At 73.4% G+C, this 57671-nt stretch carries 24 protein-coding genes and 1 pseudogene (2 of these 25 cut by a window edge); all 25 read right to left on the bottom strand.

Translation table 11 applies throughout. The annotated features are described in order from the left end of the window. Positions 1–196: the beginning of a DegT/DnrJ/EryC1/StrS family aminotransferase gene (locus tag PV796_RS39955; RefSeq protein WP_274918783.1), read on the bottom strand. 962 nt of this gene lie to the left of the window's left edge; only the first 196 of its 1158 coding nucleotides appear in the window; it begins with the start codon at positions 194–196; its stop codon lies off the left edge, out of view. Then, positions 193–1176: an aspartyl/asparaginyl beta-hydroxylase domain-containing protein gene (locus tag PV796_RS39950; RefSeq protein WP_274918782.1), complete on the bottom strand. Its 984-nt coding sequence runs from the start codon at positions 1174–1176 to the stop codon at positions 193–195. Before PV796_RS39950 ends, PV796_RS39955 begins: the two co-directional genes overlap by 4 nt. Before the next feature lie 23 nt (positions 1177–1199). Then, a complete protein-coding gene (locus PV796_RS39945) occupies positions 1200–1595 on the bottom strand; it encodes a DUF5990 family protein (protein WP_274918781.1) in 396 nt (131 codons plus the stop codon). Then, entirely contained in the window at positions 1588–2193 is a 606-nt protein-coding gene (locus PV796_RS39940) for an ankyrin repeat domain-containing protein (protein ID WP_274918779.1), read from the bottom strand. The genes PV796_RS39945 and PV796_RS39940 overlap by 8 nt, the downstream gene beginning before the upstream one ends. Continuing rightward, complete coding sequence (locus tag PV796_RS39935; protein WP_274918778.1) at positions 2190–3944, bottom strand: condensation domain-containing protein; 1755 nt, start codon at positions 3942–3944, stop codon at positions 2190–2192. The genes PV796_RS39940 and PV796_RS39935 overlap by 4 nt, the downstream gene beginning before the upstream one ends. Further along, the gene (locus PV796_RS39930) at positions 3941–5701 is read right to left on the bottom strand and encodes an ABC transporter ATP-binding protein (RefSeq protein ID WP_274918777.1); all 1761 of its coding nucleotides are present in this window, start codon (positions 5699–5701) and stop codon (positions 3941–3943) included. Before PV796_RS39930 ends, PV796_RS39935 begins: the two co-directional genes overlap by 4 nt. Next, entirely contained in the window at positions 5698–6627 is a 930-nt protein-coding gene (locus PV796_RS39925) for an aspartyl/asparaginyl beta-hydroxylase domain-containing protein (RefSeq protein ID WP_274918775.1), read from the bottom strand. Before PV796_RS39925 ends, PV796_RS39930 begins: the two co-directional genes overlap by 4 nt. A gap of 83 nt (positions 6628–6710) precedes the next feature. Next, a complete protein-coding gene (gene rfaE2 / locus PV796_RS39920) occupies positions 6711–8204 on the bottom strand; it encodes a D-glycero-beta-D-manno-heptose 1-phosphate adenylyltransferase (RefSeq protein WP_274918774.1) in 1494 nt (497 codons plus the stop codon). Continuing rightward, a complete protein-coding gene (locus PV796_RS39915) occupies positions 8194–8478 on the bottom strand; it encodes an acyl carrier protein (protein ID WP_274918773.1) in 285 nt (94 codons plus the stop codon). Before PV796_RS39915 ends, rfaE2 begins: the two co-directional genes overlap by 11 nt. Next, positions 8475–10103, bottom strand: a complete 1629-nt coding sequence (locus PV796_RS39910; RefSeq protein ID WP_274918772.1) for a carbamoyltransferase C-terminal domain-containing protein — start codon at positions 10101–10103, stop codon at positions 8475–8477. The genes PV796_RS39915 and PV796_RS39910 overlap by 4 nt, the downstream gene beginning before the upstream one ends. Beyond that, positions 10093–11244 carry a glycosyltransferase family 9 protein gene (locus tag PV796_RS39905; RefSeq protein ID WP_274918771.1) on the bottom strand — a complete coding sequence of 384 codons (1152 nt, stop codon included), beginning with the start codon at positions 11242–11244 and terminating at the stop codon, positions 10093–10095. Before PV796_RS39905 ends, PV796_RS39910 begins: the two co-directional genes overlap by 11 nt. Continuing rightward, positions 11244–11819, bottom strand: coding sequence for an MbtH family protein (locus tag PV796_RS42510; RefSeq protein WP_446750662.1), 576 nt, complete (start codon positions 11817–11819; stop codon positions 11244–11246). Before PV796_RS42510 ends, PV796_RS39905 begins: the two co-directional genes overlap by 1 nt. Before the next feature lie 13 nt (positions 11820–11832). Continuing rightward, a complete protein-coding gene (locus PV796_RS39895) occupies positions 11833–13116 on the bottom strand; it encodes a hypothetical protein (protein WP_274918770.1) in 1284 nt (427 codons plus the stop codon). After that, positions 13113–14159 carry a TauD/TfdA family dioxygenase gene (locus PV796_RS39890; protein WP_274918769.1) on the bottom strand — a complete coding sequence of 349 codons (1047 nt, stop codon included), beginning with the start codon at positions 14157–14159 and terminating at the stop codon, positions 13113–13115. The genes PV796_RS39895 and PV796_RS39890 overlap by 4 nt, the downstream gene beginning before the upstream one ends. Further along, complete coding sequence (locus PV796_RS39885; protein WP_274918767.1) at positions 14156–16792, bottom strand: AMP-binding protein; 2637 nt, start codon at positions 16790–16792, stop codon at positions 14156–14158. Before PV796_RS39885 ends, PV796_RS39890 begins: the two co-directional genes overlap by 4 nt. Continuing rightward, the gene (locus PV796_RS39880) at positions 16789–24648 is read right to left on the bottom strand and encodes a non-ribosomal peptide synthetase (protein WP_274918766.1); all 7860 of its coding nucleotides are present in this window, start codon (positions 24646–24648) and stop codon (positions 16789–16791) included. The genes PV796_RS39885 and PV796_RS39880 overlap by 4 nt, the downstream gene beginning before the upstream one ends. 16 nt (positions 24649–24664) lie before the next feature. Then, positions 24665–26566 (bottom strand): asparagine synthase (glutamine-hydrolyzing), encoded by a 1902-nt coding sequence (gene asnB, locus PV796_RS39875; RefSeq protein ID WP_274918765.1) that lies wholly within the window; start codon positions 26564–26566, stop codon positions 24665–24667. 5 nt (positions 26567–26571) lie between these two features. Next, on the bottom strand, positions 26572–28278 hold the full coding sequence (locus PV796_RS39870; RefSeq protein ID WP_274918764.1) for an aspartyl/asparaginyl beta-hydroxylase domain-containing protein: 1707 nt from the start codon (positions 28276–28278) through the stop codon (positions 26572–26574). After that, a complete protein-coding gene (locus PV796_RS39865) occupies positions 28275–29264 on the bottom strand; it encodes an NAD-dependent epimerase/dehydratase family protein (protein ID WP_274918763.1) in 990 nt (329 codons plus the stop codon). The genes PV796_RS39870 and PV796_RS39865 overlap by 4 nt, the downstream gene beginning before the upstream one ends. Then, positions 29261–31045 carry a condensation domain-containing protein gene (locus PV796_RS39860; RefSeq protein ID WP_274918762.1) on the bottom strand — a complete coding sequence of 595 codons (1785 nt, stop codon included), beginning with the start codon at positions 31043–31045 and terminating at the stop codon, positions 29261–29263. Before PV796_RS39860 ends, PV796_RS39865 begins: the two co-directional genes overlap by 4 nt. Next, entirely contained in the window at positions 31032–39239 is an 8208-nt protein-coding gene (locus PV796_RS39855) for a non-ribosomal peptide synthetase (protein ID WP_274918761.1), read from the bottom strand. Before PV796_RS39855 ends, PV796_RS39860 begins: the two co-directional genes overlap by 14 nt. Continuing rightward, positions 39236–42622, bottom strand: coding sequence for a non-ribosomal peptide synthetase (locus tag PV796_RS39850; RefSeq protein WP_274918760.1), 3387 nt, complete (start codon positions 42620–42622; stop codon positions 39236–39238). The genes PV796_RS39855 and PV796_RS39850 overlap by 4 nt, the downstream gene beginning before the upstream one ends. Next, positions 42619–50355 (bottom strand): non-ribosomal peptide synthetase/type I polyketide synthase, encoded by a 7737-nt coding sequence (locus tag PV796_RS39845; protein WP_274918758.1) that lies wholly within the window; start codon positions 50353–50355, stop codon positions 42619–42621. The genes PV796_RS39850 and PV796_RS39845 overlap by 4 nt, the downstream gene beginning before the upstream one ends. Then, entirely contained in the window at positions 50352–56771 is a 6420-nt protein-coding gene (locus PV796_RS39840) for a non-ribosomal peptide synthetase (RefSeq protein WP_274918757.1), read from the bottom strand. The genes PV796_RS39845 and PV796_RS39840 overlap by 4 nt, the downstream gene beginning before the upstream one ends. A gap of 39 nt (positions 56772–56810) precedes the next feature. Then, positions 56811–57671 (bottom strand): annotated as a pseudogene (locus PV796_RS39835) (penicillin acylase family protein); its annotated part runs 1266 nt beyond the window's last position; the annotation flags it as partial.

Genomic DNA, 57671 nt, shown 5'->3' with positions numbered 1-57671 from the left:
GCTCCGCGGCCAGGAACAGCCCCTCGGTGCAGGAGTTCAGCGAGACGAGCCGGTCGGCCGGCACGCCGAGGTGGGCGGCGAACGCCGCTTCGAACTCGCCGGTCCTGGTCCCCTTTCCCAGCCATCCGCTGGCGAACACCGCACGGACTTCCGCCAACTCCTCCTCGCCCAGGGCGGGTTCGAACAAGTTGATCACTTCAGTGGCCCCGGTATGTCGTCCGGGCGTTCCCAACGGACCTGGTCGCCGTCGAGGTGCACGCCGGTCAGTCCGGTGCCCGCCATGTAGGTCGCGACCAGTTCACGCACCCCGGCGTCCGGGGTGAGGGTGATCTCCCCGTCGCGGATGGCCACCCGTTCCACACCGCGTTCCCTCATGAACTCGATGATCTGCTCCTCGAAGTTCCGCCGTCGTCCGAGCACGCGCTGCCGGTGGTCGCCGTGCAGGTCCGGGTGGAGCACGTCGAGGATCAGCACCACCCGGTCCTCGGTGCCGCGGTGCCACACCTCGTGCTCGAAGGAGTCGTCGAAGACCAGGCATTTCCCTTCCTGCCACTGCATTTTCCGGTCCGCGACGCGGATGCTCACGCCGTCCGGCACGATGAGCGGGAGGTGGATCCGCAGCAGCCCGTTCGTCGGCCCGCAGTGCGGCATGATGTGGGTGCCGGGGGAAACCCTGGACATCGTGATCACCCCCGGGCTGAGCTCGGTGACGTCGGGGATCTTCTCCACGATGCTCGCCGTGACCGGGAACCGTACCCGGACGTGACTGAGCCATCGGCCGTCCCGGTAGAGGTGCGCCTGCTTCCAGGAGCCCTTGCGGATCAGTCCGGCGTCGTCGGTGGTCGAGACCACCGGATCGAGCGGGGTGTCGAGGACCCGCTCGACCTCCGCCCTGATCCGGGGGTAGTTCTCCTCCAGGTAGCCGATGAACCAGAACTCGCCGGGATCGTGCACCGGTTGCGCTTGCAGCCCGGGGATGTGCTCTCGGGCCCGTTGCAGGGGCTGGTCCCAAACCCCTTGCCGGACCGCCTCGTTGGCGCACTCCATGGCCTTCGCCGTCTCGCCCGCGTAGTGCCAGGCGTCGATCAGGCTCGCGTAGTAGCGCCGGATCATCTGCGTCAGGTAGGCGCGCGTGCCGACGGTGCCGGGGGCGCCCGCACTCTCGTTCTCGGTCATGTTCCCCCTCCTGTCCTTTCCTGTTACACGGCGGACCAGCCGTCCCCGTCGAGAAGCGCCCGGCTCCGGTCGGCGTCGACCACCGTCGCGTGGATCTCCGCCTGTCCCGCCACCGCATCCGCCGCGGGCAGGATGATCTTGGTGCGGCGCTGCCACGGCTCCTCCCCCTGCCCCCTGAAGCTCAGGTAGAGGAAGCGTTCCTTGGGGGTGCCGTGGACGAACGGGCCGCCGAAGTCGTTGCGTTGGGGTCCGGCCGCCCTGCTCTCGCGCACGGTGAGGTCCACCTCGTAGCGGACCGAACCGTCGGGGGCGCTGACGCCCTCGACCAGTTCTCCCGACGTGTCCTGCAGCCCGACGCCCGCCGCGTGCTCGGTCGGGTCGGCCCAGGTCACCACCGCGTGCAGGGTCTGGTCAGCCATGGTTGCTCCCGGTGGTCGTTTCGGTGATGAGGTCGAGGTCGTCGGGCACCGCGAAGCCCAGTTCCTGCCGGCAGAAGCGCTCCCATCGCGGAGTGCGGGCGTCGAACACGATGTCCTCGCCGGGCCAGATCCCCGAGGTGACGGTGAGGTCGTGGTGCAGGTAGACGAGCGTGTCGCCCGGCAGGGGGGCGCCGTCCGGGCGCTGCGCGGCCCCGGCGGGCCAGTCGGGGTAGGCCCGCAGCGCATCGAGCGGATAGGCCCGGCAGTAGGGCATCCAGGAGGAGGCCGGGTCCTCGCCGGTGGACTGCCGCACCCTCTCCCGCAGGATGCGGGCCGCTTCCCGGTGGCCGGCCGCCAACGCGATCTCGTACGGCGGCCGTTCGTCCTCGCCGGTGGCCAGCGGGTCCGCCCCCGCGGCCAGCAGGGCCCTGACCGTCGCCGCGTCACCGTGGCCCGCCGCCCAGTCCAGTGCGGTCCATCCCGCCGCGTCCCTGGCCGCCAACTCCTCTCCCGTCGGCGCCAGATCGCCGATCGCCTTGCTGTCACCGGTCTTGCTCGCTGTCCACAACGCGGTCTCGCGTCGGCTCCCAGCAGTCATCCGTGCTCCTTCGACGGTGGTGTGTCGGCTGTCCACGCGGTCACCAGGGTGGTGAGGGTCGGCGCGCGCAGAAAGTCCGTCAACGCAATCCGGACACCATGCTCTTCCTCGATCCGCTTCAGCAGCACCGCGGCGTCCACGTCGGTCCTGCCGTTCTGGAAGAATTCGCCCGAACGGTGTCCCGGACCGACGGCCTGCGCCCAGATGTCGAGCAGCCGGGCGTCGATCCGTCCGGCGTTCTTCGCCATCCAGTCGGCCGCGCATCGGGTGCGCGGCCGCGGGACGGCAGCCCGGGTGATCGCCTCCCCCGCGGCCTGCGGACGGATTCGGGAGAGCCGGATGTCGGGGCGTTCCAGGATCTGCCGCACCACCGTGCCGTACCAGCGGAGCCACCTCGGCCCGGCGCCGGCAGTGTACAGCTCGGCGGTACACCGGAGTTGGCACACGAGCGGGCCGGCTCCGTAGTCGAAACAGTTGACGCTGAGGTCCGCGTGCTCCGGGACCAGGTGCGGCCCGCGGGGCCCGTCGTCCAGGCTGACCAGCGTCGCCGAGAGTCCCGAGGACAGTCGCGCCTCGGCGCGCGGGGCGGCCAGCAGGTTGAAGTAGACCTGCTTGAGCGGGTGCGGTCTCAACTCCCGTGCCGGGTCGAGACCTTGCACCAGGTCGTCGCGCGGCATGTTCTTGCGGTCGCGGGCCCTGAGCACCGCGTCACTGGTGCGGTGCAGCACCTCGCGGAAGTCCGGGTCGCCGGTGAGGTCGTTGGGTATGACCAGGTAGTCCGAGAGGGGGCCCACCAGTGCCGTCGCGAGGTTGCTACCACGGTTCGCCGACGAGGACGCGGTGACCATCGTGTCGACGCCGCAGACGCGGGCCAGCAGGCAGTGGAAGGCCGCCAGCAGCGTCACGAAGAGCGTGACGTTCTCCCGCCTGCTCCACGCGCGGAGCCGATCGCTCACGGTGGGATCGAGGTTCTCGGCGTGCGTCCAACTGCGGGCCGGTATGCCCGTGCTTCTCGGGTGGTCGGCGGGCAGTGGCAGCGCGGTGATCCCCCGGAGCCTGCGCTGCCAGCCCAACAGTTCCTCGGCCCGGGCCTGCGGTGACCACTGTGCGGCCTCCCAGGCGGCGTAGTCCGCGTAGTCATGGCCGTGCGCGCGAGGCTCCGCCGGGCGGCCGGCCGATGCTGCCTGGTAGAGAGCGCTCAGCTCCTGGCTGAGCAGCGGGATCGACCAGAAGTCCGCCGCGATGTGGGGGATCGACAACACCAGCAGGTGGTCGGCGGGGGCGAACCCGACCAGGGCGAACCGGCAGGGCGGGCGCCGGTCGAGCGCGTACCCGCTCAGCGCGGCACGGTGCAGTTCCCTGAGTTCCCGCTCGCGGTCCGCGTCGGTGGGCAGCGCGCTGAAGTCGACGAACGGCACGGAGATCCGGTCCGTCGGCTCGATGACCTGTCGGGGTGCCCCGTCGAGCACCGGGAACCTGGTGCGCAGCGATTCGTGCCGTGCCAGCAGCGCGCGCAGTGCGGTGCGCAGCGCGGGTACCCGCGGTGGTCCGCGCAGCCGCAGCAACATGGCGTCATAGAGCGGGGTGTCGCCGAACTCCTGGTAGTGCAGCCAGTCGTGGCGCTGGTTCGGGGACAGGTCGAGTGGCCCATGTCTCGGGAGCAGCGGAACACCGCTGGGGGCGGGCGCCTTCCCGGTGCGATCACGACCGCCCCGCGCCGCGAGCAGCCGACGCAGCGGCCCGCGCCTCATCGCGGGACCTCGGTGGTGGCGAGCCGGCGGTACAGCGGGTCCGAGCGCAGGAGTTCGGTGTGCCGCCCGGCGCCCCGGACCCGTCCCTCGTCGAGTACGACCACAAGGTCTGCCTGGCGGGCCACCGAGATGCGGTGGGTGACCGCCAGCACGGTGCGGGCCCTGGACTGGTCGACGATGGTGCGCAGCAGGATCTCCTCGCTGTCGGCGTCCAGTTGTGAGGTCACCTCGTCCAACAGGAGCACGTCGGCGCGGCGCAGCAGGGCGCGGGCCACCGCCAGGCGTTGGCGCTGCCCGCCGGAGACCGAGACGGCGCGCTCGTCGACCGTGGTGTCCAGGCCGCGCGGCAGGCTGGCGAGCCACTCGGCGAGCCCGACGGCGCGCAGGGTGTCGAGCACTTCCCCGTCGTCGGTGCAGTCGGTCCCGTAGCACACCGCCTGTCGGATCGTCGCGCCGAGCAGCGGGGCGTCCTGTTCCACGTAGGCCAGCCGGCGGCGCAGTTCGGAGCGGCGGAGGGCGCGGATGTCGACGCCGTCGAGGAACACGCGTCCCCGATCGGCGTCCAGGAACCGTTCGACGAGGTTGAGCAGTGTGGTCTTGCCGATGCCGGACGGTCCGGTGATGACCGTGAGTCCACGCGGCACGTGCAGCGAGACCCCGTTGAGGACCGCGCTGCCGTCGTAGCCCGCGGACACCTTCTCCAGCACGATGCCGGTGGACGGCCGGTCAGCGGTCGGGTCCGGTGCCGGTGTCGCGTCGGCGTCCGCCGCCTCGGGTTCGGCCGGGACGTCCAGGACCCGCTGGATCCGGCCCAGTGCGGCAAGTCCCTCCGAGACCGCGCTCGCCGCCTGGGTCATCGCCCCGACCGGGGCCCGTAGGTACATGACGTAGAGCAGGAAGGCGACCAGGTCGCTGAAGGACAGTGTGCCGGCGGCGATCTTCGCCGCGCCCATGCCCAGCGCGGTCAGGAACATCACGTCCATGATCACTCCGCTGCAGGCGCCGATCAGCGCGGACCAGCCGGCCGCCCGTACGCCCTGCCGGTAGGCGACTTCGGCCCGGCCGACGACACCGCGGGTCTCGTGTGCCTCGGTGCCGAACGCCTTGACCGTGCGGAACGCCACGAGCACCCGTTGCAGCCCGGCGAGCATCTCGCCGACGCTGGACTGTGTCGCCTTGGTGGCCTGGTAGAGCCGGCGCAGGACCAGCCATTCGATGCCGGCTCCGAGGAGGACGATCGCCAGCAGCACCAGCACCATCGTCAGGTCGGTCAGCGCCATCAGCAGCACGGTGGCCAGCAGTACCAGCGGGGCGCCGGCGCCCCGGACCAACGCCTCGGCCACGGCGCGTTCCAGCAGCGTGGTGTCGCTGCCGACTCTGGAGAGCACCTCGCCGACGGGCTCCCGCTGCACCGTCACGACCCGGGCCCGCAGCAGCGCGCCGATCATGTCGGAGCGCGCGCCGAGCACGATCCGCTGCCCGAACCGGCCCAGGAGGTAGTTGCTGGTGAACAGCAGCACGCCGGACAGCACGGCCACCGCGCTGAGTGCCACCAGGCCGGGCACGAAGCTGGCGCCGGTGGTGACGGAGTCCAACAGCCACTTCACCACGCGCGGTTGAGCCAGCACGATGCCGTAGGAGAGCAGGTCGAGGACGAGCAGCCCGGCCATCGCCGCGCCCATGCCCCGGCCGAGTCTCCACAGCAGCGGCAACTGCGACCAGGTGGACGGCCGGGCGGACGGCGTTGACTCAGTCACCGGTACTCGTACCTGGCCTTTCCGTCCCGGAGTTCGATGGCCGTCGCGTTGCTCTCTCGCAGGTACCGGGTGACCAGGCTGGTGACACCGCGGTCGGCGGTGAGTCGCAGGGCGTCCTCGGTGAGTTCGGCCCGTTGGATGCCGCGCGCGCTCATGTAGGAGCTGATGCGTTGGTCGAATTCGGTGCGGGCGGACAGGATCCAGTCGCGGACGCTGGGGTCGAGGGCGTGGTGGGAGACGTCGAGCAGCAGCACGACCCGGGGCTGGGTGCCGTCGTGCCAGACCTCGTGCTCGAAGGAGTCGTCGAAGACCAGGCATTGGCCTTCCTGCCAGCTCAGCGTCTGGTCACCGACCCTGATCCGGGGGCCTTCGGGGGCCCGTAGGCCGAGGTGGACCCGGTGGCGTGCGTTGGAGCCGCCGCAGTGCGGTCGGATGTGCGTGCCGGGGTACAGCCACGACAGGGTGACCACGCCCGGGCCTCCGCTGCTGGCCTCCGGGATGCCCTCGATGACGCTCGCGGTGACGGGGAACCGTTCGCAGACGTCGGCGAAGCGGTGTCCGGCCTCATAGAACGTCACCTGCTCCCAGCGGCCGCGGTCCAGCAGCGGCTCCTCGACCGGGAGGAAGCCGCCCGGGGAGGCCACGGTGACCGTGTCGAGTTCGGCGCGGATCCTGGGGTAGCTGTCGGCCAGGTAACCGGTGAACCAGAACTGTGCCGGGTCGAAGACCGGGCACGGCTCCAACGAGGGCACGTAGTGTTCCGGGCGCTGTTCGGGATGGCGCCAGATGCCCTGGGCCACGGCGAGTTCCGCGCAGGCCCGCGCGGCGTGCCGGTCGCCCTCGGCGAGCAGGGCGTCGATGAGGGCGCGGTAGTGCCGCCGGGCGTCGGTCGTGCGCCGGATGCCGGTGCTCGGGGCCGTGTTCATCGCATGCCTCCGGGGGAGCCCGGGCCTTCGGGCCGGGGAGGGGTCGGACACCGGCGCTCGCGTGGGGAGGACGTCATGTCGCCTCACGCCCCCTTCTGGTCCTGGCCGGCGCGGTGTTCGTCCGCGCTCGGCAGTGCGTGGATATCGCGGATGATCTTGCTGGTGGACAAGTCGTCAACGGTGCTGAGCAGTTCGACCGAGCCGCCCAGCCGCTCGACCAGCGGGGCCTCCGGCAGGGTCCGGCGGGTGTAGTCGCTGCCCTTGACGTAGTGGTCCGGTCGCAGCCGTGCGATCAGTTCGGTGGGGCTGTCCGCCTCGAACGGCACGACGAGGTCGACGCAGCCCAGAGCGGCCAGCACCCGCATCCGCTCGGAGAGCGGAATCACCGGCCGGGCCGGCCCCTTGAGCCTGCGCACGCTCGCGTCGGAGTTCACCCCGACCACGAGCAGCCCGCCGAGTGCCTTGGCCCGGCTGAGCAGGGACACATGGCCGCCGTGCAGGATGTCGAAGCAGCCGTTGGTGAAGACGACTCGCTGGGCGCGGTGGGGCACGTCGGTGAGCCAGCGGGGCAGTTCGCCGTCCGCGAGGAGCTTTCCGGTCTCCGACAGCCGGCGGCGCAGCTCCTCGGCGGTGCAGTGTGCCGTGCCCGGCTTGCGCACGGCGATGTCGGCGGCCGACGAGGCGAGTTCGGCGGCGGTGCCGGGGTCGGCGCCGGTGGCCAGTGCCATGGCCAGCGCCGCGGTGAAGGTGTCCCCGGCCCCGATCGTCATCCCGAACTCGCCGTCGGCGTAGGTGCGCAGGCTCGGGCGTCCGGCCTGCACGATCACCGCGCCGTCGCGGTCCAGGGTGATCGCCGCCAGGTTGGCGCCGCTGCGTTCCAGCACCTGCTCGGCGTGGTCCATCATCTGCCGCACCCGACCGCGGCCGCGCGCGGGGGCGGGGAGGCCGAGCAGGTCCAGGGTTTCCGCGTGGTTCGGCGTGACCGCGTCGGGCCGGATCGCGCGGAACGCCGACGGCGCCCTGGAGTCGACCACGAGCAGCGGGCGCCGGGGCGAGGCGGCCAGCGCGGCACGCACCTCGGGGGTGAAGGTGCCGTAGTCGTAGTCGCAGGCGATCACCGCGTCGCACCAGTGGAGTTGTTCGGTCAAGCGGGCGGCGAGCGCGGCGGAGGCGCTGGGGCCGAGCGGCCTCCGGCTGCCCTCGTCCATCCGCAGCAGCATCTGCCGCGGGGCCAGCACCCGGGTCTTGACCACCGTCGATCGGGTCCGGTCGGTCAGCAGGTGTTCGGTGCCGACCGCGGCCGACGCCAGGGCCCGTCGCAGCCGCCGCCCGGCGGGATCCGCGCCGACGACGGCCAGCAGCCGGGTCCGTGCGCCCAGCGCGGTGAGGTTGGCGGCCACGTTGGCGGCGCCGCCGCACTGGTCGCGCGCGCCGGTGACCTCGACCACCGGAACGGGGGCTTCCCGCCCCAACCCCACCGGGTCGCCGGTGACATAGCCGTCCACGATGGCGTCTCCGACGACGACGGTGCGGACGCCGGCCATGGCGGTCAGCAGGGCCAGCAGGTCACTCGTCACGGCCCGGCCCCCGTTCGGCACCGGACCGCCGTTGGATGTGGTCGGCCATCCCGGCGATGGACTGGGTCTCCATCAGGACGCGGACGGACAGGCTCACCCCGAGCCGCTCCTCGACCGCGCTGATGAGCCGGACGGCGGCGACCGAATCGCCGCCGAGGTCCAGGAACCGCTGGGTGCGGCCGATCCGTTCCAGCCGTAGTGCCGCACACCACGGTCCGGTCAACTCGCGTTCGAGTCGGCGCCGTTGGTACCACCCCCTGATGCCGGAACTCATGGCCGCCTCCGCCGGCTGACGAGGGTGTGCGGCAGCACCAGGTAGTCCAGGCCGGCCTCCAACAGGGTGCGCACCGCGTCTTTGGGGGTCTCCGCGATCGGCTCCCCCTTGGTGTTGAGGCTCGTGTTGAGCAGCAGGGGCACCCCGGTGCGCGCTTCGAAGGCGCGGATCACGTCGTAGTAGGCCGGGTTGTCCTCGCGGCGGACGGTCTGGAGCCGTGCGGTGCCGTCGACATGGGTGACCGCGGGCACCGTCGGCCTGCGCACCGGTGAGGCGCGCAGCATGAACGGGCTGTCGGCGAATCCGAACCAGTCGGTCGCCCGTTCGTTGAGGACCGCCGGCGCGAACGGCCGGAAGTGCTCCCGGAGTTTGATCTGCGCGTTGAGCCGGTGGCGCATGGTCGGGCTCCTCGGGTCGGCGAGGATGCTGCGGTGCCCCAGTGCCCGGGGGCCGATCTCGCTGGCGCCGTCGAACCAGCCGACGACCGCGCCGTCGGCGAGCAGGTCGGCGGTCCTGCCGAGGTAGTCGTCGACGGTGTCCACGTGCAGTTCGCTCGCGTACTCGTGCAGGGCACGCCGCTCGGCCTCGGCGGAGTAGGTCCGGACCGAGTACATCAGCTCGGTGTTGTGGTGCTGGCGCCTCGGATTTCCCAGGACGTGGTGCCAGTACCACAGGGCGGCGCCGATGGCGGTGCCGTCGTCGCCGCAGGCCGGGTGGAAGTGGATCCGCTCGAACTCCGAGGCGGCGAAGGCCGGTTCGGTGGCGACCACGTTCAGCGAGGTGCCGCCGGACAGGCACAGGTTGCGCCCGATCCGGTTGCGGACGGCGATCGGGCCGAGCTCGGCGAACAGCGTCCGCATCTGTTCGTCCAGTCCGCGCTGCACGTAGTACGCCAACCGCGCGTTGAGCTGCCGGTCCCCCACCGTGATCGGGACCGGGTCCCGGTCGGCGAGGGCGACCAACTCCTCGAAGCTCTTGATCCCGGCCGAGGCCGGCATTTCGGGTGCGTCGGTGGCGCCGTAGGGAGCCAGCCCCATCACCTTGCCCGCGCCGACGATGCTGGTCCCGAACAGCCGCTCGGCGACGTAGCAGTAGCCGACGTTGGCGTTGAACCACGCGTCGAAATCGCGCCGCAGCGGATACAGCTTGGTGCCCCGGCCCAGGTAGGCGCGGCAGCCGATGGGATCGATGGCCACCGAGACCGCGGAGTCGAACGGCGAGGTGTAGAAGCTGGCCGCGGCGTGCAGCAGGTGGTGTTCGGGGTTGACGGTGCACGGCAGGCGCGTGCCGTCGATGGCGACCCGGGCATGGCGCTGGTCCACCCAGAACTCCGGCCAGGTCTCCTTGAGGTCCGAGCCGTGCAGCAGGACGATGTCCGGCGAATCCATGGTGTGCAGATTGCAGAGCAGCACATGGTCCACGTCGGACAGCGCGAGGCCGGCCTGGTCGAGCAGTTCGGCCAGGTCGGCGGCGCGCAGCCCCGGGTGTTTCTTGCGCCGGGAGAAGCGTTCGGTGCTGACGAAGCCCGCCATCCTTCCCTCGGACAGCAGGACCGCGGCGCCGTCGTGGTTGAAGTTGATCGACAGGATGTTCCGGACCGATGCCGCCGGGGGTTCAGTGCGCACCCGAGACCTCCGCTTTCCCCGGCTCGGACGTCGCCGTCCCGAGCAGCCGTGACGCCACGGCCCACACCTGGTCGACCCCGATGTCGGACAGACACCTCGGATAGCGCCCCGCGGCCGAGGAGTAGGGGATCGGGCAGTCGTGCGCACAGCGCCGGCCGGCCAGTTCGTCGGGCCGATGGGTGGCCGACTGGCACGGGTAACGCAGCGACACCCCGTGGTGGTGCGGGTAGATCCTGGCCCAGAGGAACTGGGTGCCGGTGGGGCCGTACAGGACCACGGTCGGCAGGCGCACCGCGGCGGCGATGTGGGCGAGCGCGGAGTCGTTGCCGACCAACAGGTCCATCTCGGCCAGCAGGTTCGCCGTCCGGTCGAGGCTGCGGCCGGTGACCACCTCGACGGCCGCCGTCGGTCGTCCGGCCGTGATGGCGCCGGCCAGGGCGAGCAGGTCCGCGCGCTCCTCGCCGGTGCCCAGCAGGTAGCAGACGGCGCCGTGTTGACCGATCGCGCGGCGGCACAGTTCGGCGTAGCGGTCGGGCGGCCATCGGCGGTTCCAGTGCGGAGCGCCGCCGGGGTGCACGGCGAGCCGCGGTACGCCGACGGGCAGGTCCGGCGGCGGCTGGCCGGTTCTCGGCAGTGGCGGTACCACGGCGCCCGGCCGGAGCCCGCCGGTCAGGCCGAGCGTCGCGGCCAGCGCCGACGCGTGGTCGAACAGGTCGGCCCGGCCCAGCAGGGGCGGGGGCAGCCGGAGCGGGTCGGTGAGGTCGCCGGGAGCGGTACCGGGGCCACTCAGTCCCAGGCGGACCGGGATGCCGGCCCGCCGTGCCTCCGGTGCGCCCAGACCGCGGCTGTCCGGATCGACGAAGCACACCCGTGCGCCGAGCGCGGCCAGTTGAGCGTGGAACCGTGCCCACCGATCCGGGTCCGGGTCGCCCGGGTCCGGGCACTCCAGCACGTCCGTCGCATAGCTGTGCCGCGCGAAGAACTCCGCGAACCGTCCCGCCACCGTGCTGCCGGTGACCATGGTGAGCCGGGCCGTCGGGAAGGCCCGGCGGAGCAGGGCCAACGCGATGTTGCGCTGCACCAGGTCGCCGAGCCCCGGCTCCACGAGGCGGGCGAGGACACACACGCCGTCCACCGCCATCACTCCGGGCGGCGTGCCAGGCTCGCCTGACCGGTGAGGGTGCCGAGGTCAACGGTGGCGGCGCAGGTCAACGGCACGAAGTCCAGCTCCAGTTGTCCGCCGATCCGGACCGTTCCGGTGCCGGCGGCGAAGTCCGCCCCGGCCTGCTCGTAGTCCCCCTCGGCCAGCTCGATCCCGAGTTCGGTGCCGCCGTCGGTGCCCGCGAACCGGAGGAAGACATAGCCGCGGTCGATCGACTCCTTGAACGCGGCGGCGGTGCGGTCGGGGCGGAGCGAGACCTCGATCGGGTGGGTACCGGTGGTCAGCCGCTCCACCAGGGTCGGCGTGCCCTCGAACGGGTCCTCGGGCACGTCTTCGGACAGCCCGTCGGGGTGCTCCGCCATGAAGGTGCGCAGGCTCAACGGGCGCATGTCGGTCCAGACCTCACCGATGTAGGACAGGCACTCCTCGCGTCCCCCGGTCTTGCCGACCGTGGTCCAGCCGTCGGGCACGTCCTGATCGGTGGGCCAGATCGAATACTGTTCCTCGGCGTTGCGCACCACGTGGTAGGTGCGCTCGTCCACGGTCTCGGTCATGGGGCGGTGCTCCTCATCGTTGGCTGGGGACCGGCAGTGGTGCCGCCGGGTCGGTGCTGACCCGGTCGATCAACCATCCGAGCTGGTCGAGCAGTTGGACCGCGGCGGCTGCGGTGAAGTCGGGCTGGACGTAGTCGAGGACGAGCACCATGTCGTCGTCGAGTTCGCCGATGTGGACGTCGAGCAACGCGCCGTCGGTCGGCGCGGCGCCCGATTGGCCCGCGTGGCTGAGCAGTTCGGCCTCCCTGAAGAGCTCGACCGAGGGGCCGCCGGCCGGTGCCCGCTCGTTCTTGGTGCGGGCGCTGCGCGGCGGGTTCCGGCAGAAGTGCACGGTGACGTCCCAGAGCGCGGCGGTGTGCGGCGTGCGCAGCGCACCGGTGCGCACGCCGTGGTCCAGTAGGCGCGGGTAGGGCAGGTAGTGCACCACCGAGTCCAGGAAGCCCGCTTGGGTCCGCCGCATGACCTCGGAGAAGGCCGGGCTGTGCAGGCCGTCGAGGTCGACGCGGAAGGCCAGTCGGTCGGTGAACGGGCCGAGGACCTGGCCGAGTTCGTAGCGGTCCCGCAGGTCGAACTCGCAGCAGAAGCCGGTGCTCGGCCTGCCCTGTGCGCGCAGGCACCAGGCCAGCAGGGCGACGACCGCGAGCGAGCCGCTGGCGCCCAGGGGGCCGCTGCCGCCGGTCAGCGTCGCCCAGCGCTGCGCGTCGATGCGCAGGCGCGCGGTGTGGAGTACCCGGCGGTGGGTCGACCGGGGGTCGTGCACGGGGGTCGCGTAGCGCGGGAACTCCCTGCTCCACCAGCGCCGTCGGGCCTCGTCCGCGGTGGGTCTGCCGACCGGGTCGAAGCCGGCCAGCTCGGTGGGGTCACGGTAGGCCGCGGCCCGGAACCGGCCGAAGTACGCCTGGAGCACCGCCCCGAGCGCCATGTACAGGGAGCGCGCGTCGAGCGCGTCCCGCGGCGCGACCAGGCCGAGTACGTGCCGGCGTTCGGCGAGGGGCACCCAGTGGAACCGGTTCGGCGGTCCGCCGTCGCGGTCCACCGGACGGTCGCGCTCGGCCCTGAGCAGCGCCACGCAGCAGGTCGCGGGATCGCCCGGCCCGAGAGCGTCCGCGGCGTGCCGGCGCAGGTCGGGGGCGAAGCCGGCGAACGGCGGCGCGGCGGCCACCGTGCGCACCGCGGCGGCCAGTCGGTCGGTGTCCAGCTCGCCGTCCGTCTGGAGTGCCCGGACGTGCCGTCCCGTCCCGGTTTCCAGGAGCGCGCCGAGGGACGGGGGGATGCGCTCGGGCCGTCGTGCCCTCATCGGACCACCTCGGCCCGCGCCGCGTCCCAGGACAGTGGACCGGTCATGGCGACCGCTACCAGGCGGTCGCCGGTGTAGGGTTCCCGGCCGTGCGCGGCCAGCAGGTTGTCCACCAGGAGCAGGTCGCCGGCCTGCCACGGCACCGCGGTCCGCTCGGCCGCATAGGCCGCCCGGAGGTGATCGAGCACCCCGTCCGGGATCGGTTCGCCGTCTCCGTAGTAGGAGTTGACCGGCAGGTCCGCCTCGGCGAACTGGGCCCGGACCGCCGCGCGGACCTCCGCCGGCAGGCTGCTGACGTGGAAGAAGACCGCGTGGTTGAACCACACCCGGGCACCGGTGCCGGGGTGCACGGCGAGGGCGGGCCGCACCTGGACGGTCCGCAGGCGGTCGCCGCCGACCCATTCGACCTCGATGTCCCGTTCCCGGCAGTGCCGTTCGACCCGTGCGCGCTGGTCGGTCTGGAACGCCTCGCGCCAGCCCACTCCCAGACCGGTCCCGAAGTTGCGGACGTAGCGCACCCCGCGCTCGGCGAATTCGGCGCGCACGTCGGGCCGGATCCGGCCGAGCACCCTTCTGGCGTCCGCCAGCGGGGTTGCGCCGCCGGTCGCCGCCGGGCGCAGGCAGCAGAACACCAGGCACTGCGGGAACTCCCGTTGGTAGGAGTTCTCGTGGTGCATCGCGATCGGCTGGTCGGCGGGGTGGTCGGTGGCGGTGTAGACCCGGTCGCCGAGTTCGGTCCGCGGCGAGGACCGTTCCAGGTAGGGGCTCGGGTCGCCGGCCAGTGCGCGCAGCGCCGTGCCGAAGCGCTCCAGGTCGACACCGAAGCCCCGGAAGAGCACCGCGCCGTGCTCGTCCAGCCAGGTGCGCACCCGCTGCGTCGAGTGGGCGGCCCAATGTGCCAGGTCGACGCCCGGTTCCCCGGCGAGCACCCGCAGCGGCAGGGTCGCACCGGCCGGTGGTCCGACCGCCCGCACCCAGTCCTTAGGGTGGGAGGACACCCGGCGCCGCTGACCGGGTCGGGGACCGCCGGTGCCCGCCGTCATGTCCGTGGGCCTTCCTGCCGCGCGGTGCGGCCCGGCCGGTCGACGGGGTCGGGGGTCCGACGGCGGCCCGGCCGGTCGGCGCTGACGTCCGGGGTGCCGCCGAGCAGGGCGTGCACGAACCGGTCGTGGGGACGGAGCCGTAGCGGTGCGCGCAGCGCGTCGGGGTCCAGCGTGCCGATCGGGCAGAGGCCGAGGCCGGTGTCCGCCGCGACCATCATCAGGAGCTGGGTCATCGCTCCCGCCTCGAACACCGAGAAGTCCCAGGCCAGTTCGCCGTAGAGCGGGGTGATGGCGTCCATTCTGGCAATCAGGTAGAGGACGAACGCCGACTGGTGCAGCGCCGGCTGATTGATCTCGGCGTGTGCGGTGGCCGGCACGCGGTGGCCGGTGTGGACGGGAACGAGTTCGGCGCGGGCGGGGTGGAGGTAGTAGGTTCCCGCGTCCAGGTCCGTCACCCGGCCCGGTGCGACGTCGACGTAGACGCCCAGTGGGTAGGCGCTGCCGGCCGAGGGGTACCAGTACTTGGCCTCTCCCTCGTACTGGCTCCGGCGCACGGCGCCGAGCAGGGCCGCGAGTGCGGCGAAGGCGACGGGGGCGGGCGCGAACCGCCGGTGGCTGCGGCGCCCGGTGATCCGTGGATCCGCCGCGCCGCCGAGGGCGGTCCCGGCGACCTCGTCGTACTCCTGTCGGATGCCGCGGTGGGTGTCCTTGAACGCCTGGCGCGCCACCAGGTCGACGAGCAATTCCCCTTCGTCGGCTTCGTCGGCGGATGGTTCGGCGTCCGGCTCGCGCGCGGACGGTGCGGCGTCCGTGGTGAGATGCGGGCCGACCAGCACCGCGATCGAGGGGAACCGCAGCAGTTCCTCGACCGCGACGTCGATCCCCAGCTCCTCCTCGATCACGGTGGCCAGCCGCACCAGCTCCACCGACGTGGCGCCCAGGTCGATCAGGTTCGTCTCCGGGTCGATCTCGTCCAACGCGAGGACCCGGCAGGCGATTTCGGTGGCCGAGGCCAGCAGTGCCCGGTCGTCCGCCGCCACCGGTGGCCGGTCGGCGACGGGTGCGGGCGTCGTCTCTCCGATCGTGGCGAGCCGGTCGCGGTCCACCCTGCCGTCGGGGGTGAGGGGGAAGGCGTCCAGGATCTCGATCCTGCTGGGCAGCAGGTACGGAGAGACCTTGCGGCGCAGGTGGTCGAGCAGGTCCTGTCCGGTGCGGCTCGTCCCGGGCGCGAGCCGGACGAAGCCGAGCGCGCTCTCGCCGGCCACCGTGACCACCGCGGCGGCCCGCACCCCGTCCGTCGAGGCCAGCGCCACTTCCGTGTCGTGCAGATGGAGTCGCCTGCCGTGCACGAGGAGCTGTGCCGAGGCGTGTCCGACGGTCTCCACCGTGCCCGTCGGGAGCACCCGGCCGAACGAGGCGGTGGGCAGCAGGCGTTCGCCGGACTCCGGATGGGCGGGCCACCTGTCGGTGGCGGTGGCGGACCGGTGCCGCGCGCAGTCCGCGGCCAGGCCGCCGTAGTGCACCTGCCCGGTGACCCAGAGCGGGCAGATCCCGCCGTTGTCGGCCAGCACGTGGAGGCGTTGGTTGCGCAGCGGACCGCCGATCGGCGCCGCGGCCATCTCCGCTTCCGCGTCGGAGAGTTGGCAGCAGGCGACCCAGGCGCCGTGCTCCTCGGCGGCGGAGAGGTTGGCGACGACGAGCTCCGGGCCGGAGAGTTGGCGCAGGCGCCCGAGCAGGGCACCGGTCAGCAGCTCCCCGCCCAGCAGTACCAGCCGCAGCGGCTCGGGCAGCCGCTCGCCCCGGCGCTCCACCTGGGTGAGCAGCAGTTCCAGCAGGGTCGGCGTGGAGTTCCACACGGTGATCCGCTCCCGGGCCAGCAGATCGAGCCAGGCGGTGGGCTCCCGCAGGTCGATGTCCTCGCCGAAGACCAGCGCGGCGCCGGTGAGCAGACCGAGGCAACTCTCCCTGATTCCCGGCCCGGAGGCGATCGGGGTGAGGGCCAGGATCCGGTCGTCCGGTCCGAGCCCGAACCGGTCGCCAAGATCGGCCGTCATGTTGAGCAGTTCCCGGTGGCTCATCGCCGCCCCGGCGTCGCCGTCGGGGAGTACCACCGCGGGGTCCCGCTGGTCGCGGGGCGGCGGGTCGGCGGGAGCCGCCGCCGGCACCCGGTCGAGCGCCGTCGTGGCGGTCCCCTCCGGCCAGCTCAGCCGGTCCAGCAACCAGGACTGCGAGACGCACGCCGAGATCCCGCCGCGGTCGAGCTGCCGCCAGCGGGAGAGCTGTGGTCGGCCGGGGTCCACGGGCACCGGTACCGCGCCCGCGCGCAGGATGCCGAGCAGGCCGGTCAGTTGGTCGGCGCCCGGCTCGACGCACAGGGCCACCCGGTCCCCCGCCCGCACCGCCTGCCGGCCCAGTGCCGCGGCGACGCCGTCGGCGGCGGCGAGCAGCGCGGCCCTGGTCCGCCGGTGGCCGGGGCCGAGCGCGGCGAGCGCGTCGCCCCGTTCGGCCGCCAGTGCCGCGACCGCCTGGTCCACGGTGCCCGGCGGGATCGGCCCGGTCACCTCGTTCATGCGCAGCAGCAGTGTCCGCTGCTCGGCGGGAAGCACCGAGAAGCCTTCCCCGACCATGCTCATGCTGGGTCGCCTCCAGATTCCACGGCTGCCGCCGCGAGGTTCGCGAGTACCGTCTCGAACGCGTTGAACATGCTCTGCACCAGGCCGGGCGGGAACGCCGCGGCGACGAAGTCCCAGGTGCAGACGAGCCTTCCGGCCTGCTCGCCGACCTGGTGGTCGAGCAGCACCTGGGGGGTCTGGCTCACCGCGTACACCGTCCGGGCCCGCCAGGCGGGCACCTGCGCGGCCGGCAGCGCGCCGTCCGAGAGGAGGGTGCTGGTGAACACCACGGGCATCGCCGAGTCGTCGCGCCGGCGCGGGTCCTTGCCGCGCAGCATGCGCAGCACCTCCACCCCGGTGACGGTGCGGTGGTCCAGGTCCCGCCAGAGCTGGTCCTGGAGGCGTTTCGCCCTCGCCGGGAACGAGGATTCGCCGGAGCCGTCGACGGCCAGCAGTGTCGTGGCCGTGAAGTCGCCGACCAGGGCGTCCACGTCCGGATGGAGCGGCAGCCGGTTGAAGGTGGTGACGTTGAGGGTGAACCGCGGGCTGTCGCTCCAGGCCGCGAGCACCTCGCAGAACGCGGCGCACAGCGTCGCGGACGGGGTGAGGTCGGCCGCGGCCGACCAGGTGCGCACCGCCTGCCAGGCCGCCGGGGCGAGTTCGGTGTGCAGGCGGTGGAACGTGGCGCCGGTCAGCTCGGTCGGCCGCCGCAGCAGTGGCAGGCCGGGGGCGGGCGGCAGTTCGGCGAGCCGGTCGGCCCAGTAGCGCTGCGCCCGGCGGTGGCGGGGACCGCTCTTGAGCCCCTCGACCGCCAGCACGTAGTCGCGGAAAGTGCAGCCGAGCGGGGGCAGTTCGGCCGCCGGGTCGTGGTAGAGGGTGAGCAGCTCACCGGTGAGGATGCGGGTGCTGTGCGCGTCGGCGATCAGCAGGTCGACGCTGATGTGCAGTCGGGTGGTGGTGGCGTCGAGACGGCTGGCGCGCAGCTCGAACAGCGGCCACTCCTCGGGCGGCCTGACCTGGTGGGACAGGGTGCTGCGGAGCTCGGCGAGCCGGTGTGCCGCGGCGTCGGGTGACAGGTCGCGCAGATCCGGTGCGTCGAGCCGGTAGGTGGGGACGGTGGCCAGGACCTGCTGACGGCCGTCGCGCCGGACGACGGTCCGCAGTGCGTCGTGCCGCTGGATCAGCAGGCGGAGGGCGCGTTCGAGCCGGGGGACGTCGAGGTCGTCGACGTCGAGTTCCAGGTAGCTGTGAGTGGCGACACCGCCGAGCCCGAAGCCGGCCCGGCGGCCGAGCCAGTACGCCTGCTGGATGTCGGTGAGGGGGAACGGCTCGCTCCGCGCTTCCGGTTGGGCCGTCAGCGCGGCCGGCGGGCCCGGCTCGGGGCCGCTGTCCGCCCGCGCCTCCGCCACGGCCTCGGCCAGCGCCGCGAGCGTCGGGTTGGTGAACAGCCTGGCGAGCTGGATGCGCACGCCCCATTCCTGCTGGAGTGCGGCGATCAGCCGGATGGCCTCCAGTGAGGTGCCGCCGAGCGCGAAGAAGCTGTCCTGCGGCCGCACTCTCGGCACGGCGAGGAGTTCCGTCCAGATGTCGGCCAGTTCGGTCAGCAGCCGGTCGTGACGCCGGGGGTCCACCGCGGCCCGCATCCGCCTCATCCGCCCTTCCCTGGCCGGCAGTTGTGCGTGCAGCGCGGCGCGGTCGACCTTGCCGTTGCCGGTCAGCGGGATCCGGTCGAGTGGGTGGAACGCGGTGGGAACCAGGTACCCGGGCAGCACCGCACCGAGCCGGGTCCGCAGCGCGGCGGGTTCCTGGTGGGAGTCGGGCTCGGCGACGAAGAAGGCGACCAGTCGCCGTTCCGTCCCCGGTTCCCCGACCGCGATCACGGCGGCCGCCCGCACCCCCGGAAGCCGTTGCAGCGCCGACTCGACCTCGCCGAGCTCGACCCGGAAGCCGTTGATCTTCACCTGGCCGTCCTCCCGGCCGAGGAACTCCAGGTTCCCGTCGGGCAGATGGCGGGCCAGGTCACCGGTCCGGTACAGGCGCTCGCCGGTCACCGGGTCGTGCGGGAACCGGTACCGGGTCTGTTCCTCGTCGCGCCAGTACCCCAGCGCGACGCCGGCACCGCCGATGTACAGCTCGCCGGCCACCCAGTCGGGGCGCGGTCGCAACCGGTCGTCGAGCACCCGGATCGACTGGTGGGCCATGGGCACGCCGTAAGGGATGCTGCGCCAGGACGGGTCGACCTCGCCGATGGGGTACCAGACCGACCAGATGGACCCCTCCGTCGCACCGCCGAGGCTCATCAGCCGGGCTCCGGGGGCCAGTTCGCGGAGCCGGTCGGGCAGGGCGACCGGGATCCAGTCGCCGCTGAGCAGTACCAGGCGCAGCGTGCCGAGCGCGGTCGGCGCCAGCTTTCCGGCGTACTCGGCCAGGACCTCCGCCAGCGCGGGCACCGAGTTCCAGAGCGTGACCCGTTCCCGGGCGACCAACTCGGCCCAGTGCGCCGGATCGCGCCGCTTGTCCGGCGCGGGCAGGACGACCGTGCCCCCGGCGGACAGCAGGCCGAAGAGGTCGTAGACGGCGAGGTCGAAGCTGAGGGAGGAGACCGCCAGGACGCGGTCGTGGCGGCCGACTTCGAACCGCCGGTTGACCGCGTCGATGGTGTTCGCCGCGCCGCGGTGGTCGATCATCACGCCCTTGGGCGTTCCGGTCGAGCCGGAGGTGAAGACGACGTAGGCCAGGTCGGCGGGGTCGGTGTGCACTCGTGGCGGACCGTCCGAGCGGTCGAGGTCGGTCGGCCGGTCGACGGCGAGCGCCCGTACTCCGGCCGGGCGCGGCAGCCGGTCCGCCAGCGCCCGTTGGGTGAGCACGGTCCGCAGTTCGCCACGCGCCATCAGGTGCCGCAGGCGGGCGTCGGGCAGTTCGGGGTCCAGCGGCAGGAAGGCCATCCCGGCCGCCAGCACGCCGAGCGCGGCGACCACCTGTTGCCAGCCCTTGTCGGTGGCGATGCCGACCAGCGCGTGGGGGCGGTCGCCGGTGGCCAGCAGGGTGTTGGCGACCCGGCGGGCCCGTTCGGCCAACTCCCGGTAGGTCATCCTGATCTCGCCGTCGATCAGCGCGAGGTCCGCGGGCCGTGCCGCCGCGTGGGCGAACACCGGTTCATGCAGACAGTGCGGTCGGGGGGCGGTGGTGTCGGCGGCCGTGAGCGCCGACCTGACGGCCTGCTGCGCGGTGGGGAGCCAGGGTTCCGGTCGGCCGGTCCAGTGGGCGGGGTCGGCCACGAGGTCGGCCAGGAGTCGGCGGTAGGCGTCGAACATCCCGTCCAGCACGCCGGGGTGGAACAGTTCGTCGACCGCGTCCCAGTTGAAGACGAGGTCGCCGTCGCGCTCGGCGACCTGGTGGTCCAGATGCACCTGCGGGGTCTGGGTGATGCCGTAGCCGAGTTCGCCCAGCGGGGCGGGTTCGGCCTGCGCCGCGTCGGAGGCGGTGGCCAGCGGCAGGTTCGAGGTGAACACCACCGGGGTCAGCAGTTGCGGTGGGCGGCCCCGTTGCCGGGCCCATTCCCGCATCACCTGGACCCCGCTGAACCGGGCGTGGTCCAGGTCGGCCCAGAGCAGCCGGTGCAGCGCGCCGGCGCGGTCCGCGAAGGGCGCTGTGGTGCGGTGGTCGACTTCGAGCACGGACAACGACGTGAAGTCGCCGACGATCAGGTCGACTTCGGGGTGTACCGGTTCCCGCTGGAACACGGTGAGCATCAGGCTGTAGTGCGGGCGCCGGCTCCATCGGGTCACGATCTCGGCGAAGGCGGCCAGGAGGACGGCGGACGGCGTCAGGCCGAACTCGGCGGCCCGCGCCTTGAGCGCTGTCCAGTCCGCCCGGTCCAGCGTCCCGGAACGGCGGACGAAGTGCGGTGCGCCGATGCTCTCCGGCGCGGTGGCCAGGGGCAGTTCGGGGCCCTCCGGCAGGTCGGCGAGGCGGTTGCGCCAGTACGTCCGGGCATCGTGGTACTCCGGCTGCGCGCGGCGGCGTTCGGCGGCCAGCACATAGTCCCGGAAGGTCAGTTCCAGCGGCGGGTACCCGCGCTGCCGGCCGGTGTAGCGGTCGGTCAGTTCGGTCATCACCAGCCCGAAGCTGTGGGCGTCGCAGATGAGGGCGTCGATGCTGAGGTGCACCAGGGTGTCCCCGTCGGGCAGCAGGGAGGCCCGGACGTCGAACAGCGGCCACCGGTCGGCGGGGAGCAACTGGTGGGAGAGTTCGGTCCGCCAGGCCGCCAGTCGCGCGGTCCGGTCCGGCGCGGTCTCCCGTCGCAGGTCCTGGACGGCGATGCGGTAGGGGGGCACCGGGTCCAGCACCCGCTGCGTGCCGTTGTCCGCCAGCACGGCGCGCAGCATCGGATGACGGTCGATCACCGCCCGCAGTGCGGCCTGGAAGCGGTCGAGGTCCAGTCCGGTCGCGGTCAGTTCCAGGTAGGCGTGGGTGGAGACGCGTCCGAGGACCAGGTCTGCGTCCCGGCCGACGAGGTAGGCCCGTTGGATGTCGGTCAGCGGGAACGGGGCGTACTGCGCCGCCGGGTCGGGGGTCGGCCGCCCCGAGACCTCCGGTGCGTCCTGCTGTCCGGCCGCCGCGTCGAGCCGGGCGGCCAGGGCGCGGGCCGTCGGCGCCGCGACGAGGTCGCGCAACCCCACCGGGGTGCCGAGCCGCTCGCGCAGTACCGCCGCGACCCGCGCCGCGAGCAGCGAATTGCCGCCCAGCAGGAAGAAGTCGTCGGCCGGGCCGGGCCGGCGGGCCGGCAGCAACGCGGCGAAGACGTCCAGCACGACGGCCTCGGTCGGCCCGGTGTCCGGTCCGGTCCACCGCTCCGCCGCCGGTGCCGGGTGCGGCCGCAGCGCGCGCAGTCGTCGTCGATCGACCTTGCCGCTGGCGTTCAGCGGCAGTTCCGCGATCAGCTCCACGGTGGCCGGCACGGCGTAGGCGGGAAGCCGGTTGCGCAGGAATCCGGTCACGTCGTGCGGCGGCCGCTCCTGGTCGGCGGCGACGGCGTACGCGGCGAGCAGGGGCTCGCCGATGCCGTCGGGGCGGGTGACGACCGCGGCGGCGCGGATTCCGGGGTGCCGCAGGAGGGCGCGTTCGACCTCGGCCGGCTCGACCCGGTGGCCCCGGATCTGCACTTGGGAGTCCAGCCTGCCGAGGTACTCCAGGTTCCCGTCGGCGCGGCGGCGCACCGCGTCGCCCGTACGGAACCAGCGTTGCCCCGGCCTGCCGCCGGGCACCGGTCCGAACCGGTCGGCGGTCTCCTGGGGGCGCCCGTGGTAGCCGAGGGCCAACCCGGCCCCGCCGACGTGGAGTTCGCCGAACCCCAGCGTCGGCGCGGGCAGGCCGGCCGGGGTCAGTTCTCGGGTGGCCACACCGTCGATGGCCCGGCCGATCGGGATCGCCGCCGGATTGCCGCCGGGGCGCACCTCGAACGCGGTGGCGTCCGCGGCGACCTCGGCGCAACCGTAGAGGTTGAGCAGCCGGCGGCCGGGCAGGCGCCGGTGGAACCGTTCGGCCAGGTCGGCGCCGAGCGCTTCGCCGCTGCTGACCCAGGTGTGCAGGTCCGGTAGGTACAGGTCCGGTTGGTCGTCGAGCAGGATGCGCAGCAGGGTCGGCACCACCACGAGCCGGGTCACCCGGTGCGTGCGGAGCCTGCCGACCAACCGCTCGGGGTCGGCGGTGTCCTGGGCTCCGAGCAATACCAGCGGCACGCCGGACAGCAGCGGGCCGAAGGTCTCCGCCACCGCGTCGACGAAGCCGGGGGACGTCCTGGCCGCCCAGGCTTCCGCGCCGGTGGCGGGGTGGGTCCGCCGCATCCACCGCACCCGGTTGAGCACCCCGCGGTGGGTGCCGAGGACGCCCTTGGGCGGGCCGGTCGAACCGGAGGTGTAGATCAGGTAGGCGACCGACTCCCGGTGGACGGGGCGGTTCGGGCGGTGTGCCGGGAACCCGTCGACCGGGTCGCCGGGGTCGTCGACCGCGATCAGGGGACTGTCCATCGTGGCGCAGCGGGGCAGCAGTGCGGTGGTGGTGAGTACGCACCGGGGCCGGGCGTCGGCGGCGATCTCGGCGAGCCGTTGGGCGGGCTGGTCCGGGTCCAACGCCACATAGGCGGCCCCGGCCTTGAGCACCCCGAGCACGGCGAGCACCGAGTCCAGGGAGCGGGGCAGGCAGCAGGCGACCCGGTCGCCGTCCGCCACTCCCCGTGCCCGCAGCTTGCTGGCCAGTTGGTTGGCCCTGTGGTCCAGTGCGCGGTAGGTGACCGCGCGCCCGCCGTCGACCACCGCGACCGCGTCCGGGGCGTGGTCGACCCGGCGTTCGAAGGCCGCGGGCACGCTGTCGGTCCGCCCGGCGGCCGGCGGAGGTGCGGGCTGGACGGCGACCGGTGGGGCCAGCAGTTGGGCGGCGGTCCGGTCGGGGTGGTGTGCGCAGCCGGCCAGCACGGCGTGCAGTTGCTCGGCGAGGAGCGCGATGGTGGGTGCGGTGAACAGGTCCAGGTCGTACTGGCAGGAGATCCTGATCCCGTTGGCCTGTTCCCAGATCTCGACCAGCAGGTCGAACTGCGCCGACCCCAGCTCGATGTCCGGCTGTTCGGCCGCCAGACCCGGCAACTCCAGGGTCGGATGGGCCTGTTGGGCGACGCACAGCACCCTGATCGGGGTGTCGCCCCCGCCGTCGGCCCGGTGTAGCTCCAGCAGGTGCTCGTAGGGCATTTCCTGGTGGGCGAGGCTCTCCAGGGTGGATGTGCGCGTCGCCGCCCAGAGTTCGTGGAAGCCCTGCCCGTCCTCGATCCGCAGCCGCAGCGGCACGACATTGACGAAGTAGCCGATGAGCCGGTCGAACTCCGGCCTGGTGCGGCCGGAGACGAGGGTGCCGACGACGAGGTCGCGCTGCCCTGTCCACCCGTGCAGCACCACCGACAGGGCGGTCAGCACCAGCAGGAACAGGGAGCCGCCGGTTTCCCGTCGCAGTGCGTCCAGGCGGTCGGCCAGCTCCGGACCGATCAGGAGGCTGTGGTTGGCGCCGGTGCCGCGCCCGGTGGCCGGTCGCGGATGGTCCAACGGCAGCTCGGTGTAGGGCAGGTCGGCGAGCCGGTCGCGCCAGAAGCCGGTCAGCTCGGCGGCTTCCGGTCCGGTGAGCCGGGTGCGTTGCCAGGCGGCGTAGTCGTGGTAGCCGAGCGCGGGGAACGGCAGGCGGACCGGCTGCCCTGCGGTGAGGTCCTGGTAGCAGTCCGAAAGGGCCTGGGCCAGCACGCCGTTGGACCAGCCGTCGGTGACCGCGTGGTGGAGGGTGAGCAGGACGAGGTGGTCTGCGGGGCCCAGCCGGAACAGCACCGTGCGCAGCAGCGGTCCGTGGCGCAGGTCGAAGGGGCGGCGGACCTGTGTCCGCAGCAGTGCGTCGAGTCGCGCGTCCCGGTCGTCGGTTCCGGCCGGGTGGGAGAGGTCGACCAGCAGGAGCGGCACCGTGGCCCTGGTGGCGACCGAGCACACCAGGGTCCCGTCCTCGGCCTGGTACAGGCTGGTGCGCAGGGCCTCCTGGCGTCGGACGACGGCGTTGAGTGCCGACCGCAGGGCGACCGGGTTGAGCGGGCCGCGCAGCCGGACCGCGGTGGCGTAGGTGTAGGCGGCCGGCGCCAGTTCGTTGAGCAGCCACATCCGTTCCTGGCCGAAGGAGGGCCGGACCGTCTCGGCCGCGGGCGCCGGGGCGGCCGTGGCCGGACCCTCGGAGAGGGTCCGCTCGAACACTGCCCGGGCTTGGGGGGACAGCGCGGCGATCCGCCGTCGCAGCTCCGCCGCCTCCGTCTCCGCCAGCCCGGCGAGGATCGACTCCAGTGCCGGTTCCGTCATGGCCGTCCCCCCTTCGTCATCCGGTCACCTCGCCGGCGGTCATGCCGAACTCGGCGGTGAGCACGCTCGTCGCCACCACGAGCTGCACCAGGCGTTCGCTGCCGGCCCGTTGGTCGACCGGGCGGGCCAGGAGTGCGTCGAGCAGCCGGCGCACCGCCGCCGGGTGGTAGAAGGGGTTGTCCCGCAGGGCCGGCCCCGCGCACAGCTCCCGTACCGTCGCCAGTAGCCCGTCGTCGCGGACGAGCGGCGGGGCGAAGAAGCCGCGTTTTCCGCCCGCACGCACCTCCTCGGGCAACCGGTCGTGGACCGCGGCGCGCAGGACGTACTTGGTGGTGTCCGCGCGGGTGTACCAGGACAGCGGCGCGGTCCGGGCGGTGGCGAACAGGTGGTGGTCGAAGAACGGCAGCCTGACCTCGACGCCGTGCGCGGCGTCCAGCCGTTCGGCGCCCAGGATGTAGTTGGGCAGCCAGCTCTTGGCGAACAGGTACAGCGACTGGTGCAGCGGAGCGCGCCCGGCCAGTTGGTGGCGGGACTGGTCCAGCAGGGGTGTGCAGGCGTCCGTGCCGGCCAGCACCTCGGCGAACTCCGGGCGCAGCAGGGCGCGCGACGGTGCCAGTACGGCGAAGTGCCGTTGGGTGAGCCAGCTCGGCAGGAAGCCGAGCCGGTCGAGCGCGCTGCGCAGGTGCGGCGGAGCGCCGAACTCGACCAGCTTGCGGTACCCGGCGCGGGCTCGGTCCCCGGCCTCCGGGGACCGGCTCAGCGCGAGGTCCTGTTGGAACTGCGGGTACCCGGCGAACAGTTCGTCCCCGCCCTCCCCCGCCAGCGCGGCCTTGAAGCCGTGGGCGCTGATCGCCGCGCTGTGCAGGTATCTGGCGACGCCGTGCGCGTTCTCCTGCACCATTTCGCCGGCCCGGAGCGTGGCGGCCAGGTTCTCGGCGAAGTCCGCGGGGGTGAGCTCGATCCGGTGGTTGGGCACGCCGAGCCGGGCGGCGGTCCGTGCCGCGACCGGGCTCTCGTCGAGCGCGGTGTCGGCGAAGGCGACGGTGAACGTGGTGAGCGCGCGGTGGTCGGCGGCGCTGGCGACCACCGCCGAGGAGTCCACACCCCCGCTGAGGTGGCAGGCCAACGGGACGTCGGCGATCGTCCGCAGCCGCACGGCCTCGTCCAGCCCGGACCGCACCTGCGCCAGATGCCCGGTGAGCGCGGTCGGCGCGTCGTGCTCGGCCGCGGTCAGCTCTTCGGCCGTCGGATAGTCGAGGTCCCAGTACCGGTGGAGGGTGACCCCGTCCTCGCCGGCCAACAGATAGCAGCCGGGCGGTACTTGGCGGATGCCGGCGAACAGCGTCCGGTCCGGTGGGAGGGCCATCTGGAGGTGGGCGGCATAGGCCGTCAGGTCCCAACGGGCCGCGAGGCCGCAGGCGAGGAGGGCCTTGATCTCGGAGGCGAGGTAGAGCCTGCCGCCGTGTTCGGCGTAGTAGAGCGGCTTGACGCCGAACCGGTCGCGCGCCGCGAACAGTTCCTTCCGGCGGCCGTCCCACAGCGCGAAGGCGAACTCGCCCCGCAGTGTCCGCAGGGCCCGGTGGCCGTCCCTGAGGTAGAGCCGCAGCGCGATCTCGCTGTCGCCCCGGGTGCGGCAGGGGTGTCCGGTGCCGGCCAACTCGGTGCGGATGCGCTGGTAGTCGTAGAACTCACCGTTGGCGACGAGCCGGGTCCGGCTCGGCTCGTCGCCGAGCGGCTGGGCGCTGCCCTCCGGGTCGACCACGGCGAGCCGGGTGTGCCCCAGCACCGCCCGCCCGTCCGACGAGCACCAGACCCCGGAGCCGTCGGGGCCCCTCGGGCGCAGCACCGTCATCGCCGCGGTCGCCGCGTCCGTCGACAGTCCCGCGTCGCGGGCGAAGATCCCGATGATGCCGCACATGCCGCTCACCGGTCCGGGTGCGGGACGCGGAAGGCGAGCACGGCGTTCGGGCCGTGGCCTTGGTGCCAGCGCTGCCGTTCGAGGCCGTCGTCGAAGATCAGGCAGCCGCCGCTCGGCCAGGTCCCGGTCCGCTCCCCGACTCTGATCCCGCTGCCGGCCGCGACGATCAGGCCGAACTCGACCCGTAGATACGCGTTGCTCGGTCCGCAGCTCGCCGGTTCGCGGGTCGGGGGGTGGTGGAGCAGCAGCTCGACGGTCGCCCCGGGGAACAGCAGCGCTTCGGGGATCTTGTCCAGGACGCCGCGCAGGACCGGCAGCGCCTCGGCCGGCGGGGTCCAGGTGCCGTCGCGGTACAGCTCGATGCGGGCGGTCCCGGCCCCCTGGCCGCCTTCCGGGCGCAGTCGACCACCGTCCGGTGCGGCGCGCAACTCCCTTACGATCGCCTCGTGTTGGGCCGTGAGTTGGGCGGTGAACCAGAAGTCGGCCGGGTCGTAGTCCGTGTGCACCGGCAGCTCCCGGTGGAACTCCGCCGGGCGGTGCAGTGCCGTGGCCCACAGGCCCTGACGGACCGCGAGCTCGGCGCAGTCGGCCGCGGCGCGGGGCTGCCCGCCCGCGTGCAGCGCGTCGATGAGCGCCCGGTAGTGCCGCCGGGCGCGGCCGGCCAGCGGTTCGGCCAGTGGTTCGGGCGGCTCCTTAGCGCGCCGGTCGCCGTGCCCGCCGCGCGCTGTGCGGGCGGCGAGCTTGTCCACCTCCGCCACCCGCCGGTGCTCGGTGCGGAGGAACAGGGCGTGGTCGGCGATCGACTTGCCCCGGGTCATGCGGTGCCGCTGGTAGGTGTCGTCGAACGGCGCCTTGTAGTCCTGGTAGTGCCGGTGCTCGACGAAGACCTTGGGCACCGGGTAGAGCCTGCCGAGCCGTTGGGCGAGGTCGAAGACCCACTTCTCGACCTCCCACTGTTGGAAGATCGTCGGCACGAAATAGCCGAGGGTCTCGTACCAGGACCTGCTGACGATCGGGAAGTCGCAGCCGCCCTCCGGGTACTGGGCGGCGTCGAAGTAGAGGCACAGCACGTCGTCCCCGTGCAGTTCGGCGAGTTCCCCGGCCCGGCGGTCCAGCGCGACGTCCCAGCCGTAGTCCACGTAGAGCTGGTCGTCGTTGGCCATCAACAGGAAGTCGCCGCCGGCGTGTTCGGCCAGTTGGTTCCAGGCCGCCGCGACCCCGATCGGCGGCCCGACGTGCAGGGCGCACCGGCCGATCGCCCCGTAGCGCCAGCGCGCCCGGTCGAACAGCTCGCGGTACTGGGACAGCGCGGGATCGTCCTCGTCGACGTAGCAGAGCACCTCGATCCGTCCCGGTGCGGCGGCGGTCCGCTGGACGCTGCGCAGGAACGCGTTCAGGTTGTCCACGCGGTTCCTGGTCGGGCAGAGCAGGGAGAGCGGGCGCGGTGTGGTGGTGACCGCCGCGGCACGCAGGGGGAACGCCGCCTTGCTCCACAGCCGGCGTGGTTCCAGCCGCAGGGCGTAGGCCAGCTTCTGCCGGAACAGCAGGCTGCCGTTGACCGCGTCGACGATCCAGCCGCGCCGGTGGTGTTGGTCCCGCAGCAGGTCGGTGACCAGGTCCTGGAGCCTGCCGTCCCGGTAGCGGCTGTGGTGTCCCAGGAGCAGCCTGCCGAGGTCGTGGGCGACGTCGAGCGCCTTCCGGTCCGCCGTCACCGCTGGGCCTCCTCTCCGGTGCGGGCCGCGGCGACCTGCTCCTCGATCCAGCGGTAGGTGCGGCGCAGTCCGTCGTCGAGGGGGGTGGGCGGCTGCCAGCCGAGCAGGTGCCGGCACAGGGTGTTGTCGGAGACGCGGCCCAGCGGTCCGACGGGTTTGTCGGGCCGGTAACACGGAACGATCTCCTTTCCCGCGAGGGCGGAGATCCGGCCGACCAGTTCCGCGATGCTGATCCGCTCCTCGGAGCCGATGTTCACCGGTTGGTCGACGGTCGACCCGGCGAGCCGGAGCAGGCCCGTGACGCAGTCGTCGATGTAGCAGTAGGACCTGGTCTGGGTACCGTCGCCCCACACCTCGATCTCGCCGGAACCGCCCGGCACGGCGGCCACCTTGCCGCACAGCATGGACAGGGATTTGGCCCGCAGCCCGGAGTAGGCGCCCAGCGGGCCGTAGATGGCGTGCAGCCGGGCGACCTTGATGTCCATGGCGTAGGTCCGGCGGAAGGTGTCGCACAGGATCTCGGTGGTGAGCTTCTCCCAGCCGTACTCCATGTCCGGGTCGGCCGGGAACACCCGGCTCTCCCGGAGGGGCGCGCTGTCGGGCCTGCGCTGGAGGGAGTTGGGGTAGACGCAGGCGGAGGACGTGTAGACGACGGTTCCGACCGCCGCCTTGCGGCACGCCTCGATGGTGTTGACCGAGATCAGCAGGTTGTCCCGCAGGATCTCGGCCGGGGCCGCGTGCGTCCACCCGATACCGCCCATGTTGGCGGCCAGCGCGAACACCTGGTCCGCACCGGCCACCGCCGCCGCGCACTGGGCGGGCTCGCGAAGATCGGCGAGCACGAACTCGTCGGCCCTGCTGGGCTCGTACTCGGGCACCCGCACGTCCACCCCGCGTACCCGCACCGACGGTTGGCGGGTCTTCAGCGCGTGGACCAGGTGCGTCCCCACGAAGCCTCCGGCTCCGGTCACCACGACCAGTGTCACGCTCGCTCCTCGTCGATCGCTCGGCGTCGTGCCGCCCTCAGGTCGCGGCCCGCTCTGTCCCGGTCGGCCCGGCGTTCCCGTTCGAGGTGCTGTTCGCGCTGCCGGGTGAGCGCCGTGCGCGGACCGGACAGCGGTTGGGTTGGGTCCGCGACGCAGGCGGCGAGGCAGGCCGTCAGCGCGGCGAGCATGGCCCGCACGTGGGAGGCGGGGAGCCGGGCCGGATCGTGCCGGGCGAGCAGCCGCAGTTCTTCGCCCGGCGCGATTTCCAGCACCAGCGGATAGCCCTCGTCGACCACGGTGTGCACTTCCCCGACGCGCAGTCCGCCCGCGGCGCTCCGGCCCACGGCGGTGGGGAAGTTCTCGATCACCACGATCGTGTCGAACAGGCTGGCGCCCCAACCCAGCCCGATGCCACGGGCGATGCGACTCAGCGGGACGTGGCCGCGCTCCCGCATTCCGGCCAGCCGGTGCTGCAACTCGTGTAGCCAGGGCAGGACCTCGCCGTCCGGCGCGCAGTCCACCCGGAGCGGCACCGTGTTGATGAGCAGGCCGACCAGCTCGGTCGCGCCGGGCAGACCGGGCGGGCGGCCGGAGACGGTGACGCCGAAGACGACGTCCGTGCGTGCGCACCACTCGGCGAGCAGCAGCGCCCACCCCCCGTAGAGCACGGTGCTCGGGGTGAGCCCGTTGCGGCGGCAGAACGCGTCGAGCTCGGCGGCGAGGGTGCGGGACGCGGTCAGCGTGACCTCGCCGCGCCGGGCGGCGACCACTTGGCCGTTGACGCAGCCCGGTCCCGCGATCCGGGTCGCGGTCGCCAGCCCGGCGAGCTGTTCGGCCCAGAACCCCTCGTCGGCGGCGTGGTCCCGGCTCCGGGTCCAGTCCACGTAGTCGGACATGGCCGGCCGCTGCGGCAGTTGGGGCCGTTCGCCCGCCGTCAGGGCCCGGTAGCAGTCGAGGAAGTCGGCGAAGACCAGTTGTTGGGACCAGCCGTCGAGGATCAGGTGGTGGTGGGTCCACACGCAGCGGTGCGTGGTGTCGGACTCGCGGAGCAGGGTCAGCCGGAGCAGCGGTGCGCTGCCCAGGTCGAAGCCGCGCGCGCGGTCCCGGTCGAGGAGCGCGGTCAGGGCGGCGGCCCGGTCCGCCTCGTCGCGGTCCCGCCAGTCGAGGTGGTCGATGGTCAACTCCACTTCGGGGGCGACCACTTGGCGGGCCTGCGTCCGTTCGCGCCAGTCGAAGGACACCCGCAGTGCCGGGTTCGCGGACACCACCGCCTGCCAGGCCGCCCGGAACGCGGCCGGGTCGAGCGGTCCGGTCAGCAGGCAGCAGACCTGCACCAGGTACGCGCCCGGGCTGCTGCCGCCGACCGAGTGGTACAGCATGCCCTCCTGCATCGGGCTGAGCGGGTACGCGTCGGGGGCGGGCGGCCGCGGCCGTGTGGGGTCGGGCGCCTCCCGCGTCGCCCGCTGCGCGACGGCCCGTACGGTCGTCAGGTCGAACAGGTCCTGGGCGGTGATCCGCAGTCCGGCCAGCTCCAGCTTGGCCACGATCACGATGGCGTGCACCGAGTCCCCGCCCAGGGCGAAGTAGTCGTCGTCGATCCCGATGCGGTCCAGTTCCAGCACCTCCTGCCAGATCGCGGCGACGGTCCGCTCGGCCTCGGTCCGGGGCCCGGTCGACCGTGCGGGGTCGTGGCCGTCGTCGGCGTCCTCGGCCAACCACCGGGCCAGCAGCTCCCGTTTGGTCGCGGACAGCCGTGCCACGCGCGCATCAGGTTCGGACATCGCTACCTCCGGCTTCGTCCCGGGTGCCCGGCGGGCGACCGGCCTTCCGCAGCAGCAGGGCCGCCTCCTGCTCGGTCAGTGACTCCAGCCGTTCGACGAGTTGGTCGCGTCGGTCGCGTGGCGCGGCCAGCGCCGCGTAGTCGATCTTGCCGTTCCGGGTCAGCGGCAGGTCGGCACGGCGCAGGATCTCGACGGGGACCAGGCGGCCGGGCAGTCGGGCGGCGAGCCAGCCCTGCAACTGCCGGGCCTCGGACGGCAGTTCGCGGCGACCCGGTCGTTGCGCCGGGGACCAGTAGGCGACCAGCCGCGAGCCGCCGGCCGGCGTCGCGCGCAACAGGACCGCGGCCCGGGCGACGGCCGGGTGCGCGGCGAGCGCCTGCTCGATCTCGCCGAGCTCCACCCGGAAGCCGCGGATCTTGACCTGCCGGTCGGTGCGCCCGTGGAACAGCAACGCGCCGTCGGCCAGCCGGCGCACCACGTCTCCGGTGCGGTAGCGACGTGCGCCGCGGCGCTCCGGGTCCGGGACGAAGACCCCGGCGGTCTCCGCGGGCCGGCCGAGATAGCCCCTGGTGACGCCGAAGCCGCCGATCGCCAGCTCCCCCGGCGCGCCGGTCGGGGCGGGCACGCCGTCCACCAGCACCACGGCCGAAGTGCCCGTGATCGGGCCGCCGATCGGCACCGGTCCGGCACCGGGCTCCGCCACCGGCTGGACGCAGCAGCCGACGACGGTCTCGGTCGGCCCGTACTCGTTGAACACCACGGCGTCCGGGGCGACTTCGCGCACCGCGGCGACCTGCGCGGCGTCCAACTGCTCGCCGCCGACCACCGCGGTGATGCCGCTGAGTGCGCGCCGCTGCGCGGCCAGTTGTGCCGTCAGCGCGGACAGGTGGGAGGGGGTGACCTTCAGCAGGGTGTGGCGTCCGACGGCCAGCGCCGCGCCCAGCCGGGTCGGGTCCGTACCGGGCACCAGGTGCGCCGTCCCCCCGGCCGCCAGCGGCGCGAGCAGCGCGGTCACGCTCAGGTCGAAGGCCAGGGAGGAGTGCACGGGCGAACAGGTGCGCTCGGTGATCCCGTACGCGGGCAGGCACCAGCGCAGGTAGTTGGCCAGGCCCTGGTGCGGGACGCCGACCAGCTTCGGCGGCCCGGTGGAGCCCGAGGTGGCCAGCACGCAGACCAGGTGTTCCGGGCGCAGGTCGGGGCGGCGCAGCCGGGCCGGCGCGCCGCGGCCGACGGCGTCGGTGCACAGCAACGCGCTCGGGTCGACGCCGGCGGGGGCGGCCGTCGCGGGCGGCAGCACCAGGAGCGCCGCGCCCGCACCGGCGAGCAGTGCGGGGATCTGGTGCGGTGGGGTTTCGGGATCGAGGGGCAGATAGGCCGCTCCGGCGCGGAGGACGGCCAGCAGGCCGACGATGCTGTCGATGCTGCGGTCCGCCCACAGCCCGACGACGGCCTCCGGTCCGGCCGAGCGTGCCTGGAGCATTCCGGCGAGCCGACCGGCCCGCTGCCACAGCGAGCGGTAGCTGATCTGCCGGCCGCCTTCGAGCAGCGCGATCCGGTCCGCGCACCGACCTGCCGCGTCCTCGATCAGGGCGAGCACCGAAGTCACCGGCGGGGGCGGGAGTTCGGCCGGGGGCGCGGGGGGCGGCGCGCCGTCCCCGGCCGCGGAACGGTGCGGCGCCCGCGCGGCGGCCTCCAGCGCGGTACGAAACCAGTCCGCGATCTCCGCGGCCCGCTCGGCGGCGCCCCCGACCGGGTCGACCTCCAACAGCAGGCGCAACCGGCCGGACGCCGCGTCGACGTTGAAGTGGGCGGTCAGCGGCACGTACGTCTGGTCGGGCGCCTGGAGGTCGGATACCACGAGGTCGTCCGGCGCGGACAGTTGGCCGTAGAGGTGGAAGTGGGTGAAGACGAACAGCGTGTCGAACAGCCGGCTCGCGCCGAACTCCCGGTTCAACGCGACCAGTGGGTAGCGCCGATAGGGCGAGACCCTCGTCTCGGCCGCGTAGGCCGCGAGCGCCAGCTGCGCCCAGCTCGCCCCGGCCGGGACCGCGGCGCGCAGCGGCAGGATGTTGTTGAACACGCCGACCACCCGGTCGCCGTCCGGGCGTTCGGGTCTGCCGTTGGTCTCCAGGCCGGTGACCAGGTCGGTGCGGCCGGTCAGCAACCGGACGATCCGCAGGTGCACGCCGAGCAGGACGTGCTTGAGCCCGACCCCGAGCTCGGCGGCGAGCCCGATGAGAGCGTCCCGCACCGCGTCGTCGAGCTCCACGATGGTGCGCTGCTGGTACACCGGCCCCTGTGCCGGCGGTCGTTGGTGTGTTCCTCGGGGCAGCGTGCAGGGTGCGGCGCCGCGCAGCTCCGCCGCCCAGAAGGCGCGGTGCTCCGGTGAGCGGATGGCGGCGCGTTCCAGTGCGACGAAGTCCGCGTACCCGGTGCGGAGTACGGCCGGGGCGGGCGGGCGGCCCCGCAGTGCGGCCCGGTACGCGGCGAGCAGCCCGGTGAGCACCAGTGCGGTGCACCAGCCGTCGAGCGCGAAGCTGCTGACGGTCAGCCGGAAGCCGGTGCCGTGGTCGTGCGCGGTGAACCGCACCAGCGGCCCGCGGTCGAGGTCGAAGTGCCGCTTGCGCTCGCTGAGCAGCCACGCCCCGAAGCTCTTGTCGCGGGCGGGATCGCAGCGCTGGTCGAGCACCTCGACGGGCGGCCGCGGGACGGTCTGCGGCACGAGTTGTACCGGCTCGGCACGGCCGGTGAGGTCGAAGTAGGAGCGCAGGTAGGGGTGTTGGGCCAGGGTGTGGGCGACGGCCTGTTCCAGTGCGGCCGGGTCGAGGGGGGCCGCCACCGCGATGCTGGTCACGTACACCTCGTAGCCGGGGTCGTCGCTCCGGTGGACCAGCAGGGCCTGCTGGGCCATCGAGACCGGGTAGGCGTCGGCCAGTCCCGGCCGGCCGGCCAGCGCCGGGCACAGGCCGAACGGTGGCACCGTCTTCCCGCTCGACTCGGGCTCCTGCGGGGCAGTCTCCCGCCGGGAGTCGAGATACGCCGCCAGCTCCGCGACGCTGGGGTGGGCCAGCAGCTCGGTGACGGTGAAGCCGTATCCCGCCGCCCTCGCCGAAGCGACGATCCGGATCGCCAGGATCGAGTCGCCGCCGAGGGTGAAGAAATCGGTGTGCACGTCGATCCCCGTCCCGCCGAGGTGCCCCTCCCACAGGGCCGCCAAGGCCCGTTCGGTCGGGGTGAGTTCGACGGTGGGCACCGGGGTGGTCGACCGTTCCCGGTCGGGGTCCTCCTCCGGTGCGGGTAGGGTCCGTCGGTCCAGCTTGCCGCTCGCGGTGACCGGCAATGCCTCGACCGCCACGAGATCCGTCGGCACCAGGTGGCCGGGCACCGAACGGCGCAGCCGGTCGCGCAGCACGGCGGGGGGCGGGGCGTCCGGTCCGGTGACATAGCCGGTCAGTCTGCCGTCGCGCACGAGGGCGACGGCGTCGGTCACGCCGGGCAACGCCCTCAACAGTTCGGCGACCTCGCCGAGTTCGACCCGCATTCCGGCGATCTTCACCTGCTGGTCGGTCCGGCCGAGGAAGACGAGCGCGCCGTCGGGACGGCGCCGGGCCCGGTCACCGGTGCGGTAGATCCGGCTCCCCGGACCCCCGTGAGGAGCGGGCAGGAACGCCGCCGCGGTCTGCTCCGGCCGTCGGAGGTAGCCGGTGGCCAGCCCGTCCCCGCCGATGAACAGCTCGCCGGTCGCCGGCACCGGCACCGGGCGGAGCCGGTCGTCGAGCACCCGGACCGAGGTGTTGCTGATCGGCCGCCCGATCGGGACCGGTCCCGTGTCGGACGGTGCGCACTGCCAGGCCGTGACGTCGACGGAAGCCTCGGTCGGGCCGTAGAGGTTGTGCAACTGCGCGGCGAACAGCTCGAAGAACCGCTCCCTGGCGGTGGCCGGCAGCGCCTCGCCGCTGCACAGCACCCGGCGCAGCGGCGAGCGCCCGGTGGCGGTGCGCGCCGCCTCGGACAGGAACGGGGCGAACATGCTCGGCACGAAATGGACGGCGGTGATCCGGGCCCGTTCGATGAGCCGCACCAGTTCCAGCGGGTCCCGGTGCGCACCGGGCGCGGCGAGCACCACGGTGCCGCCGGCGATCAGCGGCCAGCACAGCTCCCACCAGGAGACGTCGAAACCCACGGACGTCTTGTGCAGCACCCGCTCCCCGACGCCGAGTTGGTACTCCTCCTGCATCCACGCCAGCCGGTTGACGATGCCGCGGTGCGGCACCAGCACCCCCTTCGGCGCTCCGGTGGAACCCGAGGTGTAGAGCAGGTAGGCGGGCTGCTCGGGGTGGACGCGCGCCGCATACGGGCACTCCGGCCGTGCGGCGAGCAGCGCCGTGGTGAGCAGTACCCGGGCGGGCAGGGTCGCGGTGCGGTGCCACAAGGGCTCCTCGGTCAGCAGGAACCTGGCACCGCTGTCGGCCAGCATCGCGGCGTGCCGGGGCGGTGGGTCCGCCGGGTCCAACGGCAGTACGGCGCACCCGGCGTTCAGCACGGCGAGGTAGCCGATCGGCAGTTCGCGGCCGCGCCGATGCAGTACGGCGACGGGTTCGCCGGGCGCCGCGCCGGCCGCCCGCAGCCCGGCCGCGACCGTGGTCGCCGCCCGTTGCAGCGCCGCGTAGCTCAGCCCCGCGGTGGTGCCGTCCGCCGCGACTGCGAGGACGGCGGTGGCGTCCGGGCGGGCGGCCGCGGCGGCGGCCACCAGGTGGTGCAGGCCGCCGGGGTCGGGCCGGCGTCGCACCGGTCCGGCCCCGGCGTCCCCCGTGAGGTCCTCGCTCAACGGGATGTCGTCCACCGCGCGTTCGGGCGTCGCCACGGCGGCCCTCAGCACCTCGGTGAGGTGCTTCGACAACGCGGCCACCGCGTCCGCGTCGAACAGGCCGGTCCGGTACTCCCAGCGGCCGGTCAGCTCGCCGCCCACCAGCGCCATGCTGAGGCTGAGGTCGAGCTGTGACCAGCGGCGGGGCACCTCGACCGCGGAGGCGGTCGCCGCGCCGAACGCCGCGCGCCCGGCGGTCTCCTGTGCCAGGGCGAAGGTGCCGTCCCGCAGTGCGCCGTTGTCCTGCTGGAGGACGAACTGGCTCTGCACCAGCGTCGCCCGACCGGTGTCCCTGGCCGGGGCGAGGTCGGTGACCAGGCGGCGGAAGGGGTACCTGCCGTGGGTGAGCACCTGCCTCAGCAGCGCCGCGGTGTCCGTGAGCAGGGTCGCGAACGGGGTTCCGCGGGGGCAGCGGGAGCGGAGCGGTACCGGGTTGACGAAGTAACCGACGGCATCGGCGAGTTCGGCGGAGTCCCGGCCGGCCAGCAGCGTGCCCAGCACGAGGTCCGGCCGGCCGGTGCAGCGGTGCAGCAGCGCCCGGTATGCCGCGAGCAGCACGGTGAACAGCGTGCAGTCGCGTCGCTTCGCCAGCGCGCGCACCTCGTTGGCCAGCTCCGACGGCAGTCGGAATGCGGCGGTGGCGCCGTGGAAATCGCGTTGGCGCGGGTGCGGGCGGACGGTGGGCAGGGCGAGGCCCGTCGGTGCGCCGGCCAGCGTCTCGCGCCAGTACGCGAGGTCCCGTGCGTACGCCGGGGAGTTGGCATAGTCCTCGGCGTCGGCCAGCGCGGTGGCCTGCGGATCGCCCGCCGGGGCGAGCGCCTCCGGGATGCCGGTGGTCTCCGCGAGGTAGCAGGTGTGCAGTTCGTCGAGCATCACCAGGAAGGACCACAGGTCCAGCACGAGGTGGTGCGCGACCAGCACCAGCAGATGCGTGTGCGCGTCGCGGCGCAGCAGCGTCGCCGTGAACGGCACGGCCCCGGCCAGGTCGAAGGGCCGCTCCACCATCTCCAGCAACCGCGCCCCGAGGTGCTCCGCCGACTCCCCCGGCACATCGATGACGCGCAGCCGCGGGCCTTCCGGTTCCACCCGGCACCACGGTCGCCCGTCCTGGACCGGGAAGGTGGTGCGCAGTGCCGGATGCCGCGCGGTGAGCGTCCGCAGTGCCCGGTCCAGCGCCGGTGCGTCCAGCGGTCCGTCCAGCCTGAGCACCCGGGAGAGGTTGTACGCGGCGCCCCGGGGGTCCAACTCGTGCTCGAACCACAGCGCTTCCTGGTTCGCGGTCAGCGCGAGCCGGCCGTCGCCGTCGGCCGCGCCCGCGGACGTCCGCGCGGCCGCCGGGGTCGCGTCGGCCGCCAGGATGCGCCGGGCGAGGTCGTGGGGGCTGTCTCCGTCGACAAGGGCCTCGGCGCCGATGTCCACCCCGTACCGTCGCTGCACGCGGTGCCGCAGTTCCGTGGCCCGCAACGAATCCAGTCCGAGCCGGACCAACGGCTCGTCCGGCCTGGGCGGTGTCCCGCCGATACCGGCGAGCGCCGAGGCGGTGGTGGCCAGCGCGGTCGCCAGGACCGCGGCCCGGTCGCCCGGTGCCGTCGCGTCGAGCGCGTCGCGGCCCGGGAGGTCGGGGATCTCGATCCGGCCGGTGCCCACGATGCCGAGGACGGGCAACTCGCCGTCCACATAGGACTGTCGGCAGTGCTGCCTGCGGACCTTGCCGCTCGTCGTCTTCGGCACCGCTCCCTTGGGCAGGAAGACCAGGCGGTGGGTCTCGATGCCGTGCCGGGTGGCGATCGCCTGCCGTACTCTGGCGGCGATCCCGACCAGGTCCAACTCCCCTCGGCTCGTGGCGAGTTCGTAGCAGAGCACCAGCCGTTCGACGCCGTCGACGTCCACGGGGAAGGCGGCCCCGCAGGAGGGCCGTAGCGCCGGATCCGCGCGTTCCGCAGTGTGCTCCAGATCGTGCGGGTGGTGGTTCTCGCCCCGGATGACGAGGAGGTCCTTGCGCCGCCCGGTGAGGTGGAGCCCGCCGTCCAGGAGGAATCCGAGGTCGCCGGTGCGGAGGTAGGGGCCCTGGTGGGGGTCGGCGAGGCGGGCGCCGAAGGTCTCCTCGGTCTCCTCGGGCCGGTTGTGGTAGCCGCCCGCGATGCCCTCGCCGCGCAGCCAGACCTCGCCGATCCGCCCGGCCGGCAGCGTCGTTCGGGTCTCCGGGTCGACGATCCGCACCTCGGTCCCCGCGACCGGAAGGCCGCTGGAGACGAGCGTGCTGCCGTGCTCGTCCGCCCGCACGGGGGTGACCCGGCCCGCCCTGAGGGCGGCGGGTTCGGCGCGCACCGAGGTCGGCGGCCGGTCGAACGGCGTCGCCGTCACGATCAGGGTCGCCTCGGCGAGGCCGTAGCAGGGGAAGTGGGCGGCCGGCGCGAATCCGGCGGTGCGAAATCCCGCACTGAAGCGGCGCATCGTGGTGTCCCGGACCGGCTCCGCGCCGTTGTAGGCCACCGCCCAGCCCGACAGGTCGAGGGTGGCCCTGGTGGCCTCGTCGATGCGTTGCAGGCACAGCTCGTAGGCGAAGTTGGGGCCGCCGCTGACCCTGGCCCGGTACCGCTCGATGGCCCGCAGCCAGTTCAGCGGCGCCCGCAGGAAGGCGCCCGGTGGCATCAGCACCGACCGGGAACCCAGGTACAGCGGTTGCAGCACGTTGGCGATCAGGCCCATGTCGTGGAAGAGCGGGAGCCAGCCGACGAAGGTCGCGTCCCGGTCGTTGCCGCAGGCGAGTTGGATCGCGCGCTCGTTGCTCAGCACGTTGGCGTGGCTGACCCGCACGCCCCGCGGTGTTCGGGTCGAGCCCGAGGTGTACTGCAGGAACGCGGTCGCGGCGGGGTCGGTCGGGGGCGGGGTCCAGTCGTCGGCGGCCGCGTCGGGGACGGCGCTGACGTCGGCCCTGGGCAGTCCGACCAGCGCCGCGGGAGCGTCCTCGGCCCGGCAGAGCACCAACGCGGGCCGGGCGTCCGCGCGGAGGGCGGCGAGCCGTTCCGCCCCGGCCCCGCCCCGCCCGGAGTCGCAGGGGACCGCGACGCTTCCCGCGTACAGACAGCCCAGGAAGGATTCGACGTACTCGATGCCGGAGGGGTGGGCGATGAGCACCCGCTCGCCCCGGCATCCGCGCGCCACCAGTTCCGCGGCGATCGCCCGGGCCCGCAGGTCGACGGCGGCGAAGTCCCGGCTGGCCGTCTCCGTGACCCCGTCGGCGAGGAACAGGTAGGCGGGGCGGTGCGGTGTGCGCGCGGCGTGCTGCCGCGCGACCTCGACGATGGTGGCCGCCTGGGTGGTCATGTCGGCTCCTCCCCCGCCTCGGCCAGCCGCAGTGCCTCCCGGATCAGCGCGCTCCGCTGCCCGGCGCGCGCCCGGTCGACCGCCTCGGCCAGCGCGGCGATGTCGGGTGCCTGGTACACCCGGCGGATCGGGAGGTCGATGGCGAAGGCGGTGACGATCCGGAAGTGGAACTGGGTGAGTTGCAGCGAATCCCCGCCCAGGTCGAAGAAGTTGTCGTGCCGGCCGATGCCGTCCGGGCTCGGCCAGCCCAGTACCCCGGCGGCCAGCCCGGCGAGCGTCGATTCGGTCAAGGTGGCCGGCGGGCGGCTCCGCGGCCGGTCGGGCTCCAGGGGCGGGGCGGGCAGGGCCGACTCGTCGAGTTTGCCGTTCCTGGTCAGCGGGAGCGCGGGCAACAGCACCGTCTGGCGCGGGATCAGATGGTGCGGGAGCTGGTCGGACAGGAAGCTCCGGAGCGGGCCGGTGGTCAGGTCCCGGGCCTGCCCGGCGCTCTCGGCGACCAGGTAGGCCACGAGCCGGCGGCGCTCCCCCGCGCCGTGGGCGACCACCAGGCAGTCGCGTACGGCGGGGTGCGTCAGCAGGGCGGCTTCGATCTCGCCGGGTTCGATGCGGTAGCCGCGCAGGGAGAGTTGCTTGTCGGTCCGGCCGAGGTAGTCCAGTTCGTCGGGGAGCCGCCGGACGAGGTCACCGGTGTGGTAGCGCCGGCCGCCCGGGCTGCCGGGGGCGGGTCGGAAGCGGTCGGCGGTCAGTCCGGGGCGGCCGAGGTAGCCCCGGGCCACCCCGGCCCCGCTGACGGCCAGTTCGCCCCGGCCGCCGATCGGCAGCGGACGTCCCTCGTCGTCGAGCACCTCGACGTGCTGTCCGGGAATCGCCCGCCCCAGCGGGCTGGCCACCGGGCCGTGCCGGTCGGCCGGCCGCAGCCGGCGGCTGGTGACGTGCACCGTGGTCTCGGTGACGCCGAACATGTTGACCAACTCCGGCCCGCGCTCACCGAACCGGTCGAACCAGGGGGCGAGCCTGGCCACTTCGCAGGACTCGCCGCCGAGGACCACGAGGGAGAGCGGTGGGCCGCCCGGCCCGGTCCGCAGCGCGGTGGTCAACAGGGCCCGGAAGGCGCTCGGGGTCTGGCCGAGCACGCCGACGCGTTCGGCCAGCAGCGTCGCCCACAGCTCGTCCGGTGCGCGGACCGCGTCCGGGGGAACGAGCACCAGCCTCGCCCCGCTGGTCAGCGCGCCCCAGATCTCCCACACGGAGAAGTCGAACGCCGGGGAGTGGGTCAGCGCCCAGGTCTGGCGTTCGCGTGTCACGGGGAGCGCGGTCCGGCACGCGGCCAGCACCGCGGTCACCTGCGCATGGCTGACCAGCACGCCCTTGGGGCCGCCGGTGGATCCCGAAGTGAACACGGTGTAGGCGAGGTTGGCCGGGTGCACCCGCACCCGGGCGGGTGCCGCCGGTGCGGGCCAGCTCCCGGGCCGGTCCAACAGCAGGGTGTCCGCGCCGGGTTCCGGTGGGTGCGGCACGGTGGACCGGGTGAGCAGCAGCCGGATACCCGCGGTACAGGCCAGCTCCGCGCGGCGCCGGGGCGGATCGGTCGGGTCCATGGGCACGTAGGCCGCGCCCGCTTTGAGGATGCCGAGCATCCCGACCACCAGGTCGATCGAGGGTTCGGCGCACAGCCCGACCAGGTCTTCCGGTCCGCAGCCGCCGGCCCGTAGCACTGCGGCGAGCCGGTCGGCCCGCGCGTTGAGCTCCCGGTAGCTGAGCTGGTCACGGCCGTGGCTGAGCGCTACGGCGTCCGGCTGCCCGGCGGCGATCCGCTCGACCTCGTGGTGCAGACAGCCGGTACCCTCCGCCGGGGCAGCGGTCGCGGTCGGCGCGGGTGCGAGTGGCCGGGTCGACGCGCTGGGCGGGTCCGGGGCCTCGGCCGCGGAGCGCAGTACGGCGACCGTCCTGGCCAGGATCTCGGCCGCCGTGGCGTCGTGCAGCCGGGACCGGTCGAACTCCAGCTCCAGCTCCAGTCCGTTGGGCAGCGGGGACACGGTCATGGTGAGCGGGAACTTCGCGGCCACCGGGGGCGAGCGCAGCGCGGTCGCGGTCAGGCCGGGGAGTTCCACCCGTGGCGCCGGGGTGTTCTGGTAGGCGAACGCGGCCTGGACGAGCGGGGTTTCGGCGAGCGAACGCCCGGGGCGCACGGCCTCGACGATCCGCTCGAACGGGACCTCCTGGTCGTCGAGGCCCTGTCGGACGACCTCACGCACCCGGCCGAGGAGCGTGCCGAAGCCGGCGTTGCCCGACAGGTCGAGGCGCAGCGGCAGCAGGTTGACGAAGCAGCCGACCAGCCCGGCGAGTTCCGCCCGGGTGCGGCCGGCGACCGGGCTGCCGATCACCAGGTCGCGCTGCCCGGACAGGCCGGCGACCGCCAGCGCGAAACCGGTGAGCAGCACCGGGAACAGGGTGGTCCGTCGTTGGCCGGCCAGGTGCCTGAGCCGTTGCACATCGGCGTCGCCGAGCCGGGTCCGTAGGGCGCCGGCGACCTGGTCGGCGGGCGGGTGGGAGGTCCTGCCGAGCAGGTCCAGCCGTCCGGGGGCGCCGTCGAGCGCCGCGGTCCACCGGGCCAGTCGCTCGGCGAAGCCGGGCCCCCGCGCCCGGCGCCGCTGCCAGGCGGCGAAGTCCCCGTACTGGACCGGCAGTTCGGCCGTCTCGGCGGGGGTTCCGGCGAGGTGTGCCCGGTACAGTGCGGCGAGGTCGGCCAGCAGCACCCCGAGCGACCACCCGTCGCCGGCGATGTGGTGCCGGATCAGGACGAGTTCGTGTTCGGCCCGGTCGAGCCGGAACACCACGGCCCGCAGCACCGGGCCGCTCGTCAGGTCGAACGGGCGGACCGCCAGAGCGGCCGCCTGGGTGCGCCCCGCCGCTCGCCGGGCCGGGGCCGGCAGTCCGGTGAGGTCCACCAGCGGCAGGGCCGTCGGGTCGGCGGCGGGCAGCACCTCGACCAGGGGGCTGCCGTCGACGACCGGGTAGCGGGTGCGCAGCACGGCGTGTCTGCGCACCACCTGTTGCAGTGCCGTGCGCAGGGCGGGCAGGGCGAGTTGGCCGGTGAGCCTGAGGTGCAGCGGGAGGTGGTAGGAGCTGGCCGTCGGGTGGAACCGGTGGGTCAGCCACATGCGTTCCTGCGCGAAGGAGAGCGGCACCCGTGCGCCGTCGGCCACCGGGATGCCGTCGTCGGCGTGCAACTCGCGGAGGATTTCGGCCTTGTGGGTGGCGATCTCCGCCTGTACCTCGGCCGTGAGCAGGCCGCGCCGCGCCACGCACCGCAGCCGTTCCCCGTCGGCGGTGACGGTGATCCCGCGCCGGCGCAGCTCCGCGAGAAGGGCCCGGGCGCTCACAGCAGCACCTCGTCCCCGGTGGCCCGCTCGATCGCGGCGGCCTGGCCCGCGATGGTCGGCGCGTCGAAGAACTCCGCCATCGACAGTTCGACCCCGTGCCGCTCGCGGACCAGGGACAGCAGCCGGAGCGCGATCAACGAGTCGCCGCCCAGCTCGAAGAGGCTGTCGTGCACGCCGACGGGGTCGCCGCCCAACAGGCTCGCCCAGCAGGCGGCGAGGCTGTGCTCCAGCGGGGTGTCCGGCGCCCGATACGCGGTGGACAGGTCGGCCCGGTCGCGCCGGAACGGGGCGATCCGCAGGTCGGCGAGGGCCGCGCGGTGGTCCTCCGTGCTGAAGGCCGCGTGCCTGGCCAGCAGCGCTTCGAGGTCCTGGGGGCAGACAACCACCTGCGGGGCGGCTCCGGTTGACAGGATGCGGTGGAACAGTTCGACGCCCTCCGCCCGGCTGATCCCGTCGAGCAGGTCGCCGGCCGACGCGGTGCGCTCCGCGGTGCGGCCGTAGCGCGCGACCAACTCCTCCTGCGCCGAGGCGCGCATGCCGATGTCGGTCCAGTCGGTCCAGGCGATCGACACGGTGGTTCCGCGGCGACGGTGGGCGCGGTGGGCGGCGTAGGCGTTGAGGAACTCGTTCGCGGCCACATAGCCCACTTCGCCGAACTTCAGCTTGTGCAGCACGGTTCCGATCGACGAGCACAGCACGAAGAAGTCCGGTTCGCGGTGGTGCAGCACCCTGTCGAGCACGATCGGGCCCAGCACCTTCGAGGCGATCGCCTCGTCGGTGGCCCGCTGGTCGCGTCGCTGGATCATGCCCGCGGTGTCGGGGCTGCCCGCGGCGTGGACGACTCCGGTGATCGGCCCGAAGAGCTCCTCGGCCTCGGTGACGACCGCCCGCATCCGGGACTCGTCGGTGACGTCGGCCTGTCGGACCAGGACCGCGGTGCCCTTGGCGGTGAGGGCGTTCAGCCGGTCGATCAACCGCGTGGTGTCGTTCCCCTCCGGGTGGGAGGTCAGATAGCCGCTCCACTCCTCGGCGGCGGGGAACGGCGTGCGCCGGGTGAGCACCAGCGCGGTGGCACGGTCGGCGAGGGATTCCGCCAGGCTGAGCCCGATGCCACCGAGGCCGCCGCAGACCAGGTGGACCCCGCCGGTCGCGGCGGCGCGCGGCGGGATGGCCGGGTCCAACCGCAGTGGGGTGTGGCTCCGTTCGAAGCGCTGTCGTCCGCGGTAGGCGATCTCGGTGGCCGGGTCCGGGGCCAGGAGCTCGGCCACGATCCGGTCCGCCAGCCGGTCCAGGTCGCCATCGGCCGGCCCGATGTCCAGCGCCGTGCAGGACATCGCGGGCAGTTCCCGGGGGATGACCTTGACCGCCGCGGTCACGGTGGCGTGTTCGGGATGGTCGAGGTCGTCGCCGAGCACGGACTGGGCGCCACGGGTGACGGCCACCAGCCGGACCGGTTGACCGTCCGGGCGGGCGCCGAAGGCCCGTGCCAGGTCCAGCAGGCTGTGCAGTCCGGCCCGTTGTCCCTGTCGCACCGCTGCCCCGTCCAACGGCGCCTCGCCGCCCGCCGCCGTGACGGGCCACAGGTGCACGACCAGGCGCGGGGTCCGGTCCTGGGCGGTGAGTTCCGCCAACAGCTCGTGCGGGTCGCGCGGTTGGTCCCCTCGCCCGTGGTCGGACGGCACGGCGACCGGGTGCACGCCGAGCGCGGTGAGCCGTCCGGCGACCGCCGTGCCGAGCGGGCCGTCGGCGAACAGCAGACACGTCGCGCCGTCCTGCCGGGCCGGTGCGCGCACCGCGGCGGCGTGCCGCCAGCCGGGCAGATAGCCCCAGTTGCGGAGCTGCGGTACGGCCGGCGGTCGATCGGCGACCGTGGGAGCGGCCGGCTGGACTCCGGCGGTGTCCCCCGGCGCGTCGGACCAGTAGCGCCTGCGCTGGAACGGGTACCCCGGGACGGGGGTGCGCCGCGGCCGTTGCGGCCGGTGGAAGGCGGTCCAGTCGACGGGGCAACCCGAGGTCCACAACGTCCCCAGCGCGCGCACCAGGTGTGCGGTTTCCCGCTCCGCCGTCGGTTCACCGGCGTCCGCCGGCAGACAGCTCGGGGTCGACGCCGAGCCCGGCACCAGCCTGCGGGCCGCCAACCGGGCCAGCCCGGCGTCGGGGCCGAGCTCCAGCAGCGCGGCGGGTGCCAACTCCGCGAGGTGCCCGGTGCAGTCGTCGAAGAGCACCGGCCGTCGCATGTGCGCCAGCCAGTATTCCGGGCGGGTCACCTCGGCGGGATCGGCCCAGTCCCCGGTGACGTTGGAGAGGAACGGCAGCCGGGGGGTGGCGAATTCGACCTCGGCCAGGACGGTGCGGAACCGGGCGGTGATGGGGTCGACGGCCCTGGAGTGGAACGCGTGCCGAACGGCCAGCGTCCTGGTCCACACCCCTTCTTCCTCCAGGTGGGCGGCGAGTGCCGTCACCGCGTCGGGGGCGCCGGTGACCACGCACCGGTCCGAGGAGTTGACCGCGGCCAGGGTCAGGCCGCCGTCGAGCAGCGGGGTCAGCTCGTCGGGGCCCAGCGCGACGGCGAGCATCCGGCCTTCCGGAAGCGTGGCCTGTGCGCGGGCCCGGGCGGCGACCAGTCGCAGCGCGGTGGGCAGCGGGAACACTCCGGCCACGGTTGCGGCGACGTATTCGCCGAGGCTGTGCCCCAGCATCGCGACCGGTTCGACGCCCCAGTCGATCAGCGTGCGGGCCAAGGAGTGGGACACGGCGAACTCGGCCACCTGGAACGCGGGCTCGGCCCCCTGGGGTCCCGCCTGCTCGGCGCGGAGCATCGCGAACAGGTCCACGCCCTGTTGGGCGAGGAGTCGCGCGCAGTCGTCGAGATGCCGTCGGAAGTCCGGCTCCCCCGCGTGGAGTCCCAGCGCCATGGCCGGATAGCCGTAGCCGTGGCCGGGGAAGAGGAAGGCGGCCCGCCGCCCGGTGCCCTGGACCGCCCGCTCCGGTGCCGGACCGGAAAGGGCCGTGGCCGCGGCCGTGACCGTGGTGGCCGCCACGGCCCGTCGGTAGCGGTGCGTCCGTCGGCCGCCCAGTGTGGCCGCCACGTCTCCGAGGTCCGCGTCCGGTCTGCCGCGCAACTGGTCGGCCAGTTCGTGGCCGGCCCGGGTCAGGGCCGACGGGGAGCGCGCGGAGAGCACGAGCAGTTGGCATGCCCGGCGCTCGCGGTCGGGCGCGGTCGGGGCGGGCGGTTGTGCCAGCACGAGGTGGGCGTTGGTGCCGCCGATGCCGAAGGAGCTGACCCCGGCGCGGCGCGGGGAGTCCGCTGCGGGCCAGGGCGTGGTGGAGGCGTTGACGTAGAACGGGGAGGCGGCCAAGTCGATGGCCGGGTTGGGCCGTTGGTAGTGCAGGCTCGCCGGGATCACGCCGTCGCGCACCGCGCCGACGGCCTTGATCAGTCCGGCGATGCCGGCGGCCGCGTCGAGGTGGCCGATGTTGGTCTTCACCGAGCCCAGGGCGCAGAACCCGACCCGGTCGGTGGTGGTGCGGAACGCCGCGGTCAGCGCCGCCACTTCGACCGGGTCGCCGAGGTGGGTGCCGGTGCCGTGTGCCTCGACGTACCCGACGCTGCCGGCGTCGATCCCGGCCACCGCCTGCGCCTCGATGATCACGTCCCGTTGGCCGTCGACGCCCGGGGCGGTGTAACCCGCCTTGCGGCGGCCGTCGTTGTTCACCGCCGAGCCGAGCAGCACCGCGTGCACCGGGTCGCCGTCCCTGCGGGCGTCCGACAGCCGCTTGAGCAGGACCAGCCCGACGCCGCTGCCGCCGACGGTGCCATCGGCCGAGGCGTCGAAGGCCGCGCACCGCCCGTCCGGCGAGTAGATGGCGTCCTCGGCGTACACATAGCCCTGTGCCTGGGGTACCTGGAGCGAGACGCCGCCCGCCACGGCCATGTCGCACTCGAAGGACTGGAGGCTGCGGAGGGCCAGGTGGACCGCGACCAGCGAGGAGGAACAGGCCGAGCCGACGCACATGCTGGGGCCGGTGAGGCCGAGCTTGTAGGAGACCGTGGTCGCCGCGAAGTCCTTGTCGTTGTGGATCAGCAGGGGGAAGCCGCCGAGCGTGCGGAGCAGTTCGGTGTTGGGGAGGAGGTTGCGCACCAGGTAGGAGCTGAGGCCGCAGGAGAGGAAGACGCCGACCGGGAAGGGCAGCGCCGCCGGGTCGTATCCGACGGTGTCGAATGCCGTCCAGGCCGCCTCCAGGCACAGCCGGTGCTGCGGGTCCATCACCTCGGCTTCGCGCGCGGAGTAGCCGAAGAACTCCGCGTCGAACAGCGCCAGGTCCCCCACGGTTCCCTCCGCGCCGACGAAACGCGGCCGGCGTTCCGGTCCCAGGTCGGGGAACCGGCTGATGCTCTCGGTCTCCGCACGGAGGTTGGCCCAGAACTCGTCGACGTTCTCCGCTCCGGGGAAGCGGCAGCTCAGCGAGATCACCGCGATCGGCTCACAGCCGTCCTGTTCGGTCATCGCCCGCCCTCCTGCCCGGCCGCCCGGCGGGGCGCCCCTCCCCCCCGCCGGCGCCAGCGCCGGGGAATCCGCCGGCGCCGCGCCGGCCCCGGCCCCGGCCCCGGCGAGGTGATCGGCGAGCCCGGCGATGTCGGGGAACCGGAACAGGTCGACCAGCCGCAGCCCCGGGTGGACGGTGCGGACGAGGGCGCCGTGCAGCCGCAGCAGGCCGAGGGAGTTACCGCCGACGTCGAAGAAGGCGTCGTGCACGCCGACCCGCTCGATCCCCAACACCCGCTGCCACTCCCGGGCGATGGCCCGTTCCAGCTCGGTTCCGGGGGCCGCGCCGCGCGGGTGCTGCCGGCGGACGGCTCCGGCGCGGGCGGCCAGCGCCGCCCGGTCGACCTTGCCGTTGCCGTTGTGCGGCAGGTCGGCCAGGACCACCAGCTCCGCGGGGATCATCACGGCGGGCAACAGGGCGCGCAGCGCGGCCAGGGCCCGCTCCGGTGGGATCTTGCGGCCCGGTTCCGGGCTGGCGAACGCCACCAGCCGCCGGTGTTCGGCTGCACCGTCGAGCACGACGGCGGTCTCGCGCACCGGCGCCACCGCGCGCAGTGCGTGCTCCACCTCCCCCAGTTCGATCCGCACCCCTCGCAGCTTGACCTGGGTGTCCCGGCGTCCCACGAAGTGCAGTTCACCGTCGGCGCGGCGGCGCACCAGGTCCCCGGTGCGGTAGATCCGGCTGCCGGGCCGGTCGTACGGGTCGGGGAGGAACGCCGCCGCCGTGCTGGCGGGGAGGCCCAGATAGCCCCGGGCCAACGCCGGTCCGCCGATGAGCAGTTCCCCGGCCATGCCGTCGGGGACCGGCCGGCCGTGGTGGTCGGCCACCCAGGCTCGCGCGCTACCGATCGGCGTCCCGATGGTGGGCGGGCCGCCGCTGGCACCGACCACCGCGGCCGTCGCGTAGGTGGTTGCCTCGCTGGGCCCGTAGAGGTTGCGCACCACGGTGCGGACCCGGCGGCGGTGCAGTCGGTCGGCCAGCTCCCTGGGCAGGGGTTCTCCGGCGAGGTTCACCGAGGTGACCGCGTCGGGAATCCCGTCGGCGTCCAGGAGGGCGGCCACCGCGGACGGAACGGAGTTGAGCAGGCTCGCCCCGGCCGCGGCGGGGGTTTCCGGGACCCGCAGGGCGTCCTCGGTCAGCACCACGGTGCCCGCGTGGACCAGCGGTGCGAACAGCTCGAAGAAGGCGAGGTCGAAGCCGACCGACGTGGTGGCCAGGACCCGGTGCAGCTCGCCCGGGTCGAATGCCTCACCGGCCCAGCGCAGGAACGCCGCGGCGCTGCGGTGTTCGATGGCCACGCCCTTGGGTCGGCCGGTGGACCCCGACGTGTAGAGCACATAGGCCAGCGCCGTCGGCGGCACCGACACCCGGCGCGGTGGGGACGAACGGCCGGGTCGCGGCGCGGACACGCGTACCGTGGGCGGCAGTTGGGCACTCTGGGCGCCACGGGACGCCAGCAGCTCGTCGTCACCGATCAGGAGCCGGGCGCCGGTCTCGGCCAGCATCGGCAGGGCTCGTGCGGCGGGCTGTTCGGTGCCGATGGGCAGGTAGGCCGCTCCGGTCTTGAGCACTCCCAGCAGGGCCACGAGCAGTTCCGGCGTCCTGGGCAGCCAGACCCCGACCACGTCGCCGGGGCCGCATCCCCGGGCGAGCAGCTCCGCGGCGAACTGGTCGGACCAACGGTCCAGTTCGCGGTGGGTCACCTGACGGGAGCCGTGCACCACGGCCACCGCGTCCCGTTGGCGTGCCGCGGTGGCGGCCACCAGCCGGTGCACCAGTTCTCCCGCGCCGGGGTCGATGGCCGCCGGGGCGCGCACACCGCGCCACTGCCGGGCGGTCAGCAGCGACCAGCGCGACACCGGCCGTTCCGGTGCGGTCGGAACGGCGGCGAGCAGCGTCCGGAACTGCCGGCACCAGTCGGCCAGTTCCGCCGCGGTGCACCGCCCGCCGTCCGCCTCGAAGATCAACTCAAGGGCGTCGGGGGTGTCCGCCGCGGTGACGGTCAGCTCGTACTTCGCCGCCGCCGCGGGCACCTCGACGAGCCGCGCCCCGACCCCAGGCAGGCTGGGGGGCCGTGGCGGCTGCTGGTAGGCGAACAGCACCTGGAACAGTGGGGAGGTCCCCAGTTCCCTGGGCGGTGCGAGCTCGTCGACGATCCGCTCGAAGGGCAGCAGTCGATGTTCGAGCGCGTCGAGCAGGGTGTCCCTGGTCCTGCGCAGGACCTCGACGAAACCCGGCTCGCCGTGCAACCGCAGGCGCAGCGGCAGGGTGTTGATCAGCAGGCCGACGGTGCCGGCGGCCGGTTCCCCGTCGCGCAGCGCGACCGGCGACCCGATGACCACGTCCTCCTGGCCGCAATGCCGGCCGACCAGGCATCCGAGTAGGGCGAGCAGCGCCATGTACAGGGTGCTCCCGGTCCGTCGGCACAGCCTTTCCAGGCCGGCGAGTTCGGCTCGGTCGAGCCGTTCGACGCGGCGTACCGGGCGGGTCTGCCGCCCGCTCCGGCCACCGTCGAACGGTGTGCTGCGCGGTGGCGCCGCGCCGAGCTGCGCCCGCCAGAACTCGACCGAGCCGACCGCATCCTGCGTCAACGTCCGCTGCATGTCGACGAGTTGTGGGTAGCTCGCGGTCCGCGCGGGCGCGGGCGGTGCGCTGCCGGTGACCGCGCGGCGGTACAGCGTCTCGATCTCCTCGCGCACCACGGCGAGCGATCCGCCGTCGAACACCAGGTGGTGGACCGACAGCACGAGCAGGTGGCGCCGCGCTCCCAGTCGCAGCAGCAGCCAGCTCACCGGCGGCCCGGCGGTGAGCTCGAACGGCCGGGCCGCGAGCGCGGCGAGCAGCCGGTGCGCCTCCTGTTCCGCGGTCCGCTCCCCGGTACCGGACAGGTCGACCAGCCGTAGGCGCGGTGGTGCCGCGGTGATGTACTGGGCCGGCTCCGGGCCGTCGTCGGTGAAGGCGGCGCGCAGCATCTCGTGCCTGCTGCCGAGCTGGTGGACCGTCGAGCGCAGTGCGAGCGGGTTGAGCGGTCCGGTCAGCTCGATCGCGGTGCAGATGGTGTACGCCGGGTTGTCCGGCTCCAACCGCTGTAGCAGCCACAGCCGTTGCTGGGCGGCGGCGAGCGGCAGCCCGGCACCGCGGCCGCTGCCCCGCGCCCCGTCCCCGGCCGTCCTCAGCACGCTCATGCCTGGTCACTTTCGGGAGCCGCGGCGAACACCCCGCCGTCGGGGGCCGCTCCCGTCCCCGATGCCCTGGCTTCGTCCACCACGGTCGCGAACTCGGCGATGGTGGGCGCGTCGAACAGCCTGCGCACCGACAGTCGGGTCCGGAACAGCTTGTTCGTCGCCGCGATCGCCTGCATCGCGCGCAACGACTCGCCACCGACGTCGAAGAAGTGGTGGTGCACTCCGACCCGGCCGACCTTGAGCACCGTGGACCAGATGTCGACGAGCAGGCGCTCGGTCTCGGTACCCGGTGCCACATACGGCAGTTCGGCCACCGGATCCGGATCGGGGAGCCGTGTCCGGTCGACCTTGCCGGTGCGGGTCAGCGGCACCGCGTCCAGCACGGTGAAGGTGCTGGGCACCATGTACCTCGGCAGCCGGTCCCGGACGTACTTCTGCAGTTCCGCCCGGTCCGGCCGCTCGCCCGGTTCCGGCAGTACATAGGCGACGAGTTGCTGCTCGCCGCTCTCCGCCCCGCGGGCCATCACGATCGACCGCTGGAGCGAGGGGTGGGCGTCCAGCACGGCCTCGATCTCCATCGGCTCCACCCTGAAGCCACGGATCTTGACCTGGTGGTCGTTGCGGCCGAGGAACTCCAGGTCGCCGGTGGGCAGGAACCGGCCGAGATCGCCGGTGGCATAGCGGCGGGCGCCGGGGACCGCGCCGCGGGGGTCGGGCCGGAACACCGCTGCGGTGGCGGCCGGTTGCCCCAGATACCCGCGGGCCACGGTGGCCCCGCCGATGTGCAGTTCCCCGGCCACCGCGACCGGCGTCGGCCGGCCGTGCTGGTCCAACGCCCGTACCCGGGTGTTGGCCACCGGGCGGCCGATCGGCAGTTGGGGCTGGACCACCGGCCCCGGCCCCGTCCACACGGTGCTCCACACCGTCGCCTCGGTGGGGCCGTACTCGTTGGCGAGCCGGGCGCCGGGAACCTTCGCACCGAGCTCCTCGTACAGCGCCGACGGGGCGGCCTCCCCCGCCGTGATCACCCGGACCAGGGATTCCAGTTCGCGCGGGCCGGACTGTTCCAACAGCGGGCCCAGCAGGGACGGAATGGTCAGGGTGTGGGTCGGACGCCGTCGGGCGATCGCGGTGGCCGTGCTCATCGGGTCGAGCTGGGTGCCCTCCCCCGGCAGCACCAGGGTGCCGCCGGTCGACAGCGTCCAGAAGATGCCTGCCACCGAGCTGTCGAACGCGAAGGAGGACAGCAGCAGGAACCGGTCGACCGGCTCCGCGTACGCGGCGTACCTTGCGCTGACCGAGGCCACCGCGTTGCGGTGCTCGACGACGACCCCCTTGGGCCGGCCGGTCGAGCCCGAGGTGTAGATGACGTACGCGGCGTCGGCCGGGCCGGTGCCGACGTCCGGGTTGTGCGTGGGTTCCCGGTCGACCGCCCGGAATCCGCGGTCCACCACGAACGGCTCGGCCGCCGGCGGAACCCGGCCGGCCAGGTGCTCCTGGGCGAGCACGACGCGCGCCGCGCTGTCCGTCACGAGGAGCGCGGTGCGCTCGTCGGGTTGTGCCGGGTCCAGCGGGAGGTAGGCGGCCCCCGCCTTGAGCACGCCGAGCAGGAGGACGATCTGGTCGATGGAGCGCTCGGCGAGCACGCCGACGACGTGTTCGCGCCGGACTCCCCTGCGGCGCAGTCCGTGTGCGATCCGGTTGGCGCGCTCGTTGAGGAGCCGGTAGCTGACGGCCGTCCCGTCGAGCTCCACCGCGATCCGGTCCGGGGTCGCGGCCGTGCGTTCCTCCACCAGCGCGTGCAGACAGCGCTGCGGCACGGGGGTGCGGCCGCCGTCGGTGAACCGGTCGAGCAGTTCGCGGTCCCGGGCCGGGAGTTGGTCGACCACCCCGTAGTCCGCGGTCGGGTCGGCCGCGATCGCCGTCAGCACCCGCACATAGCAGTCCCGGACGCTTTCCATGACCTCGGCGGAGAACTGCAGGCTGTCGTACTCGATCCGCACCTCCAGCCGGTCGGTGGTCCGGTTGAGCCGGAAGATGCCGCAGAACGGGAAGGTCGACTCGCCGTAGAGCTCGTTGGCCACGTGCTCGACGCCGGCCTCGATCCACCGGTCCAGCACGTCGAACACGTGGTAGTTGGTGAAGAAGAACAGCGTCTCGGCCAGCGGCTCGTTGCCCTGGTGCCGCTTGAGTTCGGCCATCGGCAGCCGTCGGTAGGGCATCGACTGCCGCTCGGACCGCAGGGTGGCCTCGATCAGCTCCAGCCAGCTACCGCCGGCCATCTTGGCCCGCAGCGCCAGGCTGTTGACGAACAGCCCGATGGCGGTGCTGCCGTCGACGACTTCGGGGCGGCCGTTGGTCACGGTGTAGGTCAGCGTGTCGACGTTGCCGCCGTAGGTCGACATCACGGCGAGATGCGCGGCGAGCAGCACGCTCTTGAGCGGCACCGCGTGCGCGGTGGCCACCTGCTTGAGCCGCTCGGACAGTTCGTGGGGCACCGGGACGACGATCCGGACGATCTCCCGGGCGCCCTTGTCGGCCCGCGGGCCGGCGGCGGCCCCGGTCCTCGGCAACCGCATCAGCGTCGCATCGGCGAGGTAGTCGTTCCAGAAGTCGTAGTTCTCCTTGCGCCTGAGCGCCTCCAGTTCGAGGGCGACGGCGTCGCTCATGCCCGTCTTGGGCGAGCGGATGGAGAGCGGCTCGTCGAACATGAGCGAGAAGTAGTGGCTGAACAGCTCGGTGATCATCAGGGCCTCGCTCCAGCCGTCGACGATCTCGTGGTGGAAGCCGTAGGTGAACTGGAACTCCGCGTCGCTGCGGCGGTGCACCATGAAGCGGATCAGCGGGTAGTCGTGGAGCTCGAAGCCGCGCAGCTTCTCCCGGTCGATCCACGCACTGACCCTGTCGTCCTGTGCCGGCTCGGACAGCCCGCGCAGATCCTCGAAGTACAGGGGCGTCTCGAAGCTGCCGTGCACGATCTGCAACGGCCGGCTGTAGGTCGTCATGTCGAACGACGTCCGCAACATCGGGTGGCGTTCGACGAGTTGCCGGACGACGGTGCGCAGCACATCGAGATCGAACGGTGCGCGCAGTCGCACGGAGGCGATCGCGTGGTAGACGGCCGACTTCGCGGCGAAGTCGCGGTGGAAGATCATCCCTTCCTGGAGCAGGCTCAGCGGGAAGGCGTCCCGCGCTTCGTCGGGGAGCCGCGCGCGGTCCTCGGCGTCGATCAGGGCGAACGGGGCGGTGGTGGGCGCGTCCGGTTCCGGGCGCCGTTGGTCCACGGCGGCCGCGCAGTCCGCGATGATCGGGTTCTGGTGCAGCTCGGCGACCGTGAGGTCCAGACCCCGGGACTGCGCCCGGCTCACGACCATCACGCTGCGGATCGAATCGCCGCCCAGCACGAAGTAGTTGTCGGCCGCCCCGACCCGGTCCACCCCGAGGACCGTGGCGACCGCGCCGGCCAGGATCTCCTCGGTATCGGTGCGCGGGACGACGTAGGCGGCGTGTTCCGCCGCCGACCGGCTCACGGCCGCGGGTACCGGTAGCGCGGCCCGGTCGAGCTTTCCGTTGGCCGTCACGGGCAGCGCGTCGAGCACCATGACGGTGGTGGGAACCAGCAGTTCCGGCAGCCGGGTGCGGCAGTGTTCGGCCAGCGCGCGGGGGCTCGGGGCCGGGCCGTCGGTGTCCTTGCCGGGTACCACGTAGGCCACCAGCCGCAGTTCCCCCGCCAGCGGTGAGGAGCCGCCCGGGTCCTCGTCCCGTCGCGCGACGACCACCGCGTGCTCGACCCCGGGGTGGGCGCGCAGCACGCTCTCGATCTCGGCGGGCTCCACCCGGACGCCGCGGATCTTGACCTGTTCGTCGGCGCGGCCGAGGAATTCGAGGACGCCGTCGCTGCGGCGGCGGGCCAGATCGCCGGTCCGGTACAACCGGGAACCGTCGGTCGCGAACGGGTCGGGGACGAAGCGCCGTTCGGTGAGGTGCGGCTCGTCGAGGTAGCCGTCGGCGACGCCCGCGCCGCCGATGCAGAGCTCGCCGACCGCGCCGTCGGGAACCAGGCGACATCGCCCGTCCATCACGTGGGCCCGGGTATGGGCGATCGGCGAACCGATCGGCACCGCGCCCTGCCACGGCCCGCCGGCATCGAGCCGATGGGCGGTGCTGCCGACCACGGTTTCGGTCGGGCCGTATTCGTTGACGACCGTGGCACCGGCGGCGTGGAACAGCGCGGCGCCCTCGGCGCGCAGCGCCTCACCGCCCACCACCACCGTGCGCACGCTGCCGGTGATCTCCTCGGGAGTGACCAGTTGGCCGACGATGTCCAGATGCGTCGGGGTCAGCTTGACCAGGCTGAGGTCCCGCATCTCGCGCAGTACCGACACCAGCCCGGTCACCCCGGCCGATTCGGGCAGCAGGATGACCCGCTGGCCGGCCAGCAGCGGGCCGAGCAGGCAGGTGAGCGTCAGATCGAAACTGATCGAGGTGTGCACCAGCGCGCCGCTGCCCTCGTGCAGGGCATAGGCGGTGGCCGCCCAGGAGAGGTAGTTGGTCAGGCCCCGGTGCGGGACGACGACGCCGTTGGGTCGTCCGGTGGTGCCGGAGGTGTAGAGCAGGTAGGCGTGGTCGGCCACGGTCACCGGCACGTCGACCGGGGTCCGCGGCCGGGCGGCCAGCTCGGCGGGGTGTCCGTCCATCGCCAGCGTCGGCAGCCCGGGTTCGTCGAGCCGGTCCAGCACCTCCCCGGTGGCCAGCAGCATCTTCGGGGCCGCGTGCGCCAGCACGAAGTCCATCCGGGCCCGCGGATAGCCGATGTCGACGGGGACGAACGCGGCACCGGCCTTGAGCACGCCGAGCAGCGCGACCATCAGCTCCGGGGACCGCCCGATGGACACCACCACCCGGTCCCCGCGCGTCACCCCCGAAGCGATCAGGTGACGCGCCAACTGGTTGGCCCGTGCGTCCAGTTCGGCGTAGCTGAGTTCGGTACCCGCGCAGACGACGGCGGTCTTCTCCGGGTGCCGGGCGGCCTGCCCCGCGAACAACTCGTGCACGGCCGCCGCCGGAACCTCGGTGGCCGGCCCGGCGCCGGAGGCGCGTACCCGGTCCCGCTCCTCGGCAAAGAGCAGTTCGATCTCCCCGATGCGCACCGCCGGGTTCCCGAGCACCGCGCGCAGCGTGGCCGTGAAGCCGTCGGCGAGGGCCCTGGCGGTGGCGGGGTCGACCAGGGCGCTGTCGTAGCGCACTTCGACGGCGAGGGTGTCGTCGGTCCGCACACAGCTCAGCGCGACATCGGTGGTGTCCGCCCGCCTCTCCTCGGTGATCGTGCAGCGGACGCCGTCGGCGAGGAGGGGGGCGGCGGCGACGCGGAAGGCGAAGCAGGCGAGGGCAGGGCGTCCGGCGGCCCGGTGGCCGGCCAGCGCGGCCGGGTCCAGGTGGTCGATCCGCCGCTCGGCATCGCGACGCCTCTCGGCGGTATCCCGTGCGAGGGAGAGGAATTCCTGCTCGGCCACGAAGGCGGCGCGCAGCGGCAGTTCGCGTTCCAACGCCCCGACCGTGTGGTCGAGCGCCGGGTGGCTGCGGCCGGACGAGGCCAGCAGGACCAGGCAGTCGCGCTCGCCCGCCACCCGCCATACGACCACCTGGAACACGGCGTCCAACACGGCGGCGGCATCGAGCCCGTTGGCCGCGGCGAAGGCGTCGAGCGCGCCGGCGGCGGGGGCCGGCGCCGGGCGGTAGGTCCGCCGGTCGGGCTGGTGCCCGTCCGCCGGGGCCGCGTTGCCCAGTGCGGCGCCGCCCTGCGCCTCGGCCAGTCGGTGGGACCAGGCGGCGCGCTCGGCGGTGCCCTCCTCGGCGGTGAGCAGTTCGTTGTGCCAGGTCGCGAAGTCGGCGTACTGCACGAGGTCGGCTGCGGGTGGCTGCACCTCGTCGCCCGCGTACGCGACGGCCAGTTCCTCGGCGACCAGGCGCAACGAGGACCGGTCGGCGATGAGTACGTGCGCGGTGAGCAGGAGTATCGCCCGGTCGGCTCCGATGTCCGCGAGCAGCACCCGGAACCCCCGACCGTTCCTGGGGTCGACCGCCGCCCGCTCCACGGCCGCCCGTTCCTCCAGTTCCGGGGGAGCCGTCGCGTCCGGGCCCGAAGTCACCTCGATGGTGCGCAACTCGATGGCGTCGGAGTCACCGATGACCTGACTGGGCTCCGCCCGGCCCTCGCTGACGACGAGACGCGTGCGCAGCGACTCGTGCCGACGCACCACCGCGGACAGCGCTGCGCGCAGCCTGCCCCGGTCCAGCACGCCGTCCAGTGCCACCCGGAGCTGCACCGCGCGGTGCGGGCCGACGGCGGGCGATCGTGACCAGAGTTCGCGCTGCTGCGGGGAAACCGCAAACCCTGGTGTGTGCGTCACTGACATCAGCCACCTCCGCTACATGTGCGTGCGCTGCAAGCCCGATTACCGCCATGCGACGACGGTGGTTTTGACTGCCGGATCCGCGAGGATCGCCGGCCAGGTGAACAGGCAGTGATGTGCCCTGCCCCGCGCGAACAGCCCCTGCTGGTCGGCGAAATGCGGGGAGTCCGGGTCGATGGACTCCGAGAAGGTGAGCAGTCCCTCGGCCACCGGGCCGTGCTCGGTGAACTGGACGGCCAACAGCATGCTGGTGCCCGAGTTGACCTGGAAGCCGTCGGGCGGCGGGACCGGCTGGGTGGTGGTGCCCGGCTCCGGGGTGTACTCCACGACGTCGAGCGCACCGAGTGCGTCGGCGGTTCCCGGCACGGGCAGCCGCCGTCCGCCCTTGTTCTCCTGCTGGACGGCGCCGAGCGGGACGTCCAGTGGTAGTCCGGAGGACTCCATCGTGTGCTGCGCGCGCAGGATGGCCGGTCCCAGCACCGCGGGGTCCGGCTTCGGGGTGCCGGGGGTGTGCACCGGGTCGCGCGGGTCGAACGGCGTGCCGAACAGCGGTCCCACCGACGTCAGGGCGTCGGGAGCGACGGCCAGCACGTTCGACATGACCTCGCGCCACAGCACGGCCCCTCTGCTGCCGACGGAGAACCGGCCGTCCCAGTCGTCGAGTACGTGGCAGGCTTTCGCCGCCTCGGCCTGCGCCCGGCACACCCCGCGCACCGGGCCGAGCAGCAGCCGGGAACTGAGCGTCTTGTTGGACAGCACCGCGGACATCAACTCCCGTACTCCGAGGCGGTGTTCGCGTCCCCGCCCGGAGTCGGCGAGCAGGAGGGCGTTGAACCGCGCCCTGGCGCTCAGCGCCGCCCGCTGCTCCCCCAGCACGGTGGGGAACCCTTCGAGCGGGTGGTG

It is taken from the genome of Streptomyces sp. WZ-12, from assembly GCF_028898845.1.
Classification (GTDB): Bacteria; Actinomycetota; Actinomycetes; order Streptomycetales; family Streptomycetaceae; genus Streptomyces.
Note: the sequence above shows the minus strand (reverse complement) of the source record. Positions and strands in the feature narration are given on the sequence as shown.

Bases quoted from the DNA above. Each gene is read 5' to 3' on its own strand.
- PV796_RS39950 (WP_274918782.1), bottom strand. From the start codon at position 1,176: ATGACCGAGAACGAGAGTGCGGGCGCCCCCGGCACCGTCGGCACGCGC.
- PV796_RS39945 (WP_274918781.1), bottom strand. From the start codon at position 1,595: ATGGCTGACCAGACCCTGCACGCGGTGGTGACCTGGGCCGACCCGACC.
- PV796_RS39940 (WP_274918779.1), bottom strand. From the start codon at position 2,193: ATGACTGCTGGGAGCCGACGCGAGACCGCGTTGTGGACAGCGAGCAAG.
- PV796_RS39935 (WP_274918778.1), bottom strand. From the start codon at position 3,944: ATGAGGCGCGGGCCGCTGCGTCGGCTGCTCGCGGCGCGGGGCGGTCGT.
- PV796_RS39925 (WP_274918775.1), bottom strand. From the start codon at position 6,627: ATGAACACGGCCCCGAGCACCGGCATCCGGCGCACGACCGACGCCCGG.
- PV796_RS39915 (WP_274918773.1), bottom strand. From the start codon at position 8,478: ATGAGTTCCGGCATCAGGGGGTGGTACCAACGGCGCCGACTCGAACGC.
- PV796_RS39905 (WP_274918771.1), bottom strand. From the start codon at position 11,244: ATGGCGGTGGACGGCGTGTGTGTCCTCGCCCGCCTCGTGGAGCCGGGG.
- PV796_RS42510 (WP_446750662.1), bottom strand. From the start codon at position 11,819: ATGACCGAGACCGTGGACGAGCGCACCTACCACGTGGTGCGCAACGCC.
- PV796_RS39895 (WP_274918770.1), bottom strand. From the start codon at position 13,116: ATGAGGGCACGACGGCCCGAGCGCATCCCCCCGTCCCTCGGCGCGCTC.
- PV796_RS39890 (WP_274918769.1), bottom strand. From the start codon at position 14,159: ATGACGGCGGGCACCGGCGGTCCCCGACCCGGTCAGCGGCGCCGGGTG.
- PV796_RS39885 (WP_274918767.1), bottom strand. From the start codon at position 16,792: ATGAGCATGGTCGGGGAAGGCTTCTCGGTGCTTCCCGCCGAGCAGCGG.
- PV796_RS39880 (WP_274918766.1), bottom strand. From the start codon at position 24,648: ATGACGGAACCGGCACTGGAGTCGATCCTCGCCGGGCTGGCGGAGACG.
- asnB (WP_274918765.1), bottom strand. From the start codon at position 26,566: ATGTGCGGCATCATCGGGATCTTCGCCCGCGACGCGGGACTGTCGACG.
- PV796_RS39860 (WP_274918762.1), bottom strand. From the start codon at position 31,045: ATGTCCGAACCTGATGCGCGCGTGGCACGGCTGTCCGCGACCAAACGG.
- PV796_RS39855 (WP_274918761.1), bottom strand. From the start codon at position 39,239: ATGACCACCCAGGCGGCCACCATCGTCGAGGTCGCGCGGCAGCACGCC.
- PV796_RS39845 (WP_274918758.1), bottom strand. From the start codon at position 50,355: ATGAGCGTGCTGAGGACGGCCGGGGACGGGGCGCGGGGCAGCGGCCGC.
- PV796_RS39840 (WP_274918757.1), bottom strand. From the start codon at position 56,771: ATGTCAGTGACGCACACACCAGGGTTTGCGGTTTCCCCGCAGCAGCGC.